Source organism: Streptomyces sp. AJS327 (genome assembly GCF_013450295.1).
Taxonomy (GTDB): domain Bacteria; phylum Actinomycetota; class Actinomycetes; order Streptomycetales; family Streptomycetaceae; genus Streptomyces.
The window spans coordinates 115,343-173,013 of record NZ_SKBR01000001.1 but is presented as its reverse complement, the minus strand read 5'-3'; the positions used below and the strand labels follow the sequence as shown (position 1 = coordinate 173,013).

Here is a 57,671-nt window from a genome sequence, read left to right as displayed (position 1 = left end):
CCCGAGCGCCAGTGCCACACCAGCGCGGCGGCCGCCAGCACCAGCGCCACCGGCCAGACGATCGGAGTGAACGCGGTGGCCAGCGCGAGCAGCAGCCCGTACCCCCAGGCCGCCCGCCAGCTCGGCTTCCCGCGCAGGCCGCCGGAGGCGACCGCGGCGCGGGCCAGCAGCGGCAGCAGGACGGCCAGCACGGCGGTGCCGATCCGGCCGCCGGCCAGCGCGCCCGTCGCGGCGGGCAGGAAGGCGTAGGTGACGCTCGCCCAGGCGCGGACCAGCCGCGACTCGACCAGCGGCCGGGACGCGAAGTACGCGGTGAGCCCGGCGAGCGGCACGGAACAGACGAGCAGCAGGGTCAGCGCCAGTCCGGTGCTGCCGAACAGCAGCGTGGAGACGGCGGCGACGAGCGCGAGGTAGGGCGGCGCCGACTCGGTACCGCCGGTACCGACCGGATGCCACCCCTCCGTGTAGCGCGCCCACAGGTCGGAGACGTCCGCCGGAGCGGGGAGCAGCGCGCCGCCCGCGAGGGCGCCACCGCCCAGCAGTGCCCGGCAGGCCACCAGCGAGACGAGCAGCAGGACGGCGAAGAGCACCGGCGCCGGTTTGCCCGCCAGCCGCCTGGCCCGCGCGAACTGGTCGACCTCCAGGAAGTCCGCGTCGTCGTCGCCCGGGCCGGACTCCACCGCGCCGTGCCGTCCGCCCGAGGAGAGTTCGGGTTCGGAGCGGCCACCGAGGTTACTGGCGACCTGCTCGGCGGTGGCCCGAACGGTCGCCCCGGGAGGGGGGAAGAGGGCCCGCAGCTCGGTGTGCGGGACGTGGGGTTTGCCCCGTCGGCGCCGGGCCGCGATGATCCGCCCGGGCCGCAGCAGCGTGGCGGAGAGCCCGGCGATCTCGTCCAGCGCCTGTCCCGGCACCTTCCCCACGAGGTAGGCGAGGGTCCGCAGCACGGTGCCCACGACGAGCCGCAGCAGCACCCAGGGGAGCACCGCCGCGCGCGCGTTGACCAGCAGGGTGTAGACCGCGCCCGCCTTGTCCACCCGGTGTGGGCTGGCGCCGCGGCTGGCCCGGCCGACGCAGTCGACGGGCCGCCGCTCGCGGGACGCGGCCTCCGCGTGCCGCGCCACGGCGTCCGGTACCACCATCACCCGGTGGCCCGCCGCGTGCGCGCGCCAGCACAGGTCCACGTCGTCCCGCATGAGCGGCAGCCGCCGGTCGAACCCGCCGAGCGCCTCGAAGACGTCCCGGCGGACGAGCATCCCGGCGGTGGAGACGGAGAGCACCGGCCGCACCTGGTCGTGCTGTCCCTGGTCCTGTTCCCGGCGCTCCACGCCCGTCCAGCGGCGGCCGCTGTTGGCGATGGAGACCCCGGCCTCCAGCAGCTGCCTGCGGTCGTACCAGCCGCGGAGCTTGGGCCCGGCGACGGTGACGGACGGGTCGGCGTCCACCACCCGCAGCAGCTCGGCGAGGGCGTCCGGCTCGGGCGCGCAGTCGTCGTGCAGCAGCCAGAGCCACTGCACGGGTTCGCCGTGCGGAAGCTCCGGCATGTCGTACGCCTCGTCCCGCCAGCTGCGGGTGACCGGGTCCCAGCCGGAGGGACGCTTCAGGTACGGCAGGTCCTCCGGGGTGAGCACCCGCGCGGTACGGGCGGCCTCGTCGACGGCGGCACCGAAGCCGGTGCGGCGCGCCATGTGGAGCACCCGGTCGGCGCCGAGCGACTCGGACAGCAGCCGCGCCGAGTCGTCCGCGCTGCCGGTGTCGGCGGCGATGACGCTCTGGACGGGGCGCTCCTGGCCGAGCAGCGCGGTCAGCGACTCGGGCAGCCAGCGCGCGCCGTCGTGCGCGACGAGCACGGCGGTGACCACGTGCCGGGGGAACTCAGGTGTGGCCGCCGGGTGTTGGGCCACCGTATGGCTGTGCACGGACATCGAGGTACGGGCCCTCCCCGGAGGCGCGGGGGCCCGCGGCGGAGCCGCTCAAGGCTGTAACCCCCGGAAGACGCTGCGGTGGACGCACGTGCCCCGTGGGGCGAGGTGCGTCTCGGACGGCCCCACACTAACGGCTCGGTGCGGGGCGTCCGGCGGTCCGTATCGGTATCCGGTGGCGATGGGTCCCGACCGGCTCGTCCGGGGGGGGCGAAGCCGGGATCGTACCGGGTGGGGCGAGTGCCCGTCAGACGGCCGCCTTCTTCAGTCGCCGCCGCTCACGCTCGGACAGACCGCCCCAGATACCGAAACGTTCGTCGTGCGCGAGGGCGTATTCCAGGCACTCGGAGCGGACTTCACAGGCGAGGCAGACCTTTTTCGCCTCCCGGGTCGAGCCGCCCTTCTCTGGGAAGAAGGATTCGGGGTCGGTCTGCGCGCACAGCGCGCGTTCCTGCCAGCCGAGTTCCTCGTCCGACTCGTCGACCAGGAGTTGTTGGAACAGCTCGGTCATCTGCGCACCCCTCGTCTGTCGCTGCTTTCCCGTGCTGCCGTCGTTGCCGAGCCCGCTCGAACAACACGGGTGAAATTACAAGTGTGCCGATCCGGGGCAGTCAAGCCGAGATCTGCTATTGAGCCCGTTATTCACTCTGCGGAACCAAACTCATCCAGTAAGTGTTCAAATCTATTCAAAGCGATCAGTTGATGCTGAATTGCCGAGATAGACCGCGATGACCCGTTACGCGCACACTCCCGCCCGGCGCCCGGCCACCCGCTCCGGCCCGGCGAGCACCGGCCCGCGGACCCACGCGAAGCCCGCGCGAAGCCGGTGGAGTCCGCACGCCGCCGCGCGAACCCCGCGCACCACCTCCGGCGAGGAACCGGAGCGGCGACCACGGCGCACCACGGCGCTCTCCATGGTCGCGGCCCGCGGAGGTGACGCCGACCACGGCAACCGGAAGCGGTGAAACATTCCCCCCAAACACGACATCCGTTTGACAGCGGGACGGTTCGCACGGTCTGCTGGGCGCCATGCGAGCGAGCGCCGAACTCCGCCCCACCTTCCGGGGCCCCGTCTCCCCGGCTCACCGGGGGACGCCGTGCTGCCGCCGCTCAGCGTTCCCGGCGCACTCCGCTGGGCCGACGTTCTCGACAGTCCTGTCGCGTCCGGCGCCCGTCGGGAACCGCCCGCACCACCCTCGCTGTCGCTGTCGCTGAACGCCCTCGGCACACCGTCATCCAGCAACGGGCCGCGCGCCCTCTGACAGCGAAGGCACCACACCGTGAACAGCGACGTCGAGATCGCGGGCGACCCGCTCGCCATTCCCCATCTGCTGCCGCCCGTCCCCGCCCACCCGTCGACGGTGGCGGGCTTCGCCGGACTGGCGCGCGCCATCGCCGCCGACCGGGACCACTGGGCCCCGCTCGTCCGGTACGACGCCACCCTCCGCTGGTACCACCGCTTGCGCACCGGACCCGGGTACGAGGTCTGGCTGCTGAGCTGGGTGCCCGGACAGGGCAGCGGGCGGCATGACCACGGCGCCTCCTCCGGCGTCCTCACCGTGCTGGCGGGCGAACTGACGGAGCGTTCGGTCCCGGCCTCGGCGCCGGAGAGGCCGGAGCGGTGCCGCGCGCTCGGGCCGGGCGCCCAGCGCGTCTTCGCGCCCGGATATGTGCACGAAGTGGTCAACGACGGTCTGGAACCGGCCGTCAGTCTGCACGTCTACTTCCCGGGTCTGACGCGGATGCCCATGCGCTGCGCGGGCGCCCCCGCGGAGCGCGGCAGGCAAGCGGTAGGCAGCTGACGACGGCCGTCCGGTGGCTGCCAGACTGTCCGCATGCAGCGCATTGTGGTTCTGGCCGGAGGCGTTGGCGGTGCCCGCTTCCTCCGAGGTCTCACGTCGGCCGCGCCGGAGGCGGAGATCACCGTCATCGGTAACACCGGAGACGACATCCACCTGTACGGCCTGAAGGTCTGCCCGGACCTCGACACCGTGATGTACACCCTCGGCGGTGGGATCAACGAGGAGCAGGGCTGGGGACGTGCCGAGGAGACCTTCTCCGTGCGGGAGGAGCTGGCCGCGTACGGCGTCGGTCCCGGCTGGTTCGGACTCGGTGACCGAGACTTCGCCACCCACATCGTCCGGACCCAGATGATAGGAGCCGGGTATCCGCTCAGCGCGGTCACCGAGGCGCTCTGCCAGCGCTGGCGGCCGGGGGTGCGGCTGCTGCCGATGACCGACGACCGGGTGGAGACCCACGTCCTGATCGACACCGCCGACCTCGACGAGGAGCCGGCCGGGGAGGGCGGAGGCGGCCGGAGGGCCATCCACTTCCAGGAGTACTGGGTACGGCTGCGCGCCTCGGTTCCGGCGCACGCCGTGGTGCCGGTCGGCGCGGACACCGCCAAGCCCGCGCCCGGGGTGCTGGACGCGATCGCGGAGGCGGACACCGTGCTGTTCCCGCCCTCCAACCCGGTGGTGAGCGTGGGGACGATCCTCTCGGTGCCCGGGGTGCGGGAGGCCATCGCGGAGGCGGGAGTTCCGGTGGTCGGTCTCTCGCCGATCGTGGGGGACGCGCCGGTGCACGGCATGGCGGACCGGATGCTGGCCGCGGTCGGGGTGGAGACCACCGCGGCCGCCGTGGCCCAGCACTACGGCTCCGGTCTGCTGGACGGCTGGCTGGTGGACTCGGTGGACGAGGGCTCCGTGGCGGACGTCGAGGCCGCGGGTATCCGCTGCCGGGCGGTGCCGCTGATGATGCGGGACCCGGAGACGACGGCTGCGATGGCCCGGGCCGCGCTGGAGCTGGCCGAGGAGGTCCGCGCGTGAGCGCGCCGCACCCGCCCTCGTACAGCGTGTGGGCGCTGCCCGGCATCCCCGAGGTCCGGCCTGGCGCCGACCTGGTCGCGCTCATCGCGGACGCGGCGACCGGCGGGGGCTCCGGCCCGCCGCCCGGTCCCCCGGCCCCCGGCGGAGCGGGGCTGGTGGACGGGGACGTGGTGGTCGTCACCTCGAAGGTCGTCAGCAAGGCCGAGGGCCGGATCGTCGAGGCGGATGACCGGGAGGCGGCGATCGACGCGGAGACGGTCCGCGTCGTCGCGCGGCGCGGACCGGCCCGGATCGTCGAGTCCCGGCACGGTTTCGTCATGGCGGCGGCCGGGGTGGACGCCTCCAACACCCCCAAGGGCACGGTGTTGTTGCTGCCCGAGGACCCGGACGCCTCGGCGCGGCTGATCCGCCGTGGCCTGCGGCGGACGCTGGGCGTGGAGGTGGGCGTCGTCATCACGGACACGTTCGGGCGACCCTGGCGCCAGGGGCAGACGGACGTGGCGATCGGCGCCTCCGGGGTGCGGATGCTGGACGACCTGCGGGGCGGCGTCGACGCGCACGGCAACGCGCTGGGGGTGACGGTCACCGCCGTCGGGGACGAACTGGCCGCCGTCGGCGAGCTGGTGAAGGGCAAGGCGGACGGGCTGCCGGTCGCGGTGGTCCGGGGGCTCCCCCAGCACGTACTGCGCCCCGCGGGCGGTGACGAGCCGGGCGGGCCGGAGTCGCCCGCCGGGCCGGACGGCCACGAGGCGGGGGCGAGGGTCCTGGTGCGGGACGCGGCCCAGGACATGTTCCGGCTCGGCACCTCGGAGGCGGTGCGCGAGGCCGTCACCCTGCGCCGCACCGTGCGGGAGTTCACCGGGGAGACGGTGGACGGGGCCGCCGTCCGGCGCGCGGTCGCCGCCGCGCTCACCGCGCCCGCCCCGCACCACACGACGCCGTGGCGCTTCGTGCTGCTGGAGTCGGCGGAGGCGCGGACACGGCTGCTCGACGCGATGCGCGAGCGGTGGATCGCGGACCTGCGCGCCGACGGCAGGAGCGAGGAGAGCGTCGCGCAGCGGATCCGGCGCGGGGACGTCCTCCGCGAGGCTCCCTACCTGGCCGTTCCCTGCCTGGTCGCGGAGGGGGCGCACCGCTATCCGGACGAGCGGCGGAGCGCCGCCGAGCGGGAGATGTTCGTGGTGGCGACCGGCGCGGGCATCCAGAACTTCCTGGTCGCGCTGGCCGGGGAACGGCTCGGCTCGGCCTGGATCTCGTCCACCATGTTCTGCCGCGACGTGGTGCGGGAGGTGCTGGAACTGCCCCCGGAGTGGGACCCGATGGGCGCGGTGGCCATCGGCCACCCGGCCGGGGCGCCCCGGCCCCGGGGCACCCGCGATCCGGAGGACTTCCTGACGGTGCGCTGACCCACGGGCGCACGGGCCGCCACGGCGGGGCTCAGAGGCGGCGGATGTCGCCCACCGGGAAGCGCGGCTGACGGCGCGGCGGATGGGCACCGGCCAGCGCGATCAGCCGGGTGGCGCGGTGGCGCTGCCCCGCGTAGGGCGCGAGGAGTTCCAGCATCCCCGCGTCGTCCACGTTCCGCGCCCCGGTCAGCGAGTAGCCGACGGTGCGCGGCAGATGGAGGTCGCCGACGGTGATCGCGTCCGGGTCGCCGTTGCTGCGCTGGAGCGTCTCGGCCGCCGTCCAGGGGCCGATCCCCTGGATCAGCTGGAGGCGGTGCAGGGCCTCGGGCAGCGGCATCGCGGCGGCCTCCTCCAGTCGGCCGGCCCGCCCCGCGGCCCGGACCACCGTGTCCGAGCGCTTCCGGTCGACGCCCGCGCGGTGCCACTCCCAGGACGGGACGCGCGTCCAGTCGCGGGCGGTGGGCATCACCCACAGGTCGTCGCGGGGGCCGGGGGCGCGCTCCCCGTGCCGCCGGACCAGCAGCCGCCAGCCCCGGTACGCCTCCTCCGCGGTGACCTTCTGCTCCAGGACCGCCGGGATCAGCGACTCCAGCACCAGCCCCGTCCGGATGAGCCGCAACCCCGGGTGCCGCCGGTGCGCCTCGGCGAGCAGCGCGTGGTGCGGGACGAAGGCGGCGGGGTCGTCGTCCGCGCCGAGCAGCGCGGGGAGCCGGTCGAGCGCCCAGTCGGCGCCCGGACCCCACGCCTCGGCCCGCACCCCGGGCGAACCGGCGGCGGGCGTCTCGGTCAGGCGGAGGGTGGCCGGGCCCGCCGGGGTGCGGGTCGCCCGCCAGACGGCGTCCTCGGTGAGACGGCACGTCGGGTCGTACGGGCCGCGCCGCAGCACGCCCAGGTTGCGCCGCAGCGCGTACGGCCCGGGGGCGCGCCAGAGCCGGGTGAGGGGCCGTCCGGATCCGCCGCCCGCGGTGCGGAGCGGCGGACGGGGGACGCGGGGCGGCCCGCTCACTGGTCGGAGGAGAAGCGCACGGAGCCCGGGGGGATGCGCGCGTCGCACCAGACCCGGATCCCGCCGCGCAGTTCGTTGCCCTCGCCGACCACGGCGTTGTCCCCGACGACCGCGCCGTCCAGGACGGTGCCCGCGCCGATCCGGGCCCCCGCGCCGATCAGTGAGTCACGGATGCGCGCGCCGGGGGCGATGACGGCGCCGTCCAACAGCGCGCTGCCCTCGATCCGGACGCCGTCGCCGATGGCGGAGCGGGCGCCGACGACGGAGCCGCCGGTGAGCTTGGCGTCCCCGGCGACCTCGGCGGTCTCCAGGACGAGCCGTTCACCGCAGCGGCCGGGCACGGCGGGCGAGGGCGCCCGGCCGAGGACGAGGTCCGCCGAGCCGCGCACGAACGCCTCCGGGGTGCCCAGGTCCAGCCAGTACGTGGAGTCGACGACGCCGTGCAGGTGGGCGCCGCTCTCCAGCAGACCGGGGAAGGTCTCCCGCTCGACGGAGACGGGACGGCCCTGCGGGATGGCGTCGATCACCGAGCGGTTGAAGACGTAACAGCCCGCGTTGATCTGGTCGGTGACGATCTCCTCGGGCGTCTGCGGCTTCTCCAGGAACGCGGTCACCCGGCCGCTCTCGTCGGTCGGGACGAGACCGAAGGCGCGCGGGTCGGTGACGCGCGTCAGGTGCAGCGAGACGTCGGCGCCGGCCGTGGAGTGCGCGGTCACCAGGCCCCGGATGTCCAGGCCGGTCAGGATGTCGCCGTTGAAGACGAGCACCGGCTCGTCCGGCGCCGAGCGGAGCCGGGTCGCCGCGTTCCGGATGGCGCCCCCGGTGCCCAGCGGCTCCCGCTCGGTGACGTACTCCAGGTGGAGCCCGAGTTCGGAGCCGTCCCCGAAGTACGGCTCGAACACCTCGGCCAGGTACGAGGTGGCCATCACCACGTGGTCCACTCCGGCGGCCCGGGCACGGGCCAACTGGTGCGCGAGGAAGGGTACGCCCGCGGCGGGGACCATGGGTTTGGGGGTGTTCACGGTCAACGGGCGGAGCCGGGTGCCTTTGCCTCCGACCAGGAGGATCGCTTCTGTCACCTGTCGTCTCGTCTTCCTGCCGGGGTCCGCCGACCTGCCCTTCGGGCGGCCGGCGGCCAGTTTATGCACGGCCACCGAGGACCGGCGGCGCCCGGTGCCCCGGCCCCTCCGCCCACCGTTCGGCCCACCGCGACGGCCCGGTCAACGACGGCGCTGGAGCCACGCCGCCTTGGCGCGCACCCCCGCCAGCGCGCCGTGGAGCCGCCCCCCGGGACAGACGGTGTCGAACGCGTCGCGATGCCCGGAGACGGCCCGGAACCGCACCGACTCGCCCCTGCCGAACTTGCCGGAACCGGCGGAGACCAGCCGTACCGCGCCCCGCGCCGGTACCCGTGACCGTCCCAGCTTCCAGGCGGAGAGCCGGGCGACGGAGGCGAGCGCGGCGCGCGGTGGGCGCTCGCGGTCGTAGGAACCGATGACGGCGATGCCCGTGCTGTTTGTGTTGAAACCGTAAGTGTGGGCCCCGAGAACGGGCTTGGCTACTCCCCCAGCGCGCCCCTCGTAGACCGCTCCGCATCTGTTGACCAGGAAGTTGTAACCGACGTCTCTCCACTTCACGCTGCGAACGTGGTAGCGGTGCAGCGCGCGGAGGAAGGCGGGGGTGTCCCGGCAGCGGTACCGGTTACCGGTCGCGGTGTGGTGGACGAAGGCCACCTTCACCCGCCGGGTGTAGGCGGGCCGCGCTCCCCGGCGCAGCCCCTCGTCCGCGCCCCAGGCACGGCGGCTGACGATGCGCGGGCGCGGCGCGCGCGGCCCGTTTCCCGTCCGCGCCAGCGCGGTCGCGGCACTGGGCGCCCGTACGGCCAAGGCGGCGCGTCCGAACGCCGGGGGCACGCGCGGGGTTTCGCCGGAGGCGCGGCTCCCCCGCGCCACGGGGCGCTCCGGCGCGCCCCGCCCGAGTGCGGTCGTCCCGCCCGAGCCGGGGTTGACGAGTTCCAGCCGCAGCCCGCGCGGCAGCGCGAGCCGTCCACCCGGCGCCGCGGCCCGCCCGTCTCTTCCGTGCTGCCCGTCCCGTCCGTCCTGCCCGGGCACGTGCTCCCCGTCCTGCCCGGACCGTCCGTCCTGCCGGGTGCGCTGGGCTCGTCCGGCTCCGGGCTCCACGCCCGGGGCAGCCGGGAGGACGCGGACCTCCACCCCGTCCGAGGGGCCGACCCAGAGCGGCGCGGTGGCGCCGCGCGCCCGCGACTCCCGCGCACCGGCGTCCGGCGAGTCCGCACCCCGGGGCTCCAGCCGCTGCCAGCCGGACCACCGGCCGCCCCCGGCCGGGCGGGTGCGCACCAGAACCCGCCCACGCAGCGGAGCCGAGCGGTCCGCCCAGACGAGGCCCAGCAGCGCGAAGGGCGCGACCGACGCGCGGCGGAGCCCGAGCGCCGCGGGGGCCCGGCGGCCCTCCGGCGCGGCGCCGGTCCCGGCCCGGGCCGCCTCGCCCGCCGCCCACTCCCGGGCACCGCCGGTCGCGGCCGGCGGATCCGCCGGCGACGTGGGCGACGGTGCGTTCACGGTCAGCGGGAGGGAGCGGGTACTGCCCGGGAGGGCGGCGGTCGGCGACGCGGCCGACGGCAACACGGCGCCCGGCGAAACGGCACGGGGCGTGGCGGCCGGGCCGTGCGGCGGCGCCGCGCGGCCCGGCGCCCGGTATCCGGCGAAGCCGCCCGTCGGGGCGAACTCCCCGGCGGGCGCGGCGGGTTCGCGAGCCCCTCCGCCCACGCCCACGCCCACGCCACGGCCCACGCCCACGCCACCGAGGCCATCCACAGGGCCGCCACCTCCGGGGCCGGTGAGCGGTTCACGGGCCGCCGGGTCGCCGGGGGCGGGGCCGGGCGGGGCCGTCCGTCCGAGGGGGACGGGCGAGCCGACCGGATGCGGGCGGGCCGCGGCGTCCGGGGGCGGCCCGGGGGACAGCAACGGGAAGAGGGGGAGCAGCGCGGCGGCGGCACCCGCGAGGCTCACCGAGGAAACACCCATAGCGCGCATACCGCGATCGTGACGTCACCGGATGTGTCTGTCTATTCGGGAGATTCCTCCGCGACGGGCTCCGGAACCGCGCGTTCCGGCCCACCCCCGCATCCCCACGCCCCTCTCCCCCACCTCTCTCCCCGCATCCCCGTCCGCGTCCTCCGGTCCGCCCGACCGCCGTCCCGCGCCCGCCAGCGCGCCGTCCCGCCGTCCGCGTCCCGGTCAGCCGCCCCCGGGCGGGCGTACCCGCCGCCCGTCGTACGCTGACGCGGGTGAACGCCATCGACTCCACCCCGGCCAGCCTGTTGCGGTCCGCCCTCGCCCGGGACCCGGCCCGACCGCTGGTGACGTACTACGACGACACCTCCGGAGAACGCGTCGAACTCTCCGTCGCCACCTTCGCCAACTGGGTGGCGAAGACCGCGAACCTCCTCCAGGACGACCTCTCCGCCGAACCGGGTGACCGGCTGGCGCTGCTGTTGCCCGCGCACTGGCAGACGGCGGTGTGGCTGCTGGCCTGCTCCGAGACGGGGGTGCGGGTCGCCCCCGGAGGCGCGCCCTCGGCGGCCGACCTGGTGGTCAGCGGCCCCGAGACGCTGGAGGAGGCGCGGGCCTGCCGGGGCGAGCGGGTCGCGCTGAGCCTGCGCCCGATGGGGGCGCGCTTCCCCGATCCCCCGTCCGGGTTCCTGGACTTCGCGGTGGAGGTGCCCGGGCAGGGCGACCAGTTCACCCCGTACTCGCCGGTCGGCGGCGGGGAGCCGTGGCTGACGCTGCCCGGGACGACCGGCGCCGAGCTGACCGGGGCCGAGGTGGTGGAGCGGGCGCGGGCGGACGCGGCGGAGCGCGGGCTGGGCCCCGGCTCGCGGCTGCTGTCGGTCCTGCCGTTCGACGACTGGGAGGGGCTGTCGGCCGGGCTGTTCGCGCCGCTGGCCGCTGACGCCTCGGTGGTGCTGTGCCACGGCACGTACGCGCCGGGCGAGCGTGCGGGGCTCAGCCCGGAGCGCGCGGCGCGGCTGACCGAGCGCCTGGAGAGTGAGCGGGTCACCCACACCGCCGACTGACGGTGGCCGTTCCCCCGGCGCGGCCCGATGATCGGCAGTGCGTACAACCCCGGGCGCACCCCGGCTGTCTGACGGGGCGGCGGCGCGTCCCCGCGTCGGTACGCACCGCCGTCACCGAGGCCGTGAGGGATGACAGACGTGAGGGACTCCGGCAGCACCGGCCGCGACAGCGGCACCGCCCACACCCGCCTCCCCTCCGCCGAGCGCCCCGGGGAGGCGACCGGCCCACACGGCGCGGCCCGGCGGCGCCGTACCCGGCTGCGCTGGGCGGCCCTGGGCGCCTCGGCGCTGGTGCTGCTGGGGGCGGGCGTCGCCGGATCGCTGTACCACCGGCTGGACGGGAACATCCGCACGGACACGGCCGCCGCGCGGGAGCTGGAGCGGTACGCGGCCGAGCGCCCGGCGGCCTCCGGCGCGGCCCGGAACATCCTGCTGCTTGGCTCGGACACCCGGGGCGGCGCGAACGGCGCCTACGGCAAGGACGACGGCGGCCAGCGCGCGGACACCGCCATCCTGCTGCACCTCGCGGGTGACCGGCGGAGCGCCACCGGGGTCTCCATCCCGCGCGACCTGATGGTGCCGGTCCCGTCCTGCACCGGATGGGACGGCAACCCGACACGGGCCGAACTCGCCCAGTTCAACGGGGCGTTCGAGCGAGGCGGGGCGGCGTGCTCGATCCGCACCCTGGAACGGCTCACCGGAGTCCGCGTCGACCACCACCTCGTCATCGACTTCAGCGGCTTCACGAAACTGGTGGACGCGGTGGACGGCGTCGAGATCTGTCTCCCGCACCCGGTCGAGGACCGGGACGCGAAGCTCAGCCTGCCCGCCGGGCGGCAGACGCTCGGGGGCGCGCAGGCACTCGGCTACGTACGCGCGCGGCACGGCATCGGAAACGGCAGTGACACCGAACGGATGGAACGGCAGCAGCGATTTCTCGGATCTCTCGTGAAGAAGGTGCGGGGGGACGGCCTCCTGCACAATCCGGTGAAGGTCTATCCGGTACTGGACGCCGCGACGTCCGCACTCACCGGGGATTCCGGTCTGGACTCACTGAAGGAACTGTACGAACTCATGCGTACTGTCCGGGATATCCCGGAGGACCAGTTCCGATTTCTCACCGTTCCCCGGCGCTCGTACCCACTCGACACCAACCGCGACGAACTCGTGCAACCGGAAGCCGGTGAGCTGTTCGCGCTGTTGCGGAATGACACACCGCCACGGGTCGGTGGCGACCGCGGGGAGGCCGCCGCGGGCGGCGGAGACGACGGCGGAAACACCACGAACGACGCGCGGGGGGACGCGGCGGACGCGGCGGCGCCCGGTTCGGCCCCCGCCGGGGAAGGAGCAACCAACGGACCGTCAAACGGCGTCACTGGCGGCGGAGGAGGCAATGGGGGAAGCGGTAGCCCCAACTCGGGGGATACCGCATCGACTTACGACGGAACGACCGCGGCGCGGGATGTCTGCGACGGCTGACCGGCCGGGACCGGGCACCGGTACGGAGTGGAGAGGGGCGGGTACAACGACCTCGTGAGCGGCCCGAACCCGGTGAACGCCGGTGAAGAGCCGGGGAACTGGGGGGTGAACCGGTGAAGACACCGGGCGGGACACGGGAAAGCCGGAGGATGCCCGGTGAACGCACGTGAACACAGCGGGGATTGCGGTGAATTGACCGATTCTTGAGGCGTGGAATTTGTCACCGCCGTCGCTCGCCGCCGAACTCGCCGGATAGTGTGGCCGCTCCGGTCGGCCCCGGAAGGCACCACCAGCCGGTCAATGGAGGACTTACGCAACCGTGGACGCGCAAGGCCGTGGGCACGCGGGCGATTTCGATCCCGCGGATCAGTGGGTGTTCGACCCGAACACAGGCAGTTACGAACTGCGCCTGAACCCCGCCGACGACTCCCAGAGTTCGTCTGGCGGCGCCGGAACCACCCAGCCCCGCCCCAGAAGACGCGTCACCCCTCCCTCCGGTCCGTCCGGCCCTTCCGGTTCTCCCGGACGCTCCGGCCCCGCCGACTCCCCCGGCCCGCACGGCCGTTCCGGTTCCCCGCGACGGCATGCCTCCCCCAGTGGAGAGCCGGAGAAACACACCCAGCAGCTCCGCCGTACCACGAAAGCGGAAGCGGAGGCGGCGACCGGCGACGCGTCATCGGGCGGGCGCGGTAGCAGGCGCCGTTCGAAGCCGAAACGCTCGACGCGGCGCAGGGTGGTGTACTGGACCGGCGGCGTGCTCGCCTTCCTGGTGACCAGCGGAAGTGTCGGCGCCTATCTGCTGTACCAGCACTTCAACGACAACATCAACAAAGTCGACGTGGGAATAGACAACGCCGCCACCTCGGACGGCCCCGTCAACATCCTCGTCATCGGCACCGACGCCCGCGAGGGCAAGGGCAACACCGGTTACGGCGACACCGGAAGCGCCGGGCACGCCGACACCACATTCCTCTTCCACGTCTCCAAGGACCGCACCAACGCCACCGCTCTGTCGATTCCCCGGGACATGATCACCGATATCCCGGAATGCCCGACAAAGCAGGAGGACGGGTCGATCAAGAAGATCCCCCCGGAGGCGCAGACCCGGTTCAACACCAGCCTGGGGCAGTCCGGCCGGGACCCGGGTTGCACCTGGCGCACCGTGGAGAAGATCACCGGCGTCAAGATCAACCACTTCATGATGGCCGACTTCAACGCGGTGAAGGAGCTGTCCAGCGCGGTCGGCGGGGTGGAGGTCTGCGCCGCGAAGGACATCAACGACCCGAAGTCGCACCTCAAGCTGAAGGCGGGCAAGCACACCGTCGAGGGCGAGCAGGCGCTGGCCTTCGTCCGGACCCGGTCCTCGGTGGGCTACGGCAGCGACCTGAGCCGGATCGAGCTGCAACAGCAGTTCCTCAGCTCCATGATCCGCAAGATGAAGTCCGGTGACACGCTGACCAATCCGCGCAAGCTCTACCGGCTCGGGGACGCCGCGACCAAGGCGCTCACCGTCGACAGCAACATCGGCAGCATCGACAAGCTGACCGACCTCGCCAAGGACATCAGCCGGGTCAACACGAAGAACATCACCTTCGCCACCGTCCCCGTACTGGATAACCCGAACGACAAGGCGACGGTGGTGCTGGACGAGGCGAAGGCGAAGCCGCTCTTCGCGATGGTCCGGCGGGACGCCTCGATGACCGAGGTCAAGAAGGAGACCGAGCGGCAGAAGAAGGGGCCGAAGGCGAAGAAGGCCCCCGCCTCCGAGGTCACCGCGACCGTGCGGAACGGCGGCGGCCCGCCCGGAGCCGCCCAGTCGACGGCGACCTGGCTGATGAACGAGAAGGGGATCGGCTCCGCGACCAACGGGGGCAACGCGCCCACACCACTGGAGAAGACCCGGATCAGCTACACGTCCGGACAGGAGGGGGAGGCGGCACGGCTGGCGCACGCGATGAAGCTGCCCGGCTCGGCGGTCAAGAAGGCCACGGCCGAGGACGGCACCCAGGGAGCACTGACCCTGACCCTGGGCAAGGACTTCCAGGGACCGGGCAAGGCCATCGACTCGACCGACAGGTCCCCGGACGGCGTGCAGCGGGTGAAGGCAGACGAGAACGTCTGCGCCAAGTGACCTAGCCCTCCAGCCGTCCCGCCAGACGGCCGGAGGTTCGCACCACGACGGGGAGGTCCCGTGCGGCGAGAGAAGGACCCCGGCCGGGGGGAGCGCGAGGGCTCCCCCAGCGCGGCCGATCGGGGGAGGGACGAGGGCCGGCCACCGCGCCAGCGCGGCTCCGGCCCGGCGGACGGCAGGCCCTACGACGAGGGCTACGAGGACGGCTACGACGACGGCTTCGAGGACGCGGCCGACAACGCGCCGCGGCCGAAGCGCAAACGGCGCGTCCTGCGCTGGGCCACCGTGACGCTCGCCCTGCTGATACTCGGCACCGCGGGCGGGGGCTGGCTCTACTACCAGCACCTGAACGGGAACCTCACCAAGGAGGCGCTCAACCTCGGGGACAAGCAGCTCGACCGGAGCGATCCGAACGCGGACGGCCAGACCCCGCTGAACATCCTCCTGCTCGGCTCCGACTCGCGGAACTCCCAGAAGAACGTGGACCTCGGCGGCTCCAAGGCGGACGCCGAGCGCCCCCCGCTCGCCGACGTGCAGATGCTGCTCCACGTCTCCGCCGACCGCAGCAACATGTCGGTGATCTCCGTCCCCCGGGACACCAAGGCGACGATCCCCAAGTGCACCGACCCGGACGACGGCGAGGTCTACCCGAAGTCCGTCGGCAAGATCAACACGAGCCTCCAGAACGGCGGTCCCGGCTGCACCGTCGCCACCTGGGAGGAGCTGACCGGCATCCCGATCGACCACTTCATGATGATCGACTTCGCCGGGGTGGTCTCCATGGCCGACGCGGTCGGCGGCGTACCGGTCTGTGTCACGGACAACGTGTGGGACTCGAAGTCCAAGCTGAAGTTGAGGAAGGGCCGTTCGGTCGTCAAGGGCGAACAGGCCCTCCACTGGCTGCGCACCCGGCACGGCTTCGGCGACGGCACCGACATAGGGCGCGCCAAGGCCCAGCACATGTACATGAACGCGATGGTGCGGCAGCTCAAGTCCGGTACCAAGCTCAGCGACCCGGGCAAGATGCGCGGACTGGCCGAGGCCGCCACCGAGGCGCTGACCGTGGACAACGGCCTGGACACCATCAAGAAGCTCTACGACCTGGGCAACGACCTGAAGCGGGTGCCGACCAAGCGGATCACCATGGCCACGATGCCGTGGGAGTACGGCCCCGGCGGCTACGTCCTGCCCAAGCCGGACGACGCCGAGAAGGTCTTCTCCCTCGTCCGCAACGACGTCTCGCTGGACGGCAAGGACAAGACGAAGCCGAAGCCGGGCGGCGACTCCCCCTCGGAGGCCCCGGCCTCGCCCAAGAACGAGATCCCGATCCGGGTGATGAACGGCACCGGCACCGCCCTCCAGCCGCCGGTTTCCGGCCGGGCCGGGGTCCTCGCCGGCCACCTCACCGCGCGGGGCTTCGCGCAGGCCACGGCCGACCAGTCCCCGCAGTCCCAGGCGGACACCACCATCACCTACCCGAAGGACGAGCAGCGCGCCGACGCGCTCCTGGTAGCCAAGGAACTCGGCCTGCCCGAGCGGCTGGTGAAGCACTCCGCCGGGGCGCAGGAGGTGACCCTGGTGATCGGCGCCGACTGGCGCGACGGCACCGCCTACCCGAAGCCGGAGGGCGGCACGGGCGACGGCGCGAAGAAGCCCGGGGACGACGAGCAGAAGGCGCCCGACAGCGCCGAGGCGCTGAACGGCGACGACAAGAAGGCGTGCATGAAGGTGAACCCGGCCCACACCTGGTGACCCGCACCCCCACACGCCCGTGGGCCGCGCACCGGACGGTGCGCGGCCCACGGCGGGTCCGGGGCCCGGTCTGCCGGGTGGCCCTCAGCCTCGGTCAGCCGCGCCGGAGCGGTCAGCCCTCCGGTACGGCCACCGGCTCCCGGCGGCTCGCGATGACCCGGCGGGCCAACTTCCGCGGGCTGGTCAGGAAGCCCCAGCCCCAGGACATGTGCATGGTGGTGAGCGCCACCGGGATCCGGACGCGCGCCCCCACCGGCAGCCCGCTCCCCGCGGGCAGCGAGCCCAGGGTGACGGCGGCCAGGTACCCCCCGGGGATCACGAACGCCCAGGGCGTCAGCAGCGCCCCGGCGACCACGCCCGCCGCGATCGCGCAGACCGCCGCCGGGGGCGCCAGGTAGCGCAGGTTGATCGAGCCGGAGTGGTACCGCGCGACGACGTGCCGCCAGCGCCCGTAGTTCCGGTACTGCTTGGCCAGCTCCCGCACCGAGGGCCGGGGCCGGTAGGAGACCCGCAGCTCGGGGGAGAACCAGACGAGCCCACCCGCCCGCCGGATCCGGAAGTTCAGCTCCCAGTCCTGCGCGCGGATGAACTCCTCGTTGTAGCCGCCCTGTTCCTCCAGCACGGAACGCCGGAAGACCCCCAGGTAGACCGTCTCGGCCGGACCCGCGGCGCCTCCGGTGTGGAAGGCGGCGTTGCCCACCCCGATGCGCGCGGTCATCGCCGCCGCGACGGCGTGCTCCCAGTCGTTCTCGCCCTCCGCGTGCATGACGCCGCCCACGTTGGCGGCGCCGGTCTCGTCGAGCAGGCGCACGGCGGTGGCGATGTAGTCGGCGGAGAGCATGCCGTGGCCGTCCACCCGGACCACGACCGGATGCCGGGAGGCGTGGATCGCCGCGTTGAGCCCGGCGGGCGTGCGCCCGCTCGGATTGGCCACGGTCCGCACCCGGGAGTCGGCGGCGGACAGCTCGGCGGCGATCTCGTCCGTACGGTCGGTTGACGGGCCGAGGGCGATCACCACCTCCAGCTCACCGGCGTACTCCTGTTCCAGGATGTGCCGGACGGAGCTGCGCAGATGCCGCTCCTCGTTCAGCACGGGCATGATCACGGAGACGGCGGGCGAGCGCGCTCCGGGCGGGGTCTGGGAGGCGGAGCTATCAGTCACGGGCTCACGTTACCGCGATCGGGCGAACCCCCGGCACGCCAGCCGGGTGCCGCGACGCGCGCGGGCAGTGTGGAGCCGCGGGCCGCAGATCGTATCGACCTACGGTGACCGTTCCCGGGCCGTCGGCCGACCCTCCCGGAGAGCAGCCGGGCCCGGCCGTGTCCCGCGCCCCGCCCTCGCCGTTCGTCCAGCCGTACCCGTCGTCGCGAAGGTCGCCTCTTGCCCCGTCACACCCCGGGCCAGCGCCCGTCAGCCGCCCCCCGTGCCGCCTCCCGCCACGCCGCTTCCCGCCGCGCCCGCTGGGGGTTGCGCTGCGCCACCGCCGTCTCCGCGCTCGTCCTCGCGGCGAGCGGGGTTGGCCACGCGCTGGTCAGCGGGCTGGACTCCGGAGTGGACCGGATCGACCCCTTCCACGGCCTCGGCGACCGGCCCCAGAGCACCGACGGGACGAACCTGCTGGTCGTCGGGGTGGACGGCCGTGACCGGATCTCCGCGGACCAGCGCCACGCCTACCGGCTCGGCGGGGCCCCCTGCGACTGCACGGACACCCTGATGCTCGTGCACCTCGCGGCGGACGGCGGGCGGGCCAGCGTGGTCAGCCTCCCCCGCGACTCGTACGTCCGGCTGCCCGCGCACACCGACCGGAAGACCGGCGAGCGGCGGCCCGAACGCCCCGGCAAGCTCAACGCCGCCTACGCCGCCGGCGGGCCGAAGCTGACCGTCCGCACCGTCGAGCGGCTGACCAGGGTGCACGTCGACCACTACCTGGAGGTCGACTTCTCCAGCTTCATGAGCACCGTCGACGCGCTCGGCGGCGTGGAGATCTGCACCCCCCGGCCGCTCCGCGACCGCTACTCCGGGCTGGACCTGCCGGCCGGCACCTCCCGGCTGAACGGCGGCCAGGCCCTCCAGTACGTGCGCGCCCGCCATCTGGACGGCGGTTCGGACCTCGGGCGGGTCCAGCGCCAGCAGCGGTTCATGGCCTCGCTCGTCGCCAAGGCGACCGACAGCGGGGTGCTGATGAACCCGGTGGAGTTCCGGCGGGTGGCCTCCAGCGTCCTGGAGTCGCTCCGCGCCGACCACGGCTTCGGCGCCGACGAGATGATGGCGCTCGGCCGGGGGCTGCGCGGCTTCTCCCCGCGCTCCTCGGAGTTCTCCACCGTCCCGCTGCGGGACACCGACTACCGTGCGCCGGGGCTGGGTTCGACCGTCCGCTGGGACGAGCGGAAGGCGGCGCGGCTCTTCACCGCGCTCCGCGAGGACCGACCGCTGGCCCAGGCGGCGGTGCCCAGGGGGAAGCCGGGCGCGCGGCGCGGCCCGCGCCCGTCGCCGGTCGAGGTGGCACCGAGCGAGATCCGGGTGGAGGTGCGGAACGGGACGGACCGGCCCGGCCTCGGCCGTCGGATCGACGACCGGCTGCGCGCCACCGGCTTCCGCACCACCGGCGTCCCCGCCAACGCGCGGCGGGACGACGTGGAGCGGACCACCATCGAGTACGACCCGCGCTGGGACCGTTCGGCCCGTTCCCTCGCCGCCGCGCTGCCCGGCGCGCGCCTGCGCGAAAGCCCCGGCCGCGGGCCGGTGTTGACGGTCACGGCGGGCGCGCGGCACCACACCGTCCGCCCGGTGCGCGCGGCGGACCCGGTGTCGAACGCCAGCGAACTGCGCTCGGTGCGGGGCGACGAGGTGAACTGCGGCGGGAAGAAGTCCCCCGGCGCCTGACCCGGAACACGGACGGGAACGGGAGCGAACGGGCGGAGGGGGCGTCGGGGCGGGCCGCCCGCTCAGCCCGGGAGCCGCTCCTCGGCGTCCTCGGCCTCGCTGGCGCGCAGTTGCCGCAGCTCCTTGATGGCCCGGCGCCGGGCCAGCCGGTGGCTGCGCCGGATCTGCGCCTCCTGCCAGCGCCGCTGGTCGCGGCCCGACTCCGGCAGCACCGGCGGCACCGGGCGGGGGCGGCCCGCCTCGTCCACCGCGGCGAAGACCAGGTAGGCCGAGCCGACGCGGGTGGCGGGGGCCGACTCGTTCCAGCGCTCGGCCAGCACCCGCACCCCCACCTCCATCGACGAGCGGCCCGTCCAGTTCACCTGGGCCCGTACGTGGACGAGGTCGCCCACCCGCACCGGCTCCAGGAAGACCATCTCGTCCATGGAGGCGGTGACGGCGGGTCCGCCCGAGTGACGGCCCGCGACCGCGCCCGCGGCGTCGTCCACCAGCTTCATGATCACGCCGCCGTGCACGGTCCCGAGCAGGTTGGTGTCGTTGCCCGTCATGATGTGCGACAGGGTCGTGCGCGAGGCGGAGGTCGGCTTGCCGGGGGGAGCGTTCTCGGCCGCTGCTGCCTGGTCGTTCATATGTCCACCCTATGCGGGGACATAGCGGACGCGCCGCCGAGCCACTTTGCATCAGATCTGCTACAGCCTCCCCACGAGAGGGGACCCGCCCTGTAACGAGCCGGTATCCGGGGGGCACACTGCCCCCCATGAATCAGTGGCCGGACGGTTGGACCAACAGCTCCGGGGATCGTCACGGGCGGGGCAGTGGAGCGCCCGAGCCCGACCCCACCCGGGCCATGCCGCACACACAGCGCCCGGGAATCCCCCCGCAGTCCAGGGGCGACGTACGGGGACAGGGGGCCGGGTACGGCAACCCCTCGCCGGACTCGGGCTACAGCCCGGGGCAGGTCTACGGCAGGGGCGCGGCGGATCCGCACGGCGGGCCCCCCGGCCCTCCCGGACCCCACGACGAGCCGAGACCACGGCCGAACTGGGGGCGGCGGATCAAGTGGGGTCTGCTCACCCTGGTGGTCGTCATGCTGGTGTGGTCGGTCGGCACCTACCTGTGGGCCGATTCGAAGCTCCGTAACGAGGTTGACCTCAGCATCGTGCAGGACCGCCCGGAGAGCGGGGACGGCACCAACTACCTGATCGTCGGCTCCGACAGCCGGGAGGGCATGACCAAGGAGGAGAAGCAGGAGCTGAACGCGGGCGGACCCAAGGAGGGCGCCCGCACCGACTCGATCATGATCCTGCACGTGGGCGACAACGGGAACACGATGATCTCGCTGCCCCGCGACTCCTGGGTCGAGATCCCCGCCTTCACCGGCTCCGAGTCGGGCGAGAAGTACCCGGCCCAGGGCAAGCACACCAAGATCAACGCGACCTACGCCCAGGACGGGGCCCCGCTGCTGGTGCGGACGGTCGAGCACAACACCGGCCTGCGGATCGACCACTACGCGGAGATCGGCTTCGGCGGCTTCGCCAAGATCGTCGACGCGGTCGGCGGGGTCGAGATGAACATCCCCCGGGACATCAAGGACGAGAAGTCGGGCGCCGACTTCAAGAAGGGCACCCAGACCCTGGACGGCAAGCAGGCGCTCTCCTTCGTCCGCACCCGGTACGCGCTGCCCGGCAGCGACCTCGACCGCACCAAGAACCAGCAGAAGTTCCTCTCCGCACTGGCCAACCAGGTGGCCACGCCGACCACGGTGCTCAACCCGTTCCGGCTCTACCCGACGATGGGCGCCGGGCTGGACACCCTGATCGTGGACAAGGACATGAGCCTGTGGAACGTCGCCTCGATGTTCTGGGCGATGAAGGGCGTGTCCGGCGGGGACGGCAAGTCCATGAACATGCCGCTCAGCGCGCAGGGAGGGCCGCAGGGCTCCCTCCAGTGGGACAAGCCCAAGGTCAAGCAGCTGGTCGACCAGCTGAACAACGGCGAGAAGGTGACCGTCACCTCGGATCGCTGAGCGTCCCGCGACCGCTGAGCCACCCCGGCCCACCGGCCGTGCGGCGCCACGCTCGGCCCACCCACCGTCGGGGGCCGGTCCGTCCGGAGTGCTCCGGACGGACCGGCCCCCGCGGCGCTTTCCGCGCGTTCAGTCGTGCTGTACGCAGAGACAGAAGGGGTGCCCCGCCGGGTCGAGGTAGACGCGGAAGTCCCGCGCGCCTCCGTCGTCCCCCTGGATCAGCCGGGCGCCGAGGTCCAGCGCCTCCCGCTCGGCCTCGTCCATCCGGGCGGCCGGGGCGTAGAGGTCCAGGTGGAACTGTTGCGAGTGCTCCTCGCTGGGCCACTCCGGCGGGACCAGCCCGGGTGCCCGCTGGAAGGCCAACCGCCGTCCGTGCGGCCCCTCCACCTCCACCCAGTCCTCCGCGGACTGCCCCTCTCCGGCGGGCGCCACCGACCAGCCGAGCAGGTCCGCGTAGAACCGGGCGAGCCGCCTCGGATCGGGGCAGTCCAGTACGACAACGCCCATCGTGGCAACGGCCATGGTGCTGCTTCCTTCCACTGGCTGGTCCGTGGTGCTCGCGCACCACGCTCGTCGGTTCCGCGCGTTCGGTCACCACCGGCTCGTCACCAGCGGAGGCGCGGCGGCGGGGACGGTGATCTCAGCACACCACGACGCGCGGCTACCGCGCGCGCCGCCGCACCCCACGCCCCACCCGCCTGAGCCCCCGGCGGCCGTCCGGCGCGGGCCCGACGGCCGGGCGGACGGCGCCGGGCGGACCACCGGACGGACGGCCGGGCGTCCAGGGCCGCCGTGCGGCGGGGGCGTGCGGGAAGGGGCGGACCGTCAGGCGGTGGGGCGGCCGAGGGCGCGGAAGGTCCAGCCCTCCTTGCGCCACGGCACCGGGTCGAGCGTGTTCCGCCCGTCGAGCAGGTGCCGCCGGGCGACGGTGCCGCCGATCGCCGCCGGGTCCAGTTCGCCGAACTCCGGCCACTCGGTGAGGTGCAGCAGCACGTCGGCGCCGCGCGCCGCGTCCTGGACGCTGGCGGCGTAGCCCAGGGTCGGGAAGAGGGCGCGGGCGTTCTCCATCCCCTTCGGGTCGTAGACGGTGACCTGCGCCCCCTGGAGGTGCAGCTGCCCGGCGACGTTCAGCGCGGGCGAGTCCCGCACGTCGTCCGAGTCGGGCTTGAAGGTGGCGCCGAGCACCGCGACGCGCTTGCCCAGCAGGGTGCCGCCCACCGCGTCCCGGGTCAGCTCCACCATCTGCGCGCGGCGGCGCATGTTGATCGAGTCGACCTCGCGCAGGAAGGTCAGCGCCTCGGAGGCGCCCAGCTCACCGGCGCGCGCCATGAAGGCCCGGATGTCCTTCGGCAGACAGCCACCGCCGAACCCGATCCCGGCCCGGAGGAACTTCCGGCCGATCCGGTCGTCGTACCCGATCGCCTCGGCCAGCTTGACGACGTCCCCGCCGGCCGCCTCGCACACCTCGGCCATCGCGTTGATGAACGAGATCTTGGTGGCGAGGAAGGAGTTGGCGGCGGTCTTCACCAGCTCGGCGGTGGGGAAGTCGGTGACGACGAAGGGGGAGCCCTCCGCGCACGGCGTCGCGTAGACCTCGCGCAGCCGCCGCTCGGCACGCTCCCCGCGCACGCCGACAACGATCCGGTCCGGGTGCAGCGTGTCCCGCACCGCGAAGCCCTCCCGCAGGAACTCCGGGTTCCAGGCGAGCTCCACCTCCGCGCCCGCCGGGGCCAGCTCCACGAGCCGCTCCGCGAGCCGCTCCGCGCTGCCCACCGGCACGGTGGACTTGCCGACCACCAGCGCCGGACGCCGCAGCCACGGCGCCAGTGACTCGAACGCGCGGTCCACGTAGGACATGTCGCAGGCGTACTCGCCCTGCTTCTGCGGGGTGTTGACGCAGACGAAGTGGACGTCGCCGAACTCCCCGACCTCCTCCCAGGAGGTGGTGAAGCGCAGACGGCCGGTGGAGCCCTCCACCCCGAGGGCGTGCGCCCGGAGCAGGTCGCCCAGGCCCGGCTCGAACATCGGCGGCTCACCGCGCTCCAGCAGGGCGATCTTCTGGGGGTCGACGTCCAGCCCCAGGACGTCGAAGCCCAGCTCCGCCATGGCGGCGGCGTGGGTGGCGCCCAGGTATCCGGTGCCGATCACGGTGATTTTCGGCGGGGCCATCGGTGCTCCTCGATGCAGACTGGCTGGAGGCTGCCGTGAGCATAACGGGGTCGTCTCTGTCGTGAAGCTCACGTATCCGCGTTCACCGATCCACCCCTAAAATTGAGTTACTTAACGGTAATTAGCAATCCGGCAACTCCGTGCTCAGAGGAGTGAGACACCTTGGCGTCCTCCGCAAACCGCGCAGCCGCTGATTTCGACCTCTACCGGCCGTCCGAGGAGCACCAGATGCTCCGTGACTCGGTGCGCGCGCTCGCCGAGGCGAAGATCGCGCCCTTCGCCGCCGAGGTGGACGAGGAGGCGCGCTTCCCGCAGGAGGCACTGGACGCGCTCGTCTCCAACGACCTGCACGCGGTGCACGTCCCCGAGGAGTTCGGCGGGGCGGGCGCGGACGCGCTGGCCACGGTGATCGTCATCGAGGAGGTGGCCCGGGTGTGCGGGTCGTCCTCGCTGATCCCCGCCGTCAACAAGCTCGGCTCGCTGCCGGTGATGCTCTCCGGTTCGGAGGAGCTGAAGCGCTCCTGCCTGCCGCCGCTGGCCCAGGGCGACGCGATGTTCTCGTACTGCCTGAGCGAGCCGGACGCCGGTTCCGACGCGGGCGGCATGAGGACCAGGGCCGTGCGGGACGGCGACGAGTACGTCCTGAACGGCGTGAAACGGTGGATCACCAACGCCGGGGTCTCGGAGTACTACACGGTGATGGCCGTCACCGATCCGGAGAAGCGCACCAAGGGCATCTCCGCCTTCGTCGTCGAGAAGGGCGACGAGGGCGTCTCGTTCGGCGCCCCGGAGAAGAAGCTCGGCATCAAGGGCTCCCCCACCCGCGAGGTCTACCTGGACAACGTGCGGATTCCGGCCAGCCGCATGATCGGCGCCGAGGGCACCGGCTTCGCCACCGCGATGAAGACCCTGGACCACACCCGTATCACCATCGCCGCGCAGGCGCTGGGCATCGCGCAGGGCGCCCTCGACTACGCCAAGGGGTACGTCGCCGAGCGCAAGCAGTTCGGCAAGCCGGTGGGCGACTTCCAGGGCGTCCAGTTCATGCTGGCCGACATGGCGATGAAGCTGGAGGCCGCGCGGCAGCTGACCTACGCGGCGGCGGCCAAGTCCGAGCGGCTGGACGGCGACCTGACCTTCTTCGGCGCCGCCGCCAAGTGCTACGCCTCGGACGCCGCCATGGAGATCACCACCGACGCCGTGCAGCTGCTCGGCGGCTACGGCTACACCCGCGACTACCCCGTCGAGCGGATGATGCGGGACGCCAAGATCACGCAGATCTACGAGGGCACCAACCAGGTCCAGCGCGTCGTGATGGCTCGCAACCTGCCCTGATCACACCGCACTTCGGCCGTCGCCCCACCCGGGGCGGCGGCCCGCGCGCACCCGCTCCGGACCGCCGGAACCACGGAACGCCCCGGCCGGATGGCCGGGGCGTTCCACGTACGGGGTCCCGAGTACGGGGAGGGCGTTCCGCGTGAGCGGGACGGGTCAGCCGTCCAGCTGGGCGAAGGTGGCGATGGAGGGGCCGCGTTCGGCCTGGAGGCCACGGGCGACCTCCTCCGCCGCGCCCAGCACGCGCACCGCGTTCTGCCAGGTCAGCTTGGCGAGGTCGGCCTCGGACCAGCGGCGGTCCAGGAGTTCCGCGACGAGGTTCGGGTAGCCCGCCACGTCCTCCAGCCCGGTGGGGCCGAAGGGCATGCCGTCGTAGTCGCCACCCAGCCCGAGGTGGTCGATACCGGCCACCTCGCGCATGTGGTCCAGATGGTCGGCGGCGGTGGCGACGGTCACCGGCGGCGCCGGGTTGGTCTCCTCGTAGGCGCGGCGGGCCGCCACCGACGCGGGGTCGGTGCCGAAGAGCGACAGGCCCCGCTCGGCCAGGTCCGCGGTGGCCTGTTTCCACCAGTCCCCGGCCGCCGTGGAGAGGAACTTGGGGACGAAGGTCACCATGGCCACGCCCCCGTTCTCCGGCAGCCGGGCGAGGACGTCGTCGGGGATGTTGCGCGGGTGCGGGCAGACCGCGCGGGCCGAGGAGTGTGAGAAGAGCACCGGCGCCGCGCTCACCCGCAGCGCGTCGCGCATCGTGCTCGCCGCCACGTGCGAGAGGTCGACGAGCATGCCGAGCCGGTTCATCTCCCGCACGACCTCCTCCCCGAACCGGGAGAGGCCGTCCGCGCGCGGCTCGTCGGTGGCGGAGTCGGCCCAGGCGAGCGAGTCGTTGTGGGTCAACGTCATGTAGCGCACGCCGAGTTGGTAGAGGGCGCGCAGCGTCGCGAGGGAGTTGTCGATGGAGTGCCCACCCTCGGCGCCCATCAGCGAGGCGATCCGCCCCGCGGCGCGCGCCTCCTCCATCTCCCGCGCGGTGTACGCCAGCCGCAGGTCGTCGGGGTAGCGCGCGGCGAGGCGCCGCACCACGTCGATCTGCTCCAGGCAGGCGCTGACGGCGCTGTCCCCGGTCAGGCCGGTGGCGACGTAGACAGACCAGAACTGCGCGCCGACGCCACCGGCGCGCAGTCGGGGGATGTCGGTGTGCGTGTGGGCGCTCTGGTCCCGCGCGATGTCCCGCTGGTCGAGGTCGTAGGTCACCTGCTCACGCAGGGTCCAGGGCAGATCGTTGTGACCGTCCACCACGGGGTGCTGGCGCAGCAGTTCACGTGCCCGGTCGAGGAGTTCCTGGGTCATGTCAGCGGCCTCCGAATCCGAATTCCGGCTGGCCCGCGGTCTTGCTCCGCAGGCGCTTGCCCTTCTGCGTCGCCTGGTCGTTGAGTTCCGCCTGGAAGTGCTCCATCCGCTCGGCCAGTTCGCGGTCGTGCGCGGCGAGCTGCCGGACGGCCAGCAGCCCGGCGTTCCGCGCGCCGCCCACCGAGACGGTGGCCACCGGCACCCCGGCGGGCATCTGCACGATCGACAGCAGCGAGTCCATGCCGTCGAGGTACTTCAGCGGAACCGGCACCCCGATCACCGGCAGCGTGGTGACGGAGGCGAGCATCCCCGGCAGATGGGCCGCTCCCCCGGCCCCCGCGATGATCGCCTTCAGCCCGCGCCCGGCCGCGGCCTCCCCGTAGGCGATCATCTCGCGCGGCATCCGGTGCGCGGAGACGACGTCGACCTCGTAGGGCACCTCGAACTCGGCGAGGGCCTTGGCCGCGGCCTCCATGACGGGCCAGTCCGAGTCCGAGCCCATGACGATGCCGACGAGGGGCGCGGGTGCTGCGGTGGTCATATCGGACTCCTTGCTGGTGCGGGTACTCGCTGCTGGGCCGCGCCCCGGGCCGGCCGGCGCGCCGCCGGCTCCCCGGGCGCACGGGGCGGCCCGGTCCGGCGGGAACCCGGTGACCAGCCACGGGACGCGGCGGGGACGACCGGACGCGCGGAACACACGGAATGTACAGAGCGCCCGGGACGGGTGGAACCCGTGGGACGGCACGGGGGCCACCCACGCCCCGCGCCACGCGGGCGTCCGCCGGAGCGTCGGGTCACTCGGTGACCGTGCCGCGCAGGTAGCCCGCGGCGTGCGCCGCCCGCTCCCGGACGTCCGTCAACTCGTCCCCCCAGACCGTCACATGGCCGACCTTCCGGCCCGGCTTCACGTCCTTGCCGTACATGTGGATGGCGAGCCGGGGGTCGCGGGCCATGCAGTGCAGGTAGGCGGGGTACATGTCCGGGTAGTCGCCGCCCAGGACGTTGGCCATCACCGTCCACCGCGCGCGGGCCCGCGGGTCGCCCAACGGCAGGTCGAGCACCGCCCGCACGTGGTTGGCGAACTGCGAGGTGATCGCGCCCTCCTGGGTCCAGTGCCCGGAGTTGTGCGGCCGCATCGCCAGCTCGTTGACGAGCACCCGGCCGTCCCGGGTCTCGAACAGCTCGACCGCGAGGTGCCCGACCACACCCAGCTCCTCGGCGACGGTGAGCGCGAGCCGCTGGGCCTCCAGCGACCGCTCCTCGGGCAGCCCGGGGGCGGGGGCGATCACGGTGTCGCAGACTCCGTCCCGCTGCACGGACTCCACCACCGGGTAGGCGACGGCCTGCCCGTGCGCGGAGCGCACCACGTTGGCGGCCAGCTCCCGGACGAAGTCGACCTTCTCCTCGGCCAGTACGGGCACGCCCGCCCGGAAGGGCTCCGCGGCCTGCCCGGCCTCGCGCACCACCCAGACGCCCTTGCCGTCGTACCCGCCGCGCACCGTCTTCAGGACCACCGGGAAGCCGTCTGGGCCACCCGCCGCCGCGGGCGCCCCGGTGGCGCCGTCCGCCTCGGTCAGCTCCCGGGCGAAGGCCGCCACGTCGGCCGGATCCCGCACCAGCCGGTGCCGGGGGCTGGCGATTCCGAGCCGGTCCAGCCGCTCCCGCATCACGCCCTTGTCCTGGGCGTGCACCAGGGCGTCGGGCCCCGGGCGGACGGCCACCCCGTCCGCCTCCAGCGCCCGCAGGTGATCGGTCGGGACGTGCTCGTGATCGAAAGTGATCACGTCACAGCCCCGCGCGAAGGCACGGAGGGTCGCCAGGTCCCGGTGGTCGCCGACCACCACATCCGGGATGACCTGCGCGGCCGCATCCCGTGGCCCCTCCGAGAGGAGCCGGAACCTGATACCTAGCGGGATACCCGCCTCATACGTCATACGGGCGAGCTGGCCACCGCCGACCACGCCGACTACCGGGAACGTCACGCCCCCAGGCTAGCGGCACCCATCCGGCCAGCTCTCCCGGTGGGTTTCGGCCACCCGCGTGGGCGGCGGGATCCCGGCGACCTTCGTACGGGCGGCCACCGGTGCTGGTTAGCATGTGGCGGACGGACGAGCGCGACGGACGGACAGCCGCCACGCGACCACCGGCAGGACCAGCCGAGCCAAGACGGGGAGATCGACGATCGCCGCCAGCGACCCGCGCACCACACGCGCACTGCGCTCACGATTCGAACGGCTTACCCGGGAGCTGGCCAAGTTCGGGACCGTGGGCGCGGTCGGCGCACTCATCAACGTGGCGATCTTCAACCTCTGCATCCACACGTTCCAGCTCGCGCCCATCCGCTCCGGCGTCATCGCGCAGACGGTCGCCATCGTCACCAACTACCTGGGCAACCGGTACTGGACCTACCGCCACATCGACAAGACCCAGGCACACCGCGAGACCATGCTGTTCTTCTTCTTCAGCGGTATCGCGCTGGTGCTGGAGAACGGCATCCTGGCGCTCTCGCACTACGGCCTCGGCTACACCTCGCCGCTGGCGGACAACATCGCCAAGAACGTGATCGGGCTCGGCCTCGGCACCGCGTTCCGCTTCTGGTCCTACCGGACCTGGGTCTTCCGCGACCGGAGCGGCACCGCCCCCGCCAAGGGCAGCGACCCCCCGGCCCCGGGCCCCACGGACACGTCGGACTCCCCGGACACGTCGGTCTCCCGCGACTCCGTGGACGCCCGGGACGCCGCGAGCCCGGCTGACGCGGCGGACTTGACGGACTCCTCGGCCCCGGTGGGCCCCGCGACCGCCGAACCGGGCGCGGAGAGCCCCGAGCCGGTGGCGACGGGGCCGGTGGCGACGGCCGGTTCCGCGACGGACACGGCGGACACCGGGAACACGGTGGACGCGGCGAACGTGGTGGACGCGGCGAACGTGGCCGACACGGCGGAGGGCGGCTCGGGCCCGTCCGGCGCCGGGGCGTCAGAGCCGGTCGCCGGGGTCCTCGACCGCGCGGCTGAGAAAGAGCGCGAAGACCGGCGGCAGCTGCTGAAGTAGTTCCAGCCGCCCCCCGTCCGCCTCGGCCAGGTCCCGCGCGACGGCCAGTCCGAGCCCGGTGGAGTTCCGGCCGCTCACCGTCCGTTCGAAGACCCGTGAGCCGAGCTGCGGGGCGACGCCCGGACCGTCGTCGGTGACCTCGACGACCACCTGGTTCCCGGTGACGCGGGTGCGCAGCGCCACGGTGCCGTCGCCGTGCATCAGCGAGTTCTCGATCAGCGTGGCCAGGACCTGCGCGACCGCCCCGGGGGTGCCGACCGCGCGCAGGCCGGTCTTGCCGGAGCGCACGATCGCGCGGCCCTCGCCCCGGTAGGCCGGGCGCCACTCGGCCAGCTGCTGGGTGACCACCTCGTCCAGGTCGAAGGCGACGGCCGAGGCGGAACGGGTGTCGCGGGAGTTGGTGAGCAGCCGCTGGACGACGTCGGTCAGCCGCTCCACCTGGGCCAGCGCGATGGTGGCCTCCTCCCGGGCCACCGCGCGGTCCTCCGGGTCGTCCGTCTCGGCCGTCGCGATGATCTCCTCCAGCCGCATGGAGAGCGCGGTGAGCGGGGTGCGCAGCTGGTGCGAGGCGTCGGCGGCGAGCCGCCGCTCGGCCGTCAGCATCCGCCCGATCCGGTCGGCGCTGGCGTCCAGCACCTCCGCGACCCGGTCCAGCTCGGGGACGCCGTAGCGCCGGTGCCGGGGGCGGGGGTCGCCGGAGCCGAGCCGCTCGGCGGTCTCCGCGAGGTCGGTGAGCGGCGCCGCGACCCGGTGCGCCTGGCGCACGGCCAGCACGGCGGCCGCCGTCACGGCGAGCAGCGCCACCAGCAGAATGATCAGCAGGGTCCGGCCGACCTCGGCGCGGATCTCGGAGCGGGCCACCCGCACCGTCACCAGCTCGCCGTGCGAGCCGGACTCCCGGGCCTCGATGACGTCGCCGCTGGGCCGGTCACCGACCTCGATCGGGTGCTGCCCCGGGATCTCGATCCGGACGTGGTGGTTGGACGCGATGGCGGCGCTGCCCACGCTGTCCGGGGTGACCTCCTGCTCCTCCATCACCTGGCTCTCCACCGTGGCGACCAGCCGGACGGCCTCGGTGCGCACGGTCTCGCGCACGCTGTCGCCGATGGTGCGGCTCTCCACGATCACCAGCGAGACGCCGAAGACCGCGACGACGACGAGCACCACCGCGAGGGTCGACTGGATGAGTCGGCGCCGCAACCCCGCTAGCTCTTCTCGAAGCGGAAGCCGACGCCGCGCACGGTGGCGATGTAGCGCGGGTTGGCGGCGTCGTCCCGGAGCTTCTTCCGCAGCCAGGAGATGTGCATGTCGAGCGTCTTGGTGGAGGACCACCAGGTGGTGTCCCACACCTCACGCATCAACTGCTCCCTGGTCACCACCCGACCCGCGTCCCGCACCAGGACCCGCAGCAGGTCGAACTCCTTCGCGGTGAGCTGAAGCTCCTCCTCGCCCATCCAGGCGCGGTGCGACTCGACGTCGATCCGCACGCCGTGCGGGGCGGACGGCTGCGCCGTCTCCGCCGCGCCACCGCGGCGCAGCAGCGCCCGGACGCGGGCCAGCAGCTCGGCGAGCCGGAAGGGTTTGGTGACGTAGTCGTCGGCTCCGGCGTCCAGGCCGACGACGGTGTCCACCTCGTCGGCCCGGGCCGTGAGCACGAGCACGGGGAAGGTGTGTCCCTCGGTGCGCAGGCGGCGGCAGACCTCCAGGCCGTCCATGCCGGGCAGGCCGAGGTCCAGTACGACGAGGTCGATCCCCTCCCGGAGGCCCGCCTCCAGCGCGGCGGGTCCGTCCTCCCGCACCTCCACCTCGTAACCCTCCCGGCGCAGGGCGCGGGCGAGCGGCTCGGAGATGGATGCGTCGTCCTCGGCGAGCAGTACTCGGGTCATGCTGCGATGGTAGTCCTCGTAGCCCAGCGTGAGGGTCCTCCCCAAGCACGGCCGCCGCAGGGTGGAGACGGCTGTCCGATTCGGGAGCGGAAACCCCAACCACCCACCAGAGAACGGGCATACCGGTGCTATGGCTGTTGTCTGGGCCACTTGTGACCGATCTCGCAAAGGCACCAAAGGATCATCAGACGTGGCGTAGGGTGAGTTCGTTTTCCGGACACGGTGTTCCCGTATCCGGAACTCCTTCCATGAGTTACGTCGAGGTTCCCCGGCCGTGCGCGGCCGCGGCACCTCCCGCGTACGCCGTCGGCGCTCCGCCGCGGCCCCGCCTCGCGCGACCGGGCATCCGTCGTTCACGTGCGCCGACGTACACGTCACCAGCACAGCGAGGAACCCGCACCCATGGCGTCCAGCCCGACACAGGACGCGGTCGGCACTCCCGGCGGCAAGACCTTCTTCGGCCACCCCCGTGGGCTGGCCACCCTGTTCATGACCGAGATGTGGGAGCGGTTCAGCTTCTACGGCATGCGTGCCCTGCTGGTCGTCTACCTGATCTCGGGCGGCCCGGACGCGGCGGAGGACGCCCAGCTCGGCGGCCTCGCGATGACCGCGGTCACGGCCACGGCGATCTACTCGGTCTACAACGCCATGGTCTACCTGCTCACCATGCCGGGGGGCTGGCTCGGCGACCGGGTCTGGGGCCCGCGCGGGACCGTGGCGGTCTCCGGCGTCATCATCGTCTGCGGGCACCTCTCGCTGACCGTCCCGGGCGAGCCGATGTTCTTCGTCGGCCTCGCCCTGATCGCCACCGGCTCCGGCCTGATGAAAGCCAACATCTCCACGATGGTCGGCCACCTCTACGACGGGCCGGACGACCCCCGCCGGGACGGCGGCTTCACGATCTTCTACATGGGGATCAACACCGGCAGCCTGCTGGCGACCCTGCTGATCGGCTACGTCGGCCAGCAGGTCAACTGGCACCTGGGCTTCGGGCTCGCCGCCCTCGGAATGGCGCTCGGCGTGGTCCAGTTCCTGGTCGGCTCGCGCCACCTCAGCGCCCGCAGCAGCGAGGTGCCGCTGCCGCTCAGCGACCCGGAGCGGCGCGGGGTGCTCCGCAAGACGCTGGTGGCGGTGGCGGTCACGGCCGCCTTCTACTCCGTCGTCGTGGCCACCGGGCACTTCACGCTCAACTGGGCGATGGTCCCGCTGACCATCCTGGGACTGGCCGTCCCCGCGCTGGTGATCGCCCGCATCAAGCGCGACCGGGACCTCACCGACGAGGAACAACGGAAGATGACCGGGTTCACCTGGTTCTTCGTGGTCGCCGCCGTCTTCTGGATGATCTACGACCAGGGTGCCTCGACGGTACAGACCTTCGGCGAGACGCGGGGCGCCAACAGCCTCTTCGGCCTCGACTTCCCCTCGTCCTGGTACCAGTCGCTGAACCCGGCGATGATCCTGCTGCTCGCCCCGGTGTTCGCGGCGATCTGGCTGGCGCTGAACCGGCGCGGGCGGGAGCCCAGCACCACCGGCAAGTTCTCGGTCGCGCTGGTCGTCGCCGGGCTCTCCTTCTTCGTCTTCGCCCTCCCGATGACGCTGACGGCGGGCGGCGACAAGGCCAGCCCGCTCTGGCTGGTGCTGATCTTCCTGCTGCACACCGTCGCGGAGCTGTGCCTCTCCCCGGTCGGCCTGTCGGTGACGACCAAGCTCGCCCCGGCCAAGTACGGGAGCCAGCTGATGGCGGTCTTCTTCCTCGCCGTCACTGCCGGTAACTGTGTCACCGGGCTGCTGTCGATCGCCGGGGTGGACCTGCGCGGCGTCGGCGTGATCCTGGCCGAGGCGACGCTCGCGGTGATCGCGGGAGTGGCCATGTACGCGAACCGCGCGAAGGTGAAGGCGCTGATGGGTTCGGTCCGCTGACCGCGTCCCCGGGCCAGCGTGACGAACGGCCGGTTCTCCCCGCCCGGGGAGCACCGGCCGTTTCGCGCCCCCGCCCCGGCGCGGTCGGCGCCCCGTCCTGGCTCGTACGGGGACCGCGGACCGGCGCCCGCGTGCGGTGCGGCGGTCCGGACGACGGTGCGAGAGGTGGCGCGAACAGCGCGGCGAACGGTGGCTCAGAAGACCGGGTGCGCACGGGTGTTGGTCCCGTCGGGGGGCACCACCCCGCCGAGCGGCGACGGTGGACACGGCTCACGGGCGCACCGGAGCACGGGCCCGTGAGGGTGGGGGTGACGACCACGGGACGCCGGGGCGAGGCGGGTCAGTTGGGGGTGGAGCGGGTCAGTTGGGGCCTGGGACGGGTCAGTTGGGGGCGGCGAGTTCCGCCCAGACGGTCTTGCCCGCGCCGTCGCTGTTGCGGACCACGCCCCAGTCCAGGCAGAGCCGCTGGACGATGAACATGCCGTGTCCGCCCGGCCGTCCGGCCCGGTGCGGGGTGCGGGGCGACGGCGAACCGCTGCCGAGGTCGACGACCTCCAGCCGCAGCACCTTGGCGCCGGTGCCCACCCGCAGCTCCTCCGGGCCGTCCGCGTGCAGGCAGGCGTTGGTCACCAGCTCGGAGACGACGAGCAGCGCGTCCTCGGCCGCCGCCCGCTGGTCGGCGGTGGCGGCGGGCAGCCAGCCCCAGTCGTGCAGCGCCTGCCGGGTGAAGTCCCGGGCGCACGGCACCGGGCCCGAGACGCCGACCAGCCGGAGGCGGCGCACCTGGCGCATCGCCCTCCCCTGGCCCTCGGCGTCTCCCGGTGCGGGGACGCCGTCCGCGCCCGTCTCCGGGCCGTGGGTTCCCCCCTCGCTGACGGCGGTGGTGTGCACGGTGTTCGTGACAGCCCGCATGGCTCCGCCTCCCCGTTCGCCTCCGGCATCGCTCTCCGCGTCCGGCGCCGTCTCGGTACCGGTGTCCTCGACGGCACCCGCGCCACGTCCGGCCCGCCCGGCGTACGCGTTCCCGGCCTCCGGCGCGGCAGCGGTGCTCGCGGTGCCCTCGGGCTCCGGGCCGCCGTCGCCCGCCGGGTGCGGCCGGGTGGTGCTCATCAGTGGTTCACCTCACCGATCACCGATTAACCGATTCGTCGCCTGGCGCCAGTCTGGTCGCGCTGTTAACGAATGCCTGACAGATTCAGAGGTCTCCTGCCCTGCCGGACCGTGGGAACACCCGATGATTCGGCCGGACTGGTGTGATGCGCGTAACGTCCCCGTTATGCGCCGGGAAGCCCGGCGAGGGCCGCGTCCAGATCGTCGTGCACGGTGAACACGGCACCGGCGCCGGTGATCTCGAACACCCTCGCCACCACCGGTCCCATCCCGGCGAGATGGACTCCGCCACCCGCCGCCTCGGCCTTCAGCCGGGCGCCGAGCAGGACGTTCAGCCCCGTCGAGTCGCAGAACTCCAGCCCCGAGCAGTCCACGACGAGTCGGCTGTACCCCTCCTCGACGCTGCGCTCCAGCGGTTCGCGCAGCAGGTCCGCGGTGTGGTGATCCAGCTCACCCTCGCACGTGACGACGGCGCTCGGCCCCTGGTGCCGTACGGCGACCGTCAGTCGGCCGCGGCTTGTGCTGCCGGGCATCCCGCGGTCCATGCACACCCCATTCTGATCGCGTGAGGGCCACTTCTGCTGCCCCTTTGAAGCGTTCTGAACCCTACGCCTTCCCCGGGTCGGACGGTAGCCGAACAAGCCACGCAATAGGGCAAATTTGGACAAAAGCAACTTGCCATCGCTACCCGGAAACAGGTACGCCTAGTAGGGACATCGGAAACACGTCGGCTTTGGAGGCGCCGCACCTCGTAGTGCACGTCACGGCTTCGGCAGCCATACGCCGAGAAAGATGGAGGACACCATGTCACCCCGGCTCGACCCCGGGATACCGGAGATCACCGACTCCGAGCTGCCCGGCTCGGAAGCGGCGGAGGTCACCGGCCCGGATCAGGATGCGGGACTTGCGGTCCAGAACACGGAGCTCACCGGCCAGGACGTGGCCGAGGAACTCCTCGACCAACTCCCGGAGATCCCACCCTATGACGAGGTGGGACCGCTCGACGCCCGGGCCCTGTCCAGAACCCTCTTCGAGAGGCTGGAGGGGCTTGAGGAAGGCACCCACGAGCACGCCTACGTCCGCAACACGCTCGTCGAACTGAACCTCGCACTGGTCAAGTTCGCCGCCGCGCGCTTCCGTTCGCGCAGCGAGCCCATGGAGGACATCGTCCAGGTCGGCACCATCGGCCTGATCAAGGCGATCGACCGGTTCGAACTCACCCGCGGGGTGGAGTTCCCCACCTTCGCGATGCCGACCATCGTCGGCGAGATCAAGCGCTTCTTCCGCGACACCTCCTGGTCGGTCCGCGTTCCCCGGCGGCTCCAGGAACTCCGTCTCGACCTCGCCAAGGCGGGCGACGAGCTCTCCCAGCGGCTGGACCGCGCACCGACCGTCGAGGAACTGGCCGAGCGGCTGAACCTCACCACCGACGAGGTCGTCGAGGGCATGGCGGCGAGCAACGCGTACACCGCCAGCTCGCTGGACGCCCAGCCGGAGGAGGACGACACCGAGGGGGCGCTGGCCGACCGCATCGGCTACGAGGACCACGGCCTGGAGGGCATCGAGTACGTCGAGTCCCTGAAGCCGCTGATCGCCGAACTCTCCCCGCGGGACAAGCAGATCCTCTCGCTCCGGTTCGTCGCCAACATGACCCAGTCGGAGATCGGCGAGGAGCTGAACATCTCGCAGATGCACGTCTCCCGGCTGCTCTCCCGCACCCTGGCCAAGCTCCGCAAGGGGCTGATGATCGAGGAGTGACGCCCCGCGTCCCCGCGAACACCCCGTGCGCGCCGAGGGCCCGGCCGGACCCGTACTCGTCCGGCCGGGCCCTCGGCGTTTCCGGGGCGGGGCACACGCCCCTCGGTGGTTCCGGTGGTTCCGGTGGCTACCGGCCGCCGGGCTCGCCGGGGCGGCGGTCCTCGCCGGGGGCCGTTCCCCCGCGCCGTCCCCGGGACCGCCCGCCGGGGCCTCCCCGGGAGGGACCGGCCCAGCGGTCGCCACCCCGGGCCGCGCCCTCCTCCGCCGCGCGGTCAGCGCGGTCGCGTGCACGATCGGCGTCCGCGGGCCACGCGCCCTCTGGGCGCTCGCCGTGGGGTTCGAGCAGCCTCGCCGTCCGTTCGGCGGTCGCGCGCGCCCAGCGGCCGGTGGTGAGCGCGCCGAGCAGCAGCACCGCGAATCCACAGCCCGCGATGATCCACCAGGCGGTGCGCTCCGAGCCCGCGAAGCTCCCGCCCGTCCTCCCGCCGTCGCTGGCGAGCGCGGCCGAGGCCATCACCGCGCCGATCACCGCCACCCCGAGCGACTGCCCCACCTGGCGGCTGGTGGAGGCGACCGCCGCCGCCACCCCGGCCTGCGCGCGTGGCATTCCGGAGACGGCGGTGTTGGTGATCGGCGCGTTGACGATGCCGAAACCCGCGCCGAAGACGACGTACCCAGCGAGCAGCGCCGCGTCGGGGAGGTCGGGCGAGGCGGTCAGCGCGAAGAACACCCCGGCCGCCGTCAGGCCGACCCCGGCCAGCAGCGTCGGCAGCCGCGGCCCCCGGCCGCCCACCATCCGGCCGGAGACCGGCGCGAGGACGAGCGTGGTGGCGGCCATCGGCAGCATGTACAGCCCGGCCTCCAGCGCGCTCAGCCCGCGTACGTCCTGGAGGTGGAGGGCGTTGAGGAAGAGGAAGCCGCCGAGCGCGGCGAAGGCGAACACCGCGACGGCGGTGGCGCCGCTGAACGGGGCGCTGCGGAAGAAACGCAGGTCGATCAGGGGTTCCGCGCGGCGCGGCTCGTACCAGAGGAGTCCGGCCAGCCCGGCCGCGGCGAGCGCGGCGCAGCCGAGGACCACGGGCGAGGTGAGGCCGCGGTGCGGGCTCTCGATGATCGCGTAGGTCAGCGCGCCGAGCAGCACGATCATCAGCAACTGTCCGACCGGGTCGGCGCGGCGCGCGCGGGGGGCCCGGGACTCGGGGACGTAGCGGGTGGTGAGCAGGTAGGCCGTCAGCCCTATGGGGATGTTCAGCCAGAAGATCGCCTGCCAGCCCGTCCAGTCCACGAGCAGCCCGCCGACGATCGGCCCGGCGGCCATGCTGATGCCGACGACCCCGCCCCAGATCCCGATGGCGCGGGCCCGCTCGCGCGGGTCGGTGAAGGTGTTGGTGATGATCGACATCGCCACGGGGTTGAGCATCGAACCGCCCACGGCCTGGAGCACCCGCGCCGCGACCAGCCAGTCCAGCCCGGGCGCGAGGCTGCACAGCAGCGAGCCGAGGACGAAGACGAGCAGGCCGACGCGGAAGACCCGGCGCCGCCCGATCCGGTCGGCGGTGGCCCCGGCGAGCATCAGCAGCGAGGCGAGCACCAGCGTGTAGGCGTCGATCGTCCACTGGAGACCGGAGAGCGAGGCGTTGAGATCCTTCTGGATCGAGGGCAGCGCGACGTTGAGCGCGGTGTTGTCGAGGCTGACGATCAGCAGGGACATACAGCAGATCGCCAGGACCAGCAGCCGCCGTCGGCGATCGAGAGCGGGCTCGGGCATGGGGACCCCTCCCGGGAGAGCGTCATGGGGCCGGTGCTGAACAACGCTGGACAACGCTGGACAACAATGCACAGTACTGAACGGCCCGGGCCCGGTTTCGCCAGGCCAACCCGTCCTCCGCCCGGCCCCGCCCGTCCCGCCGTGTCCCCTCGTGCCCCCGCCCGTGTCCGCTCCTGTCGCCTGGTGCCCGCCTGCTGTCCCCTCCCCGTCCGGTCCCGACCGATCCGTCCGGTCCCGACCGGTCCCCTCCGCCCGTCTCAGGTCAGGCGTCCGCCGGACCAGACGGCCGAGACCAGCGGCACCCCGGGGCGGTAGGCGAGGTGTACCGGGGAGGGCGCGTCGAGCAGGGCGAGGTCGGCGCGGGCGCCGGGGGCGAGCCGTCCGACGTCGGTGCGGCGCAGCGCGGCGGCGCCGCCCGCCGTCGCGGCCCATACGGCCTCGTCGGGCGTCATGCCCATCTCGCGGACGGCGATCGCCACACAGAACGGCATCGAGGAGGTGAAGGAGGAGCCGGGGTTGCAGTCGGTGGCGAGGGCGACGGTGACGCCCGCGTCGAGCAGCCGCCGCGCGTCGGGGTAGACGGCGCGGGTGGAGAACTCGCAGCCGGGGAGCAGCGTGGCGACGGTGTCGCCGTGGGCGAGCGCGTCCACGTCCGCGTCGGTCAGGTGGGTGCAGTGGTCGGCGGAGGCGGCGCCCAGCTCGACGGCGAGCCGCACCCCCGGGCCGTACGAGAGCTGGTTGGCGTGCACCCGGGCGAGGAGTCCGCGCTCCTGCCCGGCGGTGAGCACCGCCCGGGACTGGTCGGCGTCGAAGGCCCCGCGTTCGCAGAAGACGTCCACCCAGCGCGCGTGGGGGGCGCAGGCGTCCAGCATCGGTCCGGTGACGAGGGCGACGTACCCGTCCGGGTCGTCGGCGTACTCGGGGGGCACGACGTGGGCGCCGAGGTAGGTGACCTCGTCGGTGTGCTCGGCCGCGAGGCGCAGCGCGCGGGCCTCGTGCTCGGGAGTGAGGCCGTAACCGGACTTGACCTCGACGGTGGTGGTGCCCTGGCGCCGCATCTCGCGCAGCAGCGCGGCGAGCCGGGCGGCCAGCTCCGCCTCGTCGGCCTCCCGGGTCGCGGCGACCGTGGTGCGGATGCCCCCGGCCTGGTAACTCTCCCCGGACATACGGGCGTTGAACTCGGCGGTGCGGTCGCCGCCGAACACCGTGTGGGAGTGCGAGTCGACGAAGCCGGGGAGCACGGTGCGGCCGCCCACGTCGTAGGAGGTGTCGGCGGGGGGCGCGACGGAGGCGGGGCCCGCCCAGGCCACCCGGTCGCCCTCCAGCACCAGCGCGGCGTCCTCGATCAGGCCGAGGCGTCCGGCGCCGTGTTCGGGGTCGTTGGTGACCAGCGTGCCGATGCCGCTGAGGACGGTGCTGCGCGCGGCGCCGTCCGGGGAGGGGGTGTCACTGCGCACGGCGGTTCCTCCGGTCGTCTGGGGATGTCCGGTGTTCGGGGGTGTCCCGTGTTCGGGGATGTCCGGTTCCGGGTTCGGGGGGCCGGGTTCGGGGAGGGTCGGGTGTCGGGTGCCGGGCGGGTGGGATCGGGGGCGGTCAAGCACGGAGGGCGGCGAGGGCGTCGGCGAGGGCGCGCGGTACGTCACCGACTAGGGTGTGCGCCCCGTCCCGCACCACGTGGCGGCCGCCGACCACGGTGTGCCGCACGTCCGCCGCCGTCCCGGCGAAGACCGCCGCCTCCCCGGCCATCCGGGGTTCGGTGCCGGCCGTACGGACCGAGTCCAGCGCGACGGTGGTGAGGTCGGCGAGCGCGCCCACCTCCAGACGGCCCGCCTCCGGCCAGCCGAGCGCCGCGTGTCCGTCCTCGGTGGCGGCGCGCAGCAGTTGGGCCGCCGTCCAGTGGCCCCGGGTGCGGGTGCGCAGCCGCTCGTCCAGCTCCAGGGCGCGGGCCTCCTCCAGCATGTCGATCACCGCGTGGCTGTCGCTGCCCAGACAGAGGGTGCTGCCCGCACGTTGCAGCTCGGGGGCGGGGCCGATGCCGTCGCCCAGGTCCCGCTCGGTGGTGGGGCAGACGCACACCGCCGTGTGGGAGCGGCCGAGCGCGGCGACGTCCGCGTCGGTGAGCTGGGTGGCGTGGACGGCGGTGGCGCGGGCGCCGAGCACTCCGTGCTCCGCGAGCAGCGCGGTGGGGGTGCGGCCGTGGGCGCGTTGGCAGGCGTCGTTCTCGGCGCGCTGCTCGGAGAGGTGGAAGTGGAGGGGCGCCGCGCGGTCCGCCGCCCACCGGGCGACGGTGTCCAGCTCCCGGGCGGGCACCGCGCGGACGGAGTGGATCGCGGCGCCAACCCGGGCGTGCGCGCCCTCGGGGCGCAGCGCGGAGACCCGCTCGGCCCAGGCGTCGGCGGACGGGCGGGGCGCGCCGTTACGCGTGCCGTCGGTGTCGCAGAACCGGAGTTGCGGGGTGGTCGGCGGTTCGCCCTGGCCGCCGGTTCCGAAGCCGGAGGCCAGGTAGGCGGCGTCGAGCAGAGTGAGGCGTACCCCGGCCTCGGCGGCCGCCTCGATCAGCGCCCGGCCCATGGCGTTCGGGTCGGCGTACCGGGCTCCGCCGACGTCGTGGTGCAGGTAGTGGAACTCGCCGACGCAGGAGATCCCGGCGAGCGCCATCTCGGCGTAGGTGGCGCGGGCGAGCGCGAGGTAGGTGTCCGGGGTGAGCCGGGACGCCGTCTGGTACATCTGCTCGCGCCAGGTCCAGAAGGTGCCGGAGCCCACCTGGGTGCTGGAGCGCAGCGCCCGGTGGAAGGCGTGGCTGTGGGCGTTGGCGAAGCCGGGCACGGTCAGCCCGCGCAGCGGTTCGGCGCCGGGGGGCGGCGCGGGCACCTCGCGGCGCACCTCGGTGATCGTCCCGTCGGCGCCGACCTCCAGTACGACGCCGGGTTCCACGGTGCCGTTCAGCCAGGCGTGTTCGCACCAGTACGTCATCGGCACGCGAGCCCCTCCAGTACGTCGGTGAGGGCGGCGACCCCGGCCGCGCAGTCGTCCTCGGTGGCGAACTCGGCCGGGGCGTGCGAGACGCCCGTCGGATTGCGTACGTACAGCATGGCGGTGGGCACGGAGCCGGAGAGGATGCCGGCGTCGTGCCCGGCGCCGGTGGGCAGCAGCGGCGCCCCGCCGAGGCGGGCGGCGAGCTGGTCACGGAGGGTGTGGTCGAACTCCACCAGCGGGGTGTGGGACTCGCGTTCCGTCCGGACGCCGACGCCCTCGCGACGGCCCCGCTCGGCGGCCGCCCGCTCGATCGCGGTGACGAGGGCGTCGAGCGTCGGCTCGTCGGGGGCGCGGGAGTCGAGCCAGCCGCGCACCACGGACGGGATGGCGTTCACCCCGTTGGGTTCGACGGCGACCTTCCCGAAGGTGGCGAGCGCCCCGGCCAGCCGGGCCTGTTCGCGCGCGTCGAGCACGGTGCCCGCGTAGGTGAGCATCGGGTCGCGGCGGTCGTCGAGGCGGGTGGTGCCCGCGTGGTTGGCCTCGCCGGTGAAGTCGAAGCGCCAGCGGCCGTGCGGCCACACCGCCGAGGCCACCCCGACGGGGTGCCCGGTGTCGACCAGCGACCGCCCCTGCTCGATGTGGAGTTCGACGAAGGCGGCGATCCGGCCGAGCCGTTCGGGGTCGGGGCCGATCGCCTCGGGGTCGCGCCCGGCGCGCTCCAGCGCCGTGGCGAGGCTGACGCCCTCGGCGTCGCGCAGGGCCCGGGCCGTCTCGGGGGCGAGCCCTCCGGCGGTCAGGCGGGAGCCGACGCAGGCGAGGCCGAAGCGGGCGCCCTCCTCGTCGGTGAAGTTGACCACCGCGAGCGGCACAGCGGGCGCGGCGCCCCGCGCGCGCAGCCCGTCCAGCGCGGCGAAGCCGGAGACCACGCCGAGCGGGCCGTCGAAGGCGCCGCCGTCCGGGACGGAGTCGAGGTGGGAGCCGGTGACGACGGCGCCTCCCGCGCGCGGATCGCCGTACCAGGCCCACTGGTTGCCGTTGCGGTCCTCCTCGTGGACGAGGCCGCGCGCCGCCGCCTGTTCCCGGAACCAGGCGCGGCAGTCGCCGTCCGCCGGAGTCCAGGCGTGGCGGCGGTAGCCGCCGGTGGTGGCGGAGCGCCCGAGCGGGGCCAGCTCCCGCCACATCCGCTGGAACGACGGGCCCACCGAGGACGCTGAGGACGCTGGGACCGCCGGGGACGCTGGGACCGCCGGGGACGCTGGGACTGCCGGGGACGCCGCGCGCTCGCCGGGTTGGGCGGTCGTCGAGGTCACGCCGGGGTGCGCCGGGTCGTGCGGCGGCTCGGGGTCCGCGCCGGGGGTACCGGCCGGGGCCGTCACGCCGCGCCGCCCGCGCCGGGGGCACCCGCGTCGGGCGGGCCCTCGCGCATCGGTACCCGCACCCCGGTCTCGGCGGCGACCCGTTCGGCCTCCTCGTACCCCGCGTCGACGTGCCGGATGACGCCGGTGCCCGGGTCGTTGGTGAGCACCCGGCGCAGCTTCTCGCCCGCGAGCGGCGTGCCGTCGGCGACCGTGACCTGCCCGGCGTGCAGTGAACGGCCCATCCCGACGCCGCCGCCGTGGTGGATGGAGACCCAGGAGGCGCCGGAGCCGACGTTGACCATGGCGTTGAGCAGTGGCCAGTCGGCGATGGCGTCGGAGCCGTCCCGCATGCTCTCGGTCTCGCGGTAGGGCGAGGCGACCGAGCCGCAGTCCAGATGGTCCCGGCCGAGCGCCAGCGGAGCGGAGAGTTCCCCACTGGCGACCATGTCGTTGAACCGCTCGCCCGCGCGGTCCCGTTCGCCGTAGCCCAGCCAGCAGATCCGCGCGGGCAGCCCCTGGAAGTGGACCCGCTCCCCGGCCATCCGGAGCCAGCGGGCCAGCGACTCGTTCTCCGGGAACAGGTCGAGCAGCGCGCGGTCGGTCGCGGCGATGTCCTTCGGGTCTCCGGAGAGCGCCGCCCAGCGGAAGGGCCCCCGGCCCTCGCAGAACAGCGGCCTGATGTACGCGGGGACGAAACCGGGGAAGTCGAAGGCGCGGCCGTACCCGGCGAGTTGGGCCTCGCCCCGGATGGAGTTGCCGTAGTCGAAGACCTCGGCGCCCGCGTCCAGGAAGCCGACCATCGCCTCCACGTGCCGGGCCATCGACTCGCGGGCCCGCTCGGTGAACTCGGCGGGCCGCTCGGCGGCGTACCCGGCCATGTCCTCGAAGGCGACGCCGCTGGGCAGGTAGCTGAGCGGGTCGTGGGCGCTGGTCTGGTCGGTGACGATGTCGATGGGGGCGTCCATCTCCAGCAGCCGGGGCAGCACGTCCGCCGCGTTGCCGAGCAGCCCGATGGAGCGGGGCCGCCGCGCGTCCCGCGCCTCGACCGCCAGCCGCAGCGCCTCCTCCAGGGAGTCGGCGCGGGTGTCCAGGTAGCGGTGGGCGATCCGGCGCTCGATGCGCGAGGGGTCGCACTCGACGCAGATGACCACCCCGCCGTTCATGGTGACGGCCAGCGGCTGCGCCCCGCCCATCCCGCCGAGCCCGGCGGTCAGGGTGATGGTTCCGGCGAGCGTGGCCCCGGCCCCGGAGTCGCCGGAACCACCGGCAGCCGCGCGGGCCAGCTTCGCCGCGACCGCCGCGAAGGTCTCGTAGGTGCCCTGGAGGATGCCCTGGGTGCCGATGTAGATCCAGGACCCGGCGGTCATCTGGCCGTACATCGTCAGCCCGAGCTGTTCGAGGCGGCGGAACTCCTCCCAGTTGGCCCAGTCACCGACCAGGTTGGAGTTGGCGATCAGCACCCGGGGCGCCCACTCGTGCGTCTGGAGCACCCCGACCGGGCGGCCGGACTGCACCAGCATCGTCTCGTCGTTCCCGAGCGTGGTCAGGGTGCGCACCATCGCGTCGAACGAGGGCCAGTCCCGCGCCGCCCGCCCGGTGCCCCCGTAGACCACGAGCTTGTCGGGGTGCTCGGCGACCTCCGGATCGAGGTTGTTCCGCAGCATCCGCAGCGCCGCCTCCTGCGCCCAGCCCCGGGCGCTCAGCGTGCTGCCGCGCGGCGCCCGCACCACCCGGTGCCGCTGCTCCTGGGATTCCGACGGTGCTCCAGACGGTGGCATGATCCCTGCCTTCCGGGTGCCTCATGGATGGTGGACCGGCCGGGCGCGAGCCCGTTCGGTCCCCGCTGACGACGGTCGGCCCGCACGGACGGGACGCGCCCCACGGACCGTCGAACACCCCCGCCCCCGCGACGAGCTGACCGGCCGCCGAGCCGGCACAGCCCGGTGCCCCGGCGCGCGCTGTCCGGCGGACGGTGCGTGCCGGGCGACGGACGAGGGACGCGGAGGGGGACGGTGCCGCATACCGGACACACCTCCCACGCGTTCCACTATTCACACACCCTAAGAGGTGAATAGTTTTAGTCAACACCGCCCGCACCGGCCCCCGATGACGCCCCGCCACCACGCGCCGTCCCCGGCGAGCACCCACGCGGCGCCCGGCCATCCCCCGGCCCACACCCGGCCGTTCCGGCTCCACCCGACGGCCCGCGACGGACCCGGTACGGCCCCTCCCCGGTCCGCGCGGAACCCCGAACGGCCCCGCGCGGAGCGGGGGACGGGCCCTCTCGGAAACGCGAACACTCGTGCACCATCGGGTCATGGACCTCGACCACGCACCCACCCGCCGCGCGCTCGCCGTGGCGGGAGCCATCGACCAGGGCCTGGTCACCACCGACCAGCGTCCCGTCGCCGGACTCCTGGACGTCCGGTCGATCCGGGAGGCGGCCCGCGCGCTGCGCGCGGCCTTCGCCGAACAGGCCGCGCCCCGGCAGCACATCCTGCACACCTTCGCCGTCAAGGCCGGATCGCTCGTCCCCGTCCTGCGGTTGCTGGCCGAGGAGGGCCTCGGCTGCGAGGCGGCCAGCCCGGGGGAGCTGGCCCTCGCGCGGGCCGCCGGGGTGCGGCCCGAGCACACCGTGCTGGACTCGCCCGCCAAGACCCGCGCCGAACTGCGGGAGGCGCTGGCCCTCGGCATCGCGCTGAACGCCGACAACGCCCAGGAGCTGGCCCGGCTGGACACGCTGGTCGCCTCCGCGCCGACCCGGTCGCCCCTCGGACTGCGCGTCAACCCGCAGATCGGCGGCGGCGCGATCGGGGCGATGAGCACCGCGACGGACACCTCCAAGTTCGGCTTTCCGCTGCGCGATCCGGGAGCGCGTGCGGCGGTGGTCCGCGCCTTCGTGGACCGCCCCTGGCTGACCCGGCTGCACGCGCACGTCGGGTCCCAGGGCTGCCCGCTGGAGCTGATGGCCCAGGGTGTGCGCGAGACGTACGAGCTGGCCGAGGAGATCAACCGCGCCGTCGGCGCACCACGCGTCGACACCCTCGACCTGGGCGGCGGGCTGCCCGTCAACTTCGGCTCCGACGAGGTGACACCCACCTTCCAGGAGTACGCGCGGCTGCTCGCCCGTACCGTCCCCGGACTCTTCGACGGACGGTACGCCCTGGTCACCGAGTTCGGCCGGTCCCTGCTGGCCAAGGCGGGACTGGTGCTGGCCCGCGTCGAGTACGTCAAGAGCGCGGGCGGCCGCCCCATCGCCCTCACCCACGCGGGCGCGCAGCTCGCCGTGCGGACCGTGTTCGCGCCCGGCTCCTGGCCGCTGCGGGTCGCCCCCTACGGCCCGGACGGCGAGGCGAAGAGCGGCCCGGCCACCGCGTGGGACGTCGCCGGGCCCTGCTGCTTCGCCGGGGACCTGGTCGCCACCGGGCACCCGCTCCCGGCCCTGGACGAGGGGGACTACGTGGGCCTGCTGGACACCGGCGCGTACTACTTCTCGACCCCGTTCGGCTACAACAGCCTCCCCCGCCCGGGGGTGTACGGCTTCACGGTCGAGCAGCACGGCGGCCGGTCCGAGGTGCGGTTCGCCACCGTACGGGAGCCCCAGGGGCTCGACTCGATCGTCGCGGAGTCCGGGGGCGCCGCCCGCGACGCGCTGCTCCACCGCCCGGCCCCGGACGGTCCAGACCCGGAGGACCCAGCCCCACGCCCCTGACCACCACCCGGCGACCGGGCGACCGGCCCCGGCGACCGGGCAGGACGGCGGCCGGGCGTCGGGGCGGGGACCCGCCAGGGCACCCCGCCGTACCCGCCCCGGGCGGGCGTGGCCGCCGTACCCCGGCCCCTCGGGCCGTGGCCGTGGCGCCGCGCGACTCGGGCCGGGCCGGGTGTCAGAAGGCGCCGGTGCCGCCGAGCCCCACGGGCCAGCGGGGCCGGAAGGTCCACCGGGTCTGGCTGTACGGACGCTTCCCGAAGCCGAACACCCGGTCCGGGACCACCGTGTACACCTCGGCCGATCCGCCGTCCCCGCCCCCGTGCCAGAACATCCCGTCCCGCACCGTGAAACGCCAGTCCGGGCCGTACTTCGCCACCCAGGCGGCGGCGAGCGCCTCCAACTCCGCCGTGTCCCGCACTCGTTCGGCGGTTCCCTCCAGCACCACGTCGAGGCCGGGCCCGAGCGAGTTCCGGCCGGTGGTCAGCGCGCAGCGGGGCTCCCGCGCCAGGTTGCGCGCCTTGCGCTCCTCCGGGCCCGTGCAGAAGTACGGCCGCTCGTCCCGCCACACCGCCAGCAGCGGGGTGACGTGCGGACGGCCGTCCGGCCGCACCGTCGTCAGCCAGTACAGCTCCGCCTCCGCGAGCAGTTCCCGCGCCTCGGACCACTCGGTCGCGTCCACGTCCGGTTCGCTGTAGCGGAGGTCGAGATGGGAGTGCGGGAGGACAGCGCCCCCGGCCGCCCCGCCCTCCCCCGTCTCCCCCGCCGCCCCCGCCGTCACTGTCTCCGGCGTGCCGGCCGCCGCGCCGCCGTCCCCGCCACCGCCGTCCCTCGTCCCGCCGCTCTCCTGCCGCACCGCGTCCCACGCTCCTCCCGTACCGCTCCCGTCACGGCCGTCGCGCCGCGCGCCGCGTCCGTCACGCCGTGTCCCGGACCGCCGCGCGGCCCGCGCCGTGGCCGTCTTCCACCGCTACCGACCGCGCCCGGCGCCCGAACTCATCGCGGGGACGGCCGGGTCCGGACCGGACGGCCCCGGCAACCCGGCAGCCCGGCAGACACCGGACGGATTCCGTGGTGACCGATGAGTTCCGGCGCGGGCACCGGTCCCTACCGGCGACAACTCACCCCTGACAGCAAGGAGCCCAGAGATGACCGCGAACCCGCCGAACGTGACCGGCGCCGGCCTGATCCTGGCCAGCAGCAAGCCGGAGAAGCTCTCCACCTGGTACCGGGAGCTGCTGGAGCCGCTCGGCGCCGTCTGGGAGGAGCACATGCTCGCCCTCGGGGGCAACATCTACCTCGGCTTCGACCAGCGGGACGACGTCGCCGAGCGCCCCGCCGAGCCCGGCCGGTACCTGTTCAACGTCACCGTCTCGGACATGGCGGAGGCCGAGCGTCAGCTGAACGCCATGAACGTCCGGTGGATCCGCCCGGTCGAGGACTTCGACGCGGGGAAGATCGCGACGGTGGAGGACCCGGACGGCAACTACCTCCAGTTCCTCCAGATCAACGAGCCCGGCTGACCGCACCCCCGAAGCGGCCGTGGGGAGCGTGAGGGGCGGCCGGGCGGCCGGGAGCTCAGGCGGGCTGGCTGCCAGGCGGACGGGCACTTCCCGCCGCCCGGCCGCCGCCCGGCCCACCGGACTCCGCCCACCTCCATCCGCCTCCGCCCGCCGAAGCGGGGGCGGCCGGTTCCGGCTCAGCGGAGGCGGGAGTCGGCGGGCTCGTCCGGTCCACGGGGAACGTCCGCGCCCTCCCGCCGGGTGTTCCCCAGATCGTCGGAGCCCTCGTCCGGGGTCCGGTCACCGCCGCCGTCACCGCCATCACCGCCGTCCCCGTCACCGTCACCGTCGGTGGCGGCGGTGGCGGCGGCGGTATCGGCGGTCCCCGGGGTGGCGGGCGGAACGGGGGCGTCCGGCCCGTCCCCCGTACCCGCCGCGTCCGGGGCTCCCAGCCCGTCCCCCGTCCCGGCCGCGTTCCGCGTCATCGGGGTGTCCGGGGGCCCGGGGTCCGCGCCCCCGGGATCCTCGGCCGGGGGCAGGGTGCGGCGGCGGCGCCGTTTGAGTAGCGCCCACGGTCCGCGCATCGCGGCCACCTCGGTGCCGCCCTCGGAGACCGCCTCGACGGCCGCGCGGGCCACCGGCAGCACACCCTCCCGCCGCGCGGCGTCCGGCCGCTCGTCCTCGCTGGGCCACAGCCCCAACGCCGCGCAGACGGTGGGCAGTACGGCCATCGCCGCCGTCGCGTAGCCCTCGGCCGAGGGATGGTAGCGGTCCGGGCCGAACAGCTCGCGCGGGTTGGCGGCGAACTCCGGGCCCAGCAGGTCACCGAGCGAGACCGTACGCCCGCCCTCCTCGACCACCGCGATGGTCTGCGCCGCCGCGAGCTGGCGGCTGAGCCGCCGCGCGATCCAGCGCAGCGGCTGCGCCACCGGCTCGATCGTCCCCAGGTCGGGGCAGGTCCCGACGACGACGGCACCGCCCGCGGTGCGCAGCCGCGCCACGGCCTCCGAGAGGTGCCGTACCGACCTCGCGGGCGAGGTCCGGTGCGTGACGTCGTTGGCGCCGACCATGATCACGCAGATGTCCGGAGTGTGGGCCGGCCCGTACCCCAGCACCTCCGAGACCTGCCGCTCCAGATCCTCCGACTGGGCACCGGACCGCGCGACGTTGCGCAGCTCGACGGGGCGTTCCGCCACCGCGGAGAGCGCGGAGGCCAGCAGCCCGGCCGGGGTCTGCCGGGCCAGGGTCACCCCCTGACCGGCCGCCGTCGAGTCGCCGAGGAAGGCCAGCCGGAGCGGACGGCCGGGGTGGAGGCCGGTGAAGGCGGTGCCATAGTGCCCGTCGGCGGTGGGCGGAAGACCCGAACCGGCCCTTCCCACCCTTCGTTTGGCCATCTGGATCTCGGTGAAGAGCAGACCGACCACCGCTCCCCCGAGCAGGCCGATCCCTCCGCCCCCGTACGCGGCCGCCGTCGCGATCCGCCGCGCCACTCTCGCGCTTGCCGCCCTGGACATCGGCATCGTGCTGGTCCGCCTCCCGACTGGAGATGCTGAGACATGACAGGAAATAACTGGTGCTGACTGGTTGCTGGCTGGGGACCGCCGGGCACCGTGGACCCCCGCGGCGGGAATGGATGCCTCGCCGTGGCGGAGAATCGATGCGGACGGCCGGAGGGGGGCAAACCCCCTCAAGACTGTGGTGCCCCGCCCAGCCCAGCCCGCAACGCACCCCCGGTGTGCGCGTGTTGCGCAATATGGTGTCGGCACGGCGGCGCGACCGCGCCGTACCGGCCGCAAGCCTCGGTGAGGCGATCCCTACCGCGAACCTGAAAGGCGCTGACCACGGTGCAGTATCACGAGTCGATGATCGAGCTGGTGGGCAACACCCCGCTGCTGAAGCTCAACAGTGTCACGCAGGGTATCGAGGCGACCGTCCTCGCGAAGATCGAATATTTCAATCCGGGCGGCTCCGTGAAGGACCGGATCGCCGTGCGGATGATCGAGGCCGCCGAGGAGTCGGGCGAACTCCGGCCGGGCGGTGTGATCGTGGAGCCCACCTCCGGCAACACCGGCGTGGGGCTCGCCATCGTGGCCCAGCGGAAGGGCTACCGCTGCGTCTTCGTCTGCCCGGACAAGGTCTCGACCGACAAGATCAACGTGCTGCGGGCGTACGGCGCCGAGGTCGTCGTCTGCCCCACCGCCGTCGCCCCCGAGCACCCCGACTCGTACTACAACGTCTCCGACCGGCTGGTCCGTGAGACGCCGGGCGCCTGGAAGCCGGACCAGTACAGCAACCCGAACAACCCGCGCTCGCACTACGAGACGACCGGGCCGGAGCTGTGGAAGCAGACCGAGGGCCGCATCACGCACTTCGTCGCGGGCGTCGGCACCGGCGGCACCATCTCCGGAACCGGCCGCTACCTCAAGGAGATCAGCGAGGGCCGGGTCGAGATCATCGGCGCCGACCCGGAGGGCTCGGTCTACTCGGGCGGCTCCGGGCGCCCCTACCTCGTCGAGGGCGTCGGTGAGGACTTCTGGCCGGACGCGTACGACCGCGAGGTCACCGACCGGATCATCGGCGTCTCGGACAAGGACTCCTTCCAGATGACCCGGCGCCTCGCCCGCGAGGAGGGCCTGCTGGTCGGCGGTTCCTGCGGGATGGCGGTCGTGGGCGCGCTGGAGGCGGCCAAGGACCTCGGCCCCGACGACGTGGTGGTCGTGCTGCTGCCGGACAGCGGCCGGGGCTACCTCAGCAAGATCTTCAACGACGACTGGATGAACGACTACGGCTTCCTGGAGGAGGGCGGCGAGAGCGACGTCCGGGTCGGTGAGGTGCTCCGCCGCAAGGAGGGCCCTATCCCCACCCTCGTCCACATGCACCCCGAGGAGACCGTCGGCGAGGCCATCGACGTGCTGCGCGAGTACGGCGTCTCGCAGATGCCGGTGGTCAAGCCCGGCGCCGGGCACCCGGACGTGATGGCCGCCGAGGTCGTCGGCTCGGTGGTCGAACGGGAGCTGCTGGACGCGCTGTTCGCCCAGCGGGCCTCGCTCGGCGACCCGCTGGAGAAGCACATGTCCGCCCCGCTGCCGCACGTCGGCTCCGGTGAGTCGGTGCCCGAGCTGATGGCGGTGCTCCAGGGCGCCGACGCGGCCGTGGTGCTCGACGAGGGCAAGCCGGTCGGCGTGGTCAGCCGCCAGGACCTCCTCGCCTACCTCGCCTCCGAGGCCAGCTGACCGCTCCCCCGCCCCGCCCCCACCCCGGCTCCGGCCGGTCCCGAGGGGACGGGGCGGGGGCTCGCGCGGAGTTGTCACGGCACCGAAACGCGGGGTTCACCCCGGTCCCGCAGGGTGGAACACGTCGGCGTCCGAGGCCCCCTGGTGCGGCTCCCGGGTCTCGGAACGCCCAGGACACGCGCCCCTGCCCCGAGGCCGGGCGCGCGTCCGGCGGGGACCGCCGTCGTCCCGCCCTGGTGCCACACGGTGTCGTGCCCAGGCCGAGGCGGCCCCCGCCATCTCATCCCGCCCCCGGCACGGCGCCGCCGCGCTCGCGGGGCGGCGCTTCCGTCCCGGGCCTACTCGTCGTCGGGGTCCCCGGCGCGTCCGTGCCCCCGGCCGGGGAACCAACTGCGGCTGGCCTGCACGGCGTTGACGGCGACGATCCCGGTCCAGCAGACGATCAGCCCGGTGACGCCCCCGTACGCCGCCGCGATGGCGGAGAGCGGGATGGCGAGGACGATGGAGGCCACGGCCAGCCCCAGCCGCGCGCCGAGCCCCACCGGGATACCGCTGGACGGGGTCTGCGGGGGCCGGGAGGAGCCGCGCGCCACGATCATCTGCTGCTCCGCCAGCTGACGCCGCACCCGCTTCTCGACCACGCCGTCGACGTGCAGCTCCACCTGCTCCAGGAAGGACTGGACGAGTTCGGCCTCGTACTCGGGCCCGAGCTCCTTGCGCGTCTGGAGCGTCGCGTGGAGCTGCTTTCCCAGCTCGGGGTCGTGGTCGTTCATGGGCCAACAGTACGGTCGGCTCCCCTCTCGCACACGGGGGATAGCCCCCGTCCTCGCCCTCCCACCGTCCCCCCGTCCCCGCACGGTGACCCCTTCGCCGCCCTCGCCGCCCGCCCCGCCGCCGGTTCCCCGCCGCTGGCCGACTCCGCCCTCCGTACCGCCCCCACCCGACGTGGTGGAATGAGCGCGGGGGACGGGGTGCGGGGCCCCACAGGCGGCTGCGGACGCGGGAGGACAGCATGGGCGGCAGCCCCAGTACACGGTTGCTCAGGCTCTGCGAGGGGCACCGGCTGACCCCGGCGCAGCGCCGGATCGCGCACTGCCTGGTCCGGCACGCGCACGAGGCGGCGTTCCTGTCCAGCGTGGAACTGGCCGAGCTGGCCGGCGTCAGCCAGCCCTCGGTGACCCGCTTCGCGGTGGCGCTCGGGTTCGACGGATACCCGGCGCTGCGCCGCGAGTTGCGCGCGGCCGCCCCCGGAGCCGAGGCGCCGCCGGACGCGGGGCGGCCTTCGCGGACCGGCGGCGCCGGACGCGGCGCGGACCCCCGGGACGGCACCGGGGAGGGCGGCGGGGGCACTGGTCCGGCGCGCCCGGGGGGCCCGAGGGGTTCGACGGGAGGCGTGGACGGGATCGCGGCGGAGGGCCACGCCACGGGCGGCGCCGTCAACGCCTACCAGCAGGCCATCGCGGCGGAGATCGACAACCTGCGGCACCTCTCCTCGCTGCTGTCCGACCCGGCGCCGGTGGAGCGGGCCGGGCGGATGCTGGCGACCTCGCGTCCGCTGCTGGTGCTGGGGCTGCGCGCGGCCTCCCCGCAGGCCCGGGGGTTCGCCTACTTCGCGGCCAAGGTGCACCCGGAGGTGCGGCTGCTGGACGAGGGCGGTTCGATGCTGGGCGACCGGATCGACGGGGCGGTCCGCGCGGGCGCCCGTACGCTGCTGTGCTTCGCGCTGCCCCGGCACCCCCGGGAGACGGTGGAGGCCCTGCGGCTGGCGCGGACGGCGGGACTGGCCGTGGTGACGGTCGCGGACAGCGCCTTCGCGCCGGTGGCGCACCCGGACGACCTGCTGCTCCCGGCGGCGGTGGGCACGGGACTGGCCTTCGACACCGCCTGCGCGCCGATGCTGCTGGGGCGGGCGCTGCTGGAGTCGATGTGCGACAACCTGCCGGAGGCGCAGGCCCGGCTGGAGGACTTCGACACCCGCGCCACCGAGCGGGGACTCTTCCTGGAGTGAGTCCCGCCCCCCGGCCCTCCGCACGCCGAGCACCGGTTGCCGAGCACCGGTTGCCGAGCACCGCCGGGAGCCTGCCTCCGGAGCACGATCCGCGTGACGCGGGACCCGATACGGGAAAGCGCGCGCTTAGAAAAGAGTTCCGCATCACACCGCACGAGCCGTGACCGAGCTTCTACGTACGGGTAACTTCCCACGTAGCCCTGCCCTTCCCCGTCGCACCTCCCGGGAGCCGTGATGCCCGAAGCAGTGATCGTCTCTGCCGCCCGTTCACCGATCGGCCGTGCCTTCAAGGGGTCACTCAAGGACGTCCGCCCGGACGACCTGACCGCCGAGATCGTGCGGGCCGCGCTCGACAAGGTGCCCGAGCTGGACCCCGCGGAGATCGACGACCTGATGCTGGGCTGCGGTCTGCCCGGCGGCGAGCAGGGCCACAACCTCGGCCGCGTGGTCGCCGTACAGCTGGGCATGGACCGGCTCCCCGGCTGCACCGTCACCCGCTACTGCTCCTCCTCTCTCCAGACCACGCGGATGGCGCTGCACGCCATCAAGGCGGGCGAGGGCGACGTCTTCGTATCGGCCGGGGTGGAGACCGTCTCGCGCTCCGTGAACGGCTCCTCGGACGGGATGCCGGGAACCCACAACCCGCTGTTCGCCGACGCGGAGGCCCGTACGGCGGCGCGCGCGGAGCGGGGCGGCGAGGAGTGGACCGACCCGCGCGAGGAGGGCGCGGTCCCGGACGTCTACATGGCCATGGGGCAGACGGCGGAGAACCTGGCCCGGCACAAGGGCGTCACCCGGCGGGAGATGGACGAGTTCGGGGTCCGCTCGCAGAACCTCGCGGAGAAGGCCCTCGCGGACGGCTTCTGGGAGCGCGAGATCACCCCGGTCACCACGCCGGACGGCACCGTGGTGGCGACGGACGACGGCCCGCGCGCGGGTGTCACCCTGGAGGGCGTCGAGGGGCTGAAGCCGGTCTTCCGCCCGGACGGCCGGATCACGGCGGGCAACTGCTGCCCGCTGAACGACGGTGCCGCAGCACTCGTGATCATGTCCGACACCAGGGCGCGGGAGCTGGGCCTGACCCCGCTGGCCCGGGTGGTCTCCACCGGTGTCTCCGGGCTCTCCCCGGAGATCATGGGCTACGGACCCGTGGAGGCCAGCAAGCAGGCGCTCGCACGGGCCGGGATGGCCATCGGCGACATCGACCTGGTGGAGATCAACGAGGCGTTCGCCGCCCAGGTGATCCCCTCGTACCAGGACCTCGGCATCGAGCTGGACCGGCTGAACGTCAACGGCGGCGCGATCGCCGTCGGCCACCCCTTCGGCATGACGGGCGCGCGCATCACCACCACGCTGCTCAACTCCCTCCAGTGGCACGACAAGCAGTTCGGCCTGGAGACCATGTGCGTGGGTGGTGGCCAGGGCATGGCGATGGTGCTGGAGCGGCTGAGCTGACCTCCGGGTCACCGGCCCCCGGGTGCTGGTTCCGGGTCCCGGGGCCGGGTCCCGGGGCCGGGTCCCGGCCGCGTGGTCGGGAACGATCACTCCCGTACGTCTCCGGGTTCGCCCGGCAACCAGCCGAAACCGGGATGACAGGAAACGATCGCCCCGTCCCGGATTCGGCACCGGACCGGTGATCCCCGACGGCCAGATCGGGCCGTCGGGCGGCGGCCCGATGTGACATATCCCCAAGGGGTTCAACATCTCCGCAGGTCATAGCGGTGTTCACGAAATCTCGACCGCCCACCACTGTCCCATTCCAGGCGTTTTGCACTACGGTCGAAAAGCTTTCGCATATGAAAGCCGCTGGAGGAATTCAGGGGGAACAAGACCGAACCCGGGAGTACGTCCGTGAGCGCCATACCCCTCACCCTGCTGATAGCCATCGCGACGACGGCGACGGCGGCGACGGCTCTGGGCGGTGCGGCCCTGCTCACCGCTCGCGGCGCGCGGCGCGAGCTGGCGGAGCTGCGCGCCGAGCTGGCGGCCGCGCGTCCCGGTACCGGCCCCCGGGCGACCGCCCTCCCGCACGCCCGGAGCACCTCCCCCACCGCGCCCGGCGCCTCCACCCCCGCGGCCCACCCCGAGGACGACCCCCGCGGCGCCACCCTCGCGGAGATCCGCGCCGCCGTCGCCGAGGCGCTGGCCGAGGAGCGCGAGCGCGAACTCGCGGAGGCCCGCGCGTTCTGGGCGGCCCGGGAGGCCCGCGACTCGGACGGCGGTTCCCTGCTCGCCGGGCACGGCGTCGAGTACGAGGTGGCTCCCGAGATCACCGGCCTCGACGCGGCGCTGCTGGACTCCCCGCTCCCCGAGCGGCCGGACCAGGCCCCGGACGAGGCGGACGGCGGCGAGGGCGAGGTCTTCATCCCCCGCCAGCCCGAACAGGACGGACTGCCCAGCCGCCCGGCACCCCGGCCCGACGCGGCCGAACGGACCGAGCCCGCGGAGCGGCCGGCGGCGGGCGAGGAGGGCACCGCCTCGCCCGGCCCGCGCGACGAGTCCGCCGAGCTGGCGGCGGCCCGCCGCCGTCACCCCTCGCACCCCGACTTCACCGTCACCGGGGAGCCCCGCGTGCCCGGTCCCGCCGCGTCCGGCGGCGCGTCCGCGCCGCACCACGAGCGGACCGTAGCGCGCCTCACCGAACTCGCCCAGGCCCGCACTCCGCTGGCCGACGTACGGCCGGGGCCGCTCGGCAGCCTGGATGTCTACCACTTCGCGGACGGCAGCACCGTCTGCCTGTCCCCCGGCCACCCCGAGACGAGCGAACGGCTCGCGCGGGCGCTGCGCGGCGGGGACGCGCCGTTCCTGATGGGAGGCAGCGGGGTCTCCGGCTCCTACGCCCTGACCTTCTCCTACGGGCACAGCGAGACGGCGTACCTGCTGGCGGACCGGGTCATCACCTCACCCTGACCCGGGCGTCACGGCCGGGCGTCACCGGCCGGGGCGTCACGGCCGGGGCGAAGGGACCCGGGCGTCACCCCACCCGGAGCAGGGTCTCCCGCACCAGCCGCAGGGCGTCGGCCCGTTCGGCCTCCACCGCGTCACCGTCCTCGGCGGACGTCCCGTCGGCGGGCTGGCCTTCCAGGGCGAGCGCCAGGTCGTGACCGGCGACGGCCACCTGGTCCCCGACGGCGAACAACCCCTCGTCGGGCAGCCACGCGGGCTCACGGTGCGGGAACTCCCGGCGCTGCGCCCGCGTCGCCAACTCCCTGGCGAGGGCGAGCCCCTCGGCCGCCGCACCTCGGCGGAGCCTGCTCTCCGGCAGCGCGCGCAGCCGATCGGCGAGCCGGTCTACCTCCGACAGCAGCTCCGTCGTATCTCCCATCGCGCAACCCTATGCGCCGCCGACGGAGTGTTGCCATCGGCGGGGCGCTCAGGCAACGTGGCGTCAAGGCTCAACCAGAAGCGTCGGAGGCGCCGATGTCCCAAGTCTTCTCCGAAGAGACCCACCGGAATCTGCTGTCCCGCATTCCCCACTGCACCGGCCGTGAAGTATCCGACTGGCTGCGCACGGTTGACGACGGCCCAGCGCTCGTCCGTTTCGAGGAGAAGGTGAGCTGGCTGCGAGGCGAACACGACCTCGCCTACGGCCACGCGAAAGCGATCATTCACGAACACGACCTGCGGCGCGCCGCCCGCAACCTGTAGGGCGGCGCCGCACCCGGCGCCCAGCCCCTGACGGCGACTCCCCCGGTACCGCCCCCGGGCATCCACCCGGGCGGACCGCCGGAGCGGGAGCCCCCGGCGGACGCCGCCAACGACGCGTCCCCGTGGCTGGAGAGACGAAAGGACCCGTGAGGCAACGGCCTTCACGGGTCCTTTCGTTGTCACGCTCACCGGTGGGCGCGCGGGCGCCGGGCGTCCGCGGACGCCATGGCGTCAATCGCCCTGGAGCAGCGCGATGAGGCGCAGGAACTCCAGGTAGATCCAGACCAGGGTCAGGGTCAGCCCGAAGGCGGCCAGCCAGGACTCCTCCTTGGGGGCGCCGTAGGCGATGCCGTCCTCGACCTGCTTGAAGTCGAGGGCCAGGAAGCAGGCGCCGAGCACGATGCCGATGACGCCGAAGAGGATGCCCAGTCCGCCGCTGCGGAAGCCGAGGCCGTCGCCACCACCGAAGACCGCGAACAGCATGTTCACGCCCATCAGCAGCACGAAGCCGAGCGCGGCGGCCACGACGAAGCGGTAGAACCGCTGGGTGACCCGGATGATCCGCGTCTTGTACATGACGAGGACGGCGGTGAAGACCGCCATGGTGCCCAGCACCGCCTGCATCGCGGCGCCACTGGCGATCCGGCTGTCGACGAAGTTGCTGATCGCGCCGAGGAACAGGCCCTCGAAGACCGCGTACGTCAGGATCAGCGCGGGGGAGGCCGAGCGCTTGAAGGACTGGACGAGCGCCAGCACCATCGCGATCAGCGCGGCGCCGATCGCCAGCCCCAGCGAGAGGTCCATGATCCAGGCCGCGGCGGCGGCCACGACCACCAGACCGACCGTCGCGCCGGTACGGGCGACGACGTCGTCAATCGTCATGCGCCCCGCGTGGGGCGCGGCGGGCGGGGCGGCGGGCGGCTGACCGGGCGCCTGGGGCTGCGCGTACGGGTTGGTCGCGTACGGATTCCCGGCCTGCGGCTGAGGTCCGGCGTTGAATCCCGCCTGGCCGTTGTCGCGGGTGAATCCCTGTCGCGAGAAGACCGGGTTGCTGCTCCTCATCTCACTCCTCCATGGCCGCACGGCACGGCCTTGCGTCCAGAGTAATGCGTTAGCAAAACCAGCACGTTACTGCACAGGGAGGAACGAAGAAAAGAGACATGATTGTTCCCCCCGACGGCCACTCGTTCCGGGGGTGTTCCCGTCCTCGCGGCACCCCTTCACCGTATCGGGCACCCGGAGGGAGCGGGCCTCTGCGCACCGCTACCCAGCCGAACCCCGTCCGACACCCGCCGGATGACCCTCCGGCACCAGCCCGTGGCCGGGCGGCGGGGCCACGGTGGCGCGCCCGTGACATCACCCACACCAC

45 protein-coding genes and 1 pseudogene (1 of these 46 cut by a window edge) are annotated in these 57,671 nt (G+C 73.7%); 20 read left to right on the top strand and 26 right to left on the bottom strand.

Annotated elements, in window-relative coordinates; all coding sequences use genetic code 11:
- Both E0L36_RS00660 and E0L36_RS00655 read right to left on the bottom strand, forming a co-directional pair.
- Positions 1-1,922, bottom strand: the 5' portion of a protein-coding gene (locus tag E0L36_RS00660) for a glycosyltransferase family 2 protein (protein WP_180926899.1). 1,825 nt of this gene lie to the left of the window's left edge; the window shows 1,922 of its 3,747 coding nt (coding positions 1-1,922); the start codon lies at positions 1,920-1,922; its stop codon lies beyond the left edge, outside the window.
- Positions 1,923-2,166: 244 nt separating this feature from the next.
- On the bottom strand, positions 2,167-2,430 hold the full coding sequence (locus E0L36_RS00655; protein ID WP_180926898.1) for a WhiB family transcriptional regulator: 264 nt from the start codon (positions 2,428-2,430) through the stop codon (positions 2,167-2,169).
- Between the two features lie 769 nt (positions 2,431-3,199).
- On the opposite strand from E0L36_RS00655, the gene E0L36_RS00650 reads away from it, so the two are divergent.
- Genes E0L36_RS00650 through E0L36_RS00640 form a run of 3 tightly spaced genes read left to right on the top strand, consistent with a single transcriptional unit; the run spans position 3,200 to position 6,153 of the window.
- The gene (locus E0L36_RS00650) at positions 3,200-3,721 is read left to right on the top strand and encodes a cysteine dioxygenase family protein (RefSeq protein ID WP_180926897.1); all 522 of its coding nucleotides are present in this window, start codon (positions 3,200-3,202) and stop codon (positions 3,719-3,721) included.
- A 33-nt stretch (positions 3,722-3,754) separates the two neighbouring features.
- A complete protein-coding gene (cofD, locus tag E0L36_RS00645; RefSeq protein ID WP_180926896.1) occupies positions 3,755-4,747 on the top strand; it encodes a 2-phospho-L-lactate transferase in 993 nt (330 codons plus the stop codon).
- A complete protein-coding gene (locus tag E0L36_RS00640) occupies positions 4,744-6,153 on the top strand; it encodes a coenzyme F420-0:L-glutamate ligase (protein ID WP_180926895.1) in 1,410 nt (469 codons plus the stop codon). The genes cofD and E0L36_RS00640 overlap by 4 nt, the downstream gene beginning before the upstream one ends.
- Positions 6,154-6,184: 31 nt before the next feature.
- On the opposite strand, the gene E0L36_RS00635 is transcribed toward E0L36_RS00640, so the two are convergent.
- The 3 genes from E0L36_RS00635 to E0L36_RS00625 form a co-directional block, all read right to left on the bottom strand.
- Positions 6,185-7,057 (bottom strand): DNA-3-methyladenine glycosylase, encoded by an 873-nt coding sequence (locus E0L36_RS00635; protein WP_180928503.1) that lies wholly within the window; start codon positions 7,055-7,057, stop codon positions 6,185-6,187.
- Positions 7,058-7,155: 98 nt separating this feature from the next.
- On the bottom strand, positions 7,156-8,238 hold the full coding sequence (locus tag E0L36_RS00630) for a sugar phosphate nucleotidyltransferase (RefSeq protein ID WP_180926894.1): 1,083 nt from the start codon (positions 8,236-8,238) through the stop codon (positions 7,156-7,158).
- A 141-nt stretch (positions 8,239-8,379) separates the two neighbouring features.
- Positions 8,380-10,212, bottom strand: coding sequence for an N-acetylmuramoyl-L-alanine amidase (locus E0L36_RS00625; protein WP_258015847.1), 1,833 nt, complete (start codon positions 10,210-10,212; stop codon positions 8,380-8,382).
- Positions 10,213-10,466: 254 nt separating this feature from the next.
- Here E0L36_RS00625 and E0L36_RS00620 point away from each other — a divergent pair, with 254 nt between their 5' ends.
- From E0L36_RS00620 to E0L36_RS00605, 4 genes are all read left to right on the top strand, one after another.
- The gene (locus E0L36_RS00620) at positions 10,467-11,255 is read left to right on the top strand and encodes a TIGR03089 family protein (protein WP_180926893.1); all 789 of its coding nucleotides are present in this window, start codon (positions 10,467-10,469) and stop codon (positions 11,253-11,255) included.
- A gap of 129 nt (positions 11,256-11,384) precedes the next feature.
- Entirely contained in the window at positions 11,385-12,734 is a 1,350-nt protein-coding gene (locus tag E0L36_RS00615) for an LCP family protein (protein ID WP_180926892.1), read from the top strand.
- Positions 12,735-13,467: 733 nt separating this feature from the next.
- Positions 13,468-14,865: an LCP family protein gene (locus tag E0L36_RS00610; RefSeq protein WP_308416580.1), complete on the top strand. Its 1,398-nt coding sequence runs from the start codon at positions 13,468-13,470 to the stop codon at positions 14,863-14,865.
- Between the two features lie 60 nt (positions 14,866-14,925).
- The gene (locus E0L36_RS00605; protein ID WP_180926890.1) at positions 14,926-16,617 is read left to right on the top strand and encodes an LCP family protein; all 1,692 of its coding nucleotides are present in this window, start codon (positions 14,926-14,928) and stop codon (positions 16,615-16,617) included.
- 112 nt (positions 16,618-16,729) lie between these two features.
- Here E0L36_RS00605 and E0L36_RS00600 read toward each other — a convergent pair whose 3' ends face one another.
- Complete coding sequence (locus E0L36_RS00600) at positions 16,730-17,779, bottom strand: glycosyltransferase family 2 protein (RefSeq protein ID WP_308416579.1); 1,050 nt, start codon at positions 17,777-17,779, stop codon at positions 16,730-16,732.
- 219 nt (positions 17,780-17,998) lie between these two features.
- Between E0L36_RS00600 and E0L36_RS00595 the strand changes: the two genes are divergently transcribed.
- Positions 17,999-19,501: an LCP family protein gene (locus E0L36_RS00595; protein ID WP_374705465.1), complete on the top strand. Its 1,503-nt coding sequence runs from the start codon at positions 17,999-18,001 to the stop codon at positions 19,499-19,501.
- Positions 19,502-19,563: 62 nt separating this feature from the next.
- Here the strand turns inward: E0L36_RS00595 and E0L36_RS00590 are convergent, their stop codons facing one another.
- On the bottom strand, positions 19,564-20,130 hold the full coding sequence (locus tag E0L36_RS00590; protein WP_180926889.1) for an acyl-CoA thioesterase: 567 nt from the start codon (positions 20,128-20,130) through the stop codon (positions 19,564-19,566).
- Between the two features lie 128 nt (positions 20,131-20,258).
- Here E0L36_RS00590 and E0L36_RS00585 point away from each other — a divergent pair, with 128 nt between their 5' ends.
- Positions 20,259-21,527, top strand: a complete 1,269-nt coding sequence (locus tag E0L36_RS00585; RefSeq protein ID WP_180926888.1) for an LCP family protein — start codon at positions 20,259-20,261, stop codon at positions 21,525-21,527.
- Between the two features lie 129 nt (positions 21,528-21,656).
- On the opposite strand, the gene E0L36_RS00580 is transcribed toward E0L36_RS00585, so the two are convergent.
- Positions 21,657-22,049, bottom strand: coding sequence for a VOC family protein (locus E0L36_RS00580; protein ID WP_180926887.1), 393 nt, complete (start codon positions 22,047-22,049; stop codon positions 21,657-21,659).
- 303 nt (positions 22,050-22,352) lie between these two features.
- A complete protein-coding gene (locus tag E0L36_RS00575) occupies positions 22,353-23,696 on the bottom strand; it encodes a UDP-glucose/GDP-mannose dehydrogenase family protein (RefSeq protein ID WP_180926886.1) in 1,344 nt (447 codons plus the stop codon).
- A 162-nt stretch (positions 23,697-23,858) separates the two neighbouring features.
- Here E0L36_RS00575 and E0L36_RS00570 point away from each other — a divergent pair, with 162 nt between their 5' ends.
- Entirely contained in the window at positions 23,859-25,031 is a 1,173-nt protein-coding gene (locus E0L36_RS00570; RefSeq protein WP_258015846.1) for an acyl-CoA dehydrogenase family protein, read from the top strand.
- A gap of 156 nt (positions 25,032-25,187) precedes the next feature.
- Here the strand turns inward: E0L36_RS00570 and E0L36_RS00565 are convergent, their stop codons facing one another.
- The 3 genes from E0L36_RS00565 to E0L36_RS00555 form a co-directional block, all read right to left on the bottom strand.
- On the bottom strand, positions 25,188-26,378 hold the full coding sequence (locus E0L36_RS00565; protein ID WP_180926885.1) for a dipeptidase: 1,191 nt from the start codon (positions 26,376-26,378) through the stop codon (positions 25,188-25,190).
- A gap of 1 nt (position 26,379) precedes the next feature.
- On the bottom strand, positions 26,380-26,919 hold the full coding sequence (purE, locus tag E0L36_RS00560; RefSeq protein WP_180926884.1) for a 5-(carboxyamino)imidazole ribonucleotide mutase: 540 nt from the start codon (positions 26,917-26,919) through the stop codon (positions 26,380-26,382).
- A gap of 253 nt (positions 26,920-27,172) precedes the next feature.
- Entirely contained in the window at positions 27,173-28,360 is a 1,188-nt protein-coding gene (locus E0L36_RS00555; protein ID WP_180926883.1) for a 5-(carboxyamino)imidazole ribonucleotide synthase, read from the bottom strand.
- Positions 28,361-28,643: 283 nt separating this feature from the next.
- On the opposite strand from E0L36_RS00555, the gene E0L36_RS27240 reads away from it, so the two are divergent.
- On the top strand, positions 28,644-29,426 hold the full coding sequence (locus E0L36_RS27240) for a GtrA family protein (RefSeq protein ID WP_308416578.1): 783 nt from the start codon (positions 28,644-28,646) through the stop codon (positions 29,424-29,426).
- On the opposite strand, the gene E0L36_RS00545 is transcribed toward E0L36_RS27240, so the two are convergent.
- A complete protein-coding gene (locus tag E0L36_RS00545) occupies positions 29,352-30,626 on the bottom strand; it encodes a HAMP domain-containing histidine kinase (protein ID WP_180926882.1) in 1,275 nt (424 codons plus the stop codon). The two genes, E0L36_RS27240 and E0L36_RS00545, sit on opposite strands and share 75 nt — an antisense overlap.
- Before the next feature lie 5 nt (positions 30,627-30,631).
- Positions 30,632-31,312: a response regulator transcription factor gene (locus tag E0L36_RS00540; RefSeq protein WP_180926881.1), complete on the bottom strand. Its 681-nt coding sequence runs from the start codon at positions 31,310-31,312 to the stop codon at positions 30,632-30,634.
- A gap of 402 nt (positions 31,313-31,714) precedes the next feature.
- Between E0L36_RS00540 and E0L36_RS00535 the strand changes: the two genes are divergently transcribed.
- Positions 31,715-33,232: a peptide MFS transporter gene (locus E0L36_RS00535; RefSeq protein ID WP_180926880.1), complete on the top strand. Its 1,518-nt coding sequence runs from the start codon at positions 31,715-31,717 to the stop codon at positions 33,230-33,232.
- A 381-nt stretch (positions 33,233-33,613) separates the two neighbouring features.
- Here E0L36_RS00535 and E0L36_RS00530 read toward each other — a convergent pair whose 3' ends face one another.
- Positions 33,614-34,144 carry an ATP-binding protein gene (locus tag E0L36_RS00530; RefSeq protein ID WP_258015954.1) on the bottom strand — a complete coding sequence of 177 codons (531 nt, stop codon included), beginning with the start codon at positions 34,142-34,144 and terminating at the stop codon, positions 33,614-33,616.
- Between the two features lie 362 nt (positions 34,145-34,506).
- A complete protein-coding gene (locus tag E0L36_RS00525; RefSeq protein WP_180926878.1) occupies positions 34,507-34,887 on the bottom strand; it encodes an STAS domain-containing protein in 381 nt (126 codons plus the stop codon).
- Positions 34,888-35,134: 247 nt separating this feature from the next.
- On the opposite strand from E0L36_RS00525, the gene E0L36_RS00520 reads away from it, so the two are divergent.
- On the top strand, positions 35,135-36,100 hold the full coding sequence (locus E0L36_RS00520) for an RNA polymerase sigma factor SigF (protein ID WP_180926877.1): 966 nt from the start codon (positions 35,135-35,137) through the stop codon (positions 36,098-36,100).
- A 127-nt stretch (positions 36,101-36,227) separates the two neighbouring features.
- Here E0L36_RS00520 and E0L36_RS00515 read toward each other — a convergent pair whose 3' ends face one another.
- From E0L36_RS00515 to hutU, 5 genes are all read right to left on the bottom strand, one after another.
- Positions 36,228-37,868, bottom strand: a complete 1,641-nt coding sequence (locus E0L36_RS00515; RefSeq protein WP_180926876.1) for an MFS transporter — start codon at positions 37,866-37,868, stop codon at positions 36,228-36,230.
- A 257-nt stretch (positions 37,869-38,125) separates the two neighbouring features.
- A complete protein-coding gene (gene hutI, locus E0L36_RS00510) occupies positions 38,126-39,325 on the bottom strand; it encodes an imidazolonepropionase (protein ID WP_180926875.1) in 1,200 nt (399 codons plus the stop codon).
- A 136-nt stretch (positions 39,326-39,461) separates the two neighbouring features.
- On the bottom strand, positions 39,462-40,841 hold the full coding sequence (locus tag E0L36_RS00505; RefSeq protein WP_180928498.1) for a formimidoylglutamate deiminase: 1,380 nt from the start codon (positions 40,839-40,841) through the stop codon (positions 39,462-39,464).
- On the bottom strand, positions 40,838-42,025 hold the full coding sequence (locus E0L36_RS00500; protein ID WP_180928497.1) for an allantoate amidohydrolase: 1,188 nt from the start codon (positions 42,023-42,025) through the stop codon (positions 40,838-40,840). Before E0L36_RS00500 ends, E0L36_RS00505 begins: the two co-directional genes overlap by 4 nt.
- 191 nt (positions 42,026-42,216) lie before the next feature.
- A complete protein-coding gene (hutU, locus tag E0L36_RS00495; RefSeq protein ID WP_180926874.1) occupies positions 42,217-43,980 on the bottom strand; it encodes a urocanate hydratase in 1,764 nt (587 codons plus the stop codon).
- A gap of 539 nt (positions 43,981-44,519) precedes the next feature.
- Here hutU and E0L36_RS00490 point away from each other — a divergent pair.
- On the top strand, positions 44,520-45,914 hold the full coding sequence (locus E0L36_RS00490; protein WP_180926873.1) for a diaminopimelate decarboxylase: 1,395 nt from the start codon (positions 44,520-44,522) through the stop codon (positions 45,912-45,914).
- A 175-nt stretch (positions 45,915-46,089) separates the two neighbouring features.
- Here the strand turns inward: E0L36_RS00490 and E0L36_RS00485 are convergent, their stop codons facing one another.
- Positions 46,090-46,692: a pyridoxamine 5'-phosphate oxidase family protein gene (locus tag E0L36_RS00485; protein WP_180928496.1), complete on the bottom strand. Its 603-nt coding sequence runs from the start codon at positions 46,690-46,692 to the stop codon at positions 46,090-46,092.
- Between the two features lie 367 nt (positions 46,693-47,059).
- Between E0L36_RS00485 and E0L36_RS00480 the strand changes: the two genes are divergently transcribed.
- Positions 47,060-47,434, top strand: coding sequence for a VOC family protein (locus E0L36_RS00480; protein ID WP_180926872.1), 375 nt, complete (start codon positions 47,060-47,062; stop codon positions 47,432-47,434).
- A gap of 494 nt (positions 47,435-47,928) precedes the next feature.
- Here E0L36_RS00480 and E0L36_RS00475 read toward each other — a convergent pair.
- Positions 47,929-48,927, bottom strand: a pseudogene (locus E0L36_RS00475) (SGNH/GDSL hydrolase family protein); the annotation flags it as partial.
- A 330-nt stretch (positions 48,928-49,257) separates the two neighbouring features.
- Here E0L36_RS00475 and E0L36_RS00470 point away from each other — a divergent pair.
- Entirely contained in the window at positions 49,258-50,646 is a 1,389-nt protein-coding gene (locus E0L36_RS00470; protein ID WP_180926870.1) for a cystathionine beta-synthase, read from the top strand.
- Positions 50,647-50,984: 338 nt separating this feature from the next.
- On the opposite strand, the gene E0L36_RS00465 is transcribed toward E0L36_RS00470, so the two are convergent.
- The gene (locus tag E0L36_RS00465; RefSeq protein WP_180926869.1) at positions 50,985-51,419 is read right to left on the bottom strand and encodes a hypothetical protein; all 435 of its coding nucleotides are present in this window, start codon (positions 51,417-51,419) and stop codon (positions 50,985-50,987) included.
- 239 nt (positions 51,420-51,658) lie between these two features.
- On the opposite strand from E0L36_RS00465, the gene E0L36_RS27235 reads away from it, so the two are divergent.
- From E0L36_RS27235 to E0L36_RS00445, 3 genes are all read left to right on the top strand, one after another.
- Complete coding sequence (locus E0L36_RS27235) at positions 51,659-52,654, top strand: MurR/RpiR family transcriptional regulator (RefSeq protein WP_258015845.1); 996 nt, start codon at positions 51,659-51,661, stop codon at positions 52,652-52,654.
- Positions 52,655-52,888: 234 nt separating this feature from the next.
- A complete protein-coding gene (locus tag E0L36_RS00450) occupies positions 52,889-54,109 on the top strand; it encodes an acetyl-CoA C-acetyltransferase (RefSeq protein ID WP_180926868.1) in 1,221 nt (406 codons plus the stop codon).
- 396 nt (positions 54,110-54,505) lie between these two features.
- A complete protein-coding gene (locus E0L36_RS00445; RefSeq protein WP_180926867.1) occupies positions 54,506-55,564 on the top strand; it encodes a hypothetical protein in 1,059 nt (352 codons plus the stop codon).
- 64 nt (positions 55,565-55,628) lie between these two features.
- Here the strand turns inward: E0L36_RS00445 and E0L36_RS00440 are convergent, their stop codons facing one another.
- Positions 55,629-55,979 (bottom strand): hypothetical protein, encoded by a 351-nt coding sequence (locus E0L36_RS00440; RefSeq protein ID WP_180926866.1) that lies wholly within the window; start codon positions 55,977-55,979, stop codon positions 55,629-55,631.
- Between the two features lie 95 nt (positions 55,980-56,074).
- On the opposite strand from E0L36_RS00440, the gene E0L36_RS00435 reads away from it, so the two are divergent.
- On the top strand, positions 56,075-56,302 hold the full coding sequence (locus E0L36_RS00435; RefSeq protein ID WP_180926865.1) for a DUF4287 domain-containing protein: 228 nt from the start codon (positions 56,075-56,077) through the stop codon (positions 56,300-56,302).
- 231 nt (positions 56,303-56,533) lie between these two features.
- On the opposite strand, the gene E0L36_RS00430 is transcribed toward E0L36_RS00435, so the two are convergent.
- Positions 56,534-57,364: a Bax inhibitor-1/YccA family protein gene (locus E0L36_RS00430; RefSeq protein ID WP_180926864.1), complete on the bottom strand. Its 831-nt coding sequence runs from the start codon at positions 57,362-57,364 to the stop codon at positions 56,534-56,536.
- Positions 57,365-57,671 lie beyond the last annotated feature (307 nt).

Bases quoted from the DNA above. Each gene is read 5' to 3' on its own strand.
- E0L36_RS00590 (WP_180926889.1), bottom strand. From the start codon at position 20,130: ATGAACGACCAGGCAGCAGCGGCCGAGAACGCTCCCCCCGGCAAGCCG.
- E0L36_RS00520 (WP_180926877.1), top strand. From the start codon at position 35,135: ATGGAGGACACCATGTCACCCCGGCTCGACCCCGGGATACCGGAGATC.
- E0L36_RS00430 (WP_180926864.1), bottom strand. From the start codon at position 57,364: ATGAGGAGCAGCAACCCGGTCTTCTCGCGACAGGGATTCACCCGCGAC.
- purE (WP_180926884.1), bottom strand. From the start codon at position 26,919: ATGACCACCGCAGCACCCGCGCCCCTCGTCGGCATCGTCATGGGCTCG.
- E0L36_RS00580 (WP_180926887.1), bottom strand. From the start codon at position 22,049: ATGGCCGTTGCCACGATGGGCGTTGTCGTACTGGACTGCCCCGATCCG.
- E0L36_RS00575 (WP_180926886.1), bottom strand. From the start codon at position 23,696: ATGGCCCCGCCGAAAATCACCGTGATCGGCACCGGATACCTGGGCGCC.
- E0L36_RS00515 (WP_180926876.1), bottom strand. From the start codon at position 37,868: ATGCCCGAGCCCGCTCTCGATCGCCGACGGCGGCTGCTGGTCCTGGCG.
- E0L36_RS00500 (WP_180928497.1), bottom strand. From the start codon at position 42,025: ATGTGGCGGGAGCTGGCCCCGCTCGGGCGCTCCGCCACCACCGGCGGC.
- E0L36_RS00480 (WP_180926872.1), top strand. From the start codon at position 47,060: ATGACCGCGAACCCGCCGAACGTGACCGGCGCCGGCCTGATCCTGGCC.
- E0L36_RS00530 (WP_258015954.1), bottom strand. From the start codon at position 34,144: ATGCGGGCTGTCACGAACACCGTGCACACCACCGCCGTCAGCGAGGGG.
- E0L36_RS00440 (WP_180926866.1), bottom strand. From the start codon at position 55,979: ATGGGAGATACGACGGAGCTGCTGTCGGAGGTAGACCGGCTCGCCGAT.
- E0L36_RS00655 (WP_180926898.1), bottom strand. From the start codon at position 2,430: ATGACCGAGCTGTTCCAACAACTCCTGGTCGACGAGTCGGACGAGGAA.
- E0L36_RS00615 (WP_180926892.1), top strand. From the start codon at position 11,385: ATGACAGACGTGAGGGACTCCGGCAGCACCGGCCGCGACAGCGGCACC.
- E0L36_RS00535 (WP_180926880.1), top strand. From the start codon at position 31,715: ATGGCGTCCAGCCCGACACAGGACGCGGTCGGCACTCCCGGCGGCAAG.
- E0L36_RS27235 (WP_258015845.1), top strand. From the start codon at position 51,659: ATGGGCGGCAGCCCCAGTACACGGTTGCTCAGGCTCTGCGAGGGGCAC.
- E0L36_RS00435 (WP_180926865.1), top strand. From the start codon at position 56,075: ATGTCCCAAGTCTTCTCCGAAGAGACCCACCGGAATCTGCTGTCCCGC.
- cofD (WP_180926896.1), top strand. From the start codon at position 3,755: ATGCAGCGCATTGTGGTTCTGGCCGGAGGCGTTGGCGGTGCCCGCTTC.
- E0L36_RS00625 (WP_258015847.1), bottom strand. From the start codon at position 10,212: ATGCGCGCTATGGGTGTTTCCTCGGTGAGCCTCGCGGGTGCCGCCGCC.
- E0L36_RS00540 (WP_180926881.1), bottom strand. From the start codon at position 31,312: ATGACCCGAGTACTGCTCGCCGAGGACGACGCATCCATCTCCGAGCCG.
- E0L36_RS00525 (WP_180926878.1), bottom strand. From the start codon at position 34,887: ATGGACCGCGGGATGCCCGGCAGCACAAGCCGCGGCCGACTGACGGTC.
- E0L36_RS00465 (WP_180926869.1), bottom strand. From the start codon at position 51,419: ATGAACGACCACGACCCCGAGCTGGGAAAGCAGCTCCACGCGACGCTC.
- E0L36_RS00450 (WP_180926868.1), top strand. From the start codon at position 52,889: ATGCCCGAAGCAGTGATCGTCTCTGCCGCCCGTTCACCGATCGGCCGT.
- E0L36_RS00585 (WP_180926888.1), top strand. From the start codon at position 20,259: ATGAATCAGTGGCCGGACGGTTGGACCAACAGCTCCGGGGATCGTCAC.
- hutU (WP_180926874.1), bottom strand. From the start codon at position 43,980: ATGCCACCGTCTGGAGCACCGTCGGAATCCCAGGAGCAGCGGCACCGG.
- E0L36_RS00490 (WP_180926873.1), top strand. From the start codon at position 44,520: ATGGACCTCGACCACGCACCCACCCGCCGCGCGCTCGCCGTGGCGGGA.
- E0L36_RS00565 (WP_180926885.1), bottom strand. From the start codon at position 26,378: ATGACCCAGGAACTCCTCGACCGGGCACGTGAACTGCTGCGCCAGCAC.
- E0L36_RS00505 (WP_180928498.1), bottom strand. From the start codon at position 40,841: ATGACGTACTGGTGCGAACACGCCTGGCTGAACGGCACCGTGGAACCC.